We start from the raw sequence: 55,209 nt of genomic DNA on the forward strand, positions 1-55,209 counted from the left end.
TCGGGGCGGACGTGGTTGTCGACTACAAGACGCAGGAATTCGATAAAGTCCTGTCTGGCTATGATCTCGTGCTGAACAGTCAAGATCCAAAGACGCTCGAAAAATCCTTGGGCGTGCTCAAGCCGGGCGGCTGGCTCATTTCGATCTCGGGGCCGCCGGACCCGGAATTCGCACGGGATTTCGGGTTGAACCCGTTCCTGAAACTTGTCATCCGCCTGCTGAGCCGCGGGGTCAGGAATAAGGCCAGAAGCCTTGGCGTCCGTTATTCCTTCCTGTTCATGCGCGCCGACGGGCGGCAGCTGGGCGAGATTGCCTCCCTGATTGAATCCGGCGCGATCCGACCGGTCGTCGACAAGGTGTTCCCCTTTGAGGCGACGGGGGATGCGCTGGCCTATGTCGAGTCCGGGCGCGCCAAAGGCAAGGTCGTCATCAACATGGAGCAGAAATCATGAACTGGGGCTCCGACCGCTGATTGTTCTGGAAACGGTCGGGCAATCAGGGTCGGCTTTCCGCCGCTTTGTGACCTTCGCTGGCGGGAACGGGGTGCTCGATTTCGAGTGCTAATTCGCGCTCGCCAGTTGCTGCCTAAACGGATGCGCCGGATAGGCGCCCAGAATGGTCACCGTCTCGGAGAAGAATTTCAGCTCTTCCAAAGCTCGGGCGAGATTGGGGTCTTCGGGATGGCCCTCGACATCGACCAAAAATTGCGTCGCGGCGAATTCGCCATTGACCATATAGCTTTCAAGCTTGGTCATGTTGACGCCATTGGTGGCGAAGCCGCCGAGCGCCTTGTAAAGCGCCGAAGGCACGTTGCGCACGCGGAAGACGAAAGTCGTCAGCATCGGACCGTCAATCCGCTCGCGCAGCGGTTCGCGCGACAGGATGATGAAGCGGGTGGTGTTGTGGTCCTCGTCCTCGACAAAGCGGGCGAGCACGTCGAGTCCATAGATTTCGGCGGCGAGTTCCGGCGCCAGCGAGGCGCGGCTCTTGTCGCCCCATTCGGCCACTTCGCGCGCCGACCCGGCCGTGTCGCCGGTGGTCACCGCCTTGAGCCCGTAACGCTTGATGATTTTCCGGCACTGGCCGAGCGCGTGGACATGGCTGTAGACGCTGCGCAAATCCTCGAGCCGCGCGCCCTTGACGCCGAGCAGGTGGAAATGGATAGGCAGAAAATATTCCCCGATGATGTGCAGCCCTGAATCGGGCAGGAAATGATGGATGTCGGCGACGCGTCCGGCCAGCGAATTCTCGATCGGAATCATGCCGAGATCGGCCCGGCCTTCGCCAATGGCGGTGAAAGCGTCCTCGAAACTGGCGCAGGGCAGGGTTTCCCAGCCGGGATAGACGTCGGAACAGGCGATATGCGAATTGGCGCCGGGTTCGCCCTGATAGGCGATGATCTTTTTCATGTCTTGCTTTCGAGGATTTTACGCGCCCGTTCGAGGTCGTGCGGCGTATCGACGCCGAGCGGCACGGCTTCGACGATTTCCACGTCGATGCGCATTCCCGCCTCAAGCGCGCGCAATTGCTCCAGTTTTTCGCGCCGCTCGAGGGGTGAGGGGGGCAAGGCGACGAAACGCTCCAGAGCGGCGCGTCGATAGGCATATAGGCCGATATGATGATAAAGCGCGCCCTCGCCCCAGGGGGCGGTGGCGCGGGTGAAATAGAGCGCGCGCATGCGGGTCGGGCCGAGCTTCGCCCCGACCATTTTGACCACATTGGGATCGTCACGCTCTACCTCGCGCGAGATCGGCGCCGCCAGGGTGGCGATGTCGACCTTTTCGTCCTGCAGGGGGAGCAGCGAGGCGCGCACGCTGGCCGGCTCGATGGTCGGCAGGTCGCCTTGCAGATTGACGATCACGTCGAAACGCCGGTCCGGGTCGAAACGGCTCAAAGCCGCGCAAATCCGGTCCGAACCGGAGGGCAGGCCGGGCTCGGTCAGCAGGGCCTCGCCGCCTTCGGCATGGATCGCCTCGGCGATGGCGGCGCTGTCGGCGGCGACGAGAACAGGGCCGATCCCCGCCTCCACGGCGCGCCGCCAGACCTGGACGATCATCGGCGCGCCCGCGATTTCCGCCAGCGGCTTGTTGGGCAGGCGGGTCGAAGCGAGGCGGGCGGGGATCACGACGAGGGCGTTTTGCGACATGGACTTGAGCGGCGCCGGTTGCTGGCTGAAGTTTTGGGCGGATTTTGGCCGTTTATACGAGTTGCCAAGCAGGGCGCAAAGCGTTTATCAGAGGCCACCACGCGGAGGCTGCGGCATGACCTTTCTTGACTACCGTTATTTGGGCGCTCTTTTCGGCGCTGTGCTGTTCGCATTATTCCTCGGCGTGTTCAGCGACGCGCTGGTCCATAGCCCCATGCCGAAGGTTCCGGGTTTCGACCTGCCCAGCGGCGAAGCCCCGGCCAAGGCCGCCGCTCCCGCCGCCGCCGCCGTTCCGCTGCCGGCTCTGCTGGCCAAGGCCGATCCCGCCAAGGGCCAGGCCCTGACCAAGGTTTGCGCGACCTGCCACAGCTTCGAAAAGGGCGGCGCGGCGAAGGTCGGACCCGACCTTTACGGGATCGTCGGCCGGCCGAAGGGCAGCGCCGCCGGTTTCGGCTATTCTGACGCCATGAAGGCCAAGGGCGGCGACTGGACCTTTGACGATCTGAACAGCTTCATCGCCAGCCCGAAGACTTTCGTTCCTGGCACCAAAATGGGCTTTGGCGGCGAGCCCGACGCCGGAAAGCGCGCCGACATCATCGCCTATCTGCGCACCCTGTCCGACAGCCCGGTTCCGCTGCCCGCCGCCGCGAAATAAGGCGGCAGCAACCTTTTGCATCGAGGCCGGGAGCGCGGCTCCCGGCCTTTTTTTGTCGCCGCCGCCGCTGTCATTTCCTAATTGTAATGCGCCTTTGGCGCCTTATCTCTGGCCATGCGGGGCAAAAACGACATAATGGCCCGCGAATCCTGCTCGTTTTCGAGGCTGATTTGCATCCCTTGTCAAAACTGAACCTCACCCGCCGCGCCGCGCTGTTATCCGCCGCCGCTCTGCCCCTGTTCGGTCTGCCCGCTCTTGGGGCGGAAGACCCGGCTCGCGCCGCGGAGGATAAGCTCTGGCGGAAAACCTATGGCCTTTCCTCCTTCGGCGAGCTGAACCAGCCGGAAAATTTTCCGCATTTCGCCTATGCGCGGCCCGACGCGCCAAAAGGCGGACAATTGAGCCAGGAAGCGGTCGCCACTTCCTACGATTCGCTCAACGGCCTTATTCTGTCCGGCAATCCGGCGATCGGCCTCGGCCTGATCAACGACAGCCTGATGTCCGGCAGCCTCGAAGAGGACAATGCGCTTTACGGTCTCGTCGCCCGCTCGGTCGAGATTTCGCCGGACAAGCGGCAATATCGCTTCCATCTGCGACCCGAGGCGCGTTTTCACGACCATTCGCCGCTGACCGCGAAAGACGTCGTTTTTTCGCTCACCACCCTGCGCGAAAAAGGCCATCCGATCATCCGCCAGACGCTGCGCGATCTGGAAAGCGCCGTCGCCGAGGGCGACGATGTCGTGCTGGTGACGCTGCACGAAGGCTTTGGCCGCGATTCCATCCTCAATATCGCCGGACAGCCGATCCTTTCCTCGGCCTATTACGCCAAGCATCCCTTCGACCATTCCGGCATGGAGCCGCCGCTGGGCTCGGGCGCCTACAAGATCGGCGCTTTCGAACAGGGCCGCTTCATCGTCTACGAGCGGGTGCCGGACTATTGGGCCAAGGATCTGCCGGTCAATGTCGGCCAGAACAATTTCGAGGCGATCCGCTACGATTATTTCGGCGAACGCGCCGTCGGTTTCGAGGCGTTCAAATCCGGCGCAGTCAACCTGCATGAATCCTCCACCGCCTCGGAATGGGCGACTGGCTATGATTTCCCCGCGGTGCGCGACGGAAGGGTGATCAAGATGGAGATTCCCGACCGGCGCAGCCCCGGTTTCCAGGGCTTTTTCTTCAACACCCGCCGCGCCGTCTTCAAGGATCCGCGTATCCGCGAAGCCCTGGGCTATTGTCTCGATTTCGAATGGTCGAACCGCAACCTGTTCTACGGCGCCTACAAGCGCGCCCATAGTTTCTTTGAAAACACCGACATGAGCGCCGAAGGACTGCCGTCGCCGGAGGAACTGGCGCTGCTGGAGCCCTTGCGCGACAAGTTGCGGCCAGAGGTGTTCGGCCCGCCTTACGCGCCGCCGGTTTCCGACGGCTCCGGCCAGGATCGCGCGCTTTTGCAGCGCGCCAACGCCTTGTTGCTGGAGGCCGGTTGCAAGCGGCAGGGGACGCAGTTGCTGCTGCCCGACGGGACGCCCTTCACTTTCGAGGTGCTGGAATTTTCCAACGCCTTCGACAAGGTGGTGCAGCCGATGTTCAAGAACATGCGCCTGCTCGGCATCGAGGCGCGGCTGCGGGTGGTCGATTCGGCGCAATACAAGCAGCGCATCGACGCTTTCGACTTCGACATGGTGACCGACCGCAAGATGATCGGCGGCGTGCCGGGCGAAGAATTGCTGGCCTATTTCGGCTCGAAATCCGGCCAGACCAACGGCGGCCTCAATCTCGCGGGGATCAACGATCCGGCGGTGGACGTGCTGATCGACAAGGCGCTGAACGCCAAGAGCCGCGCCGAACTGGTGTTTATCTGCCGGGCGCTCGACCGGGTTCTGCGCTCCGGCCAATACTGGATTCCTAACTGGTTCTCGCCCAATCGGCGCATCGCCGCCTGGGACGATTTCGGCCATCCCGACACATTCCCCAAACTCGATCTCGGCATCGGCTCGCTGTGGTGGTGGGACGCTGAAAAGGCCGCCGCCGTCAAGGCGAGATCCTGATGCTGTTCTACGTCGCGCGCCGGATATTGCTGATGATCCCGACGCTATTCGGGATTCTGGCCTTGTCCTTCGCCATCGTGCAATTCGCGCCCGGCGGCCCGGTGGAACGGGTGCTGGCGCAGATGCAGGGCCAGGATTCCGGCGCCACCTCGCGGTTCGGCGGCGGCGGCGGCAGCGCTCTGGCCAATGCGCAAGCCAGCGCGGCGTCGCAATTTTCCGGCAAATATCGCGGCGCGCAGGGGCTAGATCCGAAATTCATCGCCGAACTGGAAAAGCAGTTCGGCTTCGACAAGCCGCCGCTGGAGCGTTTCTGGCTGATGATCCGCCATTATGTGGTGTTCGATTTCGGCCGCTCCTATTTCCGTGACGCTCCGGTCCTGTCGCTGATCAAGGAGAAGCTGCCGGTCTCGATGTCGCTCGGCTTGTGGATGACCTTTCTGTCCTACGCCATTTCGATCCCGCTCGGCATCGCCAAGGCGCGCCGCGAGGGCGAGCCCTTCGACACCTGGACCTCCGCCGTCATCATCGTCAGCTATGCGATCCCGAGCTTTCTCTTCGCCATTCTTTTGATCGTGCTTTTCGCCGGCGGCTCGTTCTGGCAGGTTTTTCCTTTGCGCGGCCTGACCTCCGATGATTTCGATCAACTGACCCTTTTGGGCAAGGTGAAGGACTATCTTTGGCACATCGTGCTGCCGGTAAGCGCCTTGACGCTCGGCGCCTTCGCCACCACCACTTTTCTCACCCGCAACGCCTTCATCGACGAAATCCGCAAGCAATATGTCGTCACCGCGCGGATGAAGGGGCTGGCCGAGCGCAGCGTGCTTTACGGCCATGTCTTTCGCAACGCCATGCTGATCGTCATTGCCGGCTTCCCCGGCGCTTTCATCTCGGCCTTTTTCACCGGCGCGCTGCTGATCGAGACGATCTTCTCGCTCGACGGCCTAGGACTTCTGTCGTTCGAATCGACGCTCAACCGCGATTATCCCGTGGTTTTCGCCAATCTTTATATTTTCGCGCTGCTCGGACTGGCGATCAACCTCATCTCCGACCTCACCTATGCCTGGATCGATCCGCGCATCGATTTCGAAACGCGGGAGGTGTGATGTCGCTCAGGCCGATCACCCGCCGCCGTCTCGACGCCTTCGTGCGCAACCGGCGCGGCTATTACGCGCTGTGGATCTTTCTTTTCGCCTTCATCGCCTCGCTTGGCGCGGAAGTGATCGCCAACGACAAGCCGATCCTCGTTTCCTACAGGGGCGAGTTGCTGTTTCCGGTGCTGAAGGATTACCCGGAAGAAAAGTTCGGCGGCTTTCTAGCCGAGACCGATTACCGCGATCCGTTCATCATCAAGGAGATCAATGCCCATGGCTGGATGATCTGGCCGCCGATCCGCTATTCCTATGACACCCATAATCTTTCGCCGCCGACGGCGGTGCCGTCGCCGCCGACCTGGATGCTGACCGACGCGCAATGCGCCCACGGCAAGACCTTCGACGGCCAGCCGGCGAAAAACTGCAGCGAAATCGAATGGAACTGGCTCGGCACCGACGACCAGGGCCGCGACGTAACGGCGCGCCTCATTTACGGATTCCGCATTTCCGTGCTGTTTGGCCTGCTGCTGGCCGGCATATCCTCGGTGGTCGGCATAGCGGCGGGCGCCGTGCAGGGCTATCTCGGCGGCTGGACCGATTTGCTGTTCCAGCGCTTCATCGAAATCTGGTCTTCGCTGCCCAGCCTCTACCTGCTGATCATCCTGTCGGCGATCATCACCCCGAGCTTTTTCGTGCTGCTCGGGATCTTGCTGGCCTTCTCCTGGGTCAGTCTGGTGCACCTGGTGCGCGCGGAATGCCTGCGCGCCCGCAATTTCGATTATGTGCGCGCGGCCCGGGCGCTGGGGCTGTCGAACGCCAAGATTTTGCTCAAGCACGTCCTGCCCAACGCCATGGTGGCGACGCTGACCTTCCTGCCCTTCATCCTCAATTCCTCGATCACCACCTTGACTTCGCTGGACTTCCTCGGCTTTGGCCTGCCGCCGGGGTCGCCCTCGCTGGGGGAATTGCTGCTGCAGGGCAAATCCAACCTGCAGGCGCCCTGGCTCGGCCTGTCCGGCTTCGCCGTCATCGCCGCCACCTTGTCGCTGCTGGTGTTCATCGGCGAGGGCCTGCGCGACGCCTTCGATCCGCGAAAGGGCTTTTCGTGACGCGGATCATGGCGGAAGCGCCCTTGCTCGAAATTTCCGGGCTCAGCGTTGGTTTCGGCCCCGCGGGCAGGGAAGTCCTCGCCGTCGAAAACGCCTCCCTTACTCTTGAGCGCGGAAAAACGCTCGGGCTGGTCGGCGAATCCGGTTCGGGCAAATCGGTGACGGCTTTGTCGATCGTCCGACTGATGGCGCCGGGCGCCAAAATTCTTGCCGGGACCATTCATTTCCAGGGCCAGGAACTGACCAAAGCCAGCGAATCGGTGCTGCGCAACTTGCGCGGCGCGCGCATCAGCATGGTGTTTCAGGAGCCGATGACTTCGCTCAATCCGCTGCACAAGATCGAGCGGCAGATCGGCGAGATTCTCGCCATTCACGGCATGAGTTCAGGAGAAAAGCGCCGGGCGCGGGTGCTCGCACTTTTGCGCGAAGTCGGGCTGCAAAACGCCGAAAGCCGGATGAACGCCTACCCGCATGAGCTGTCCGGCGGCCAGCGCCAGCGCGTGATGATCGCCATGGCTCTGGCCAATCGACCCGACCTGCTTATCGCCGACGAGCCGACCACCGCCCTCGACGTCACCGTGCAGGCGCAGATTCTCGACCTTTTGCGCGATCTGCAGGCGCGCTACGGCATGGCGATCCTGTTCATCACCCATGATCTCGGCATCGTCCGCCGCATGGCCGACGAGGTCGCGGTGATGCGCAAGGGGCTCATTGTCGAGACCGGCCCGGCCACGCGCATTTTCAATGCGCCGCAGCACGAATATACCCAAATGCTGCTCGCCGCCGAGCCGAAAGGCGCCGCCCCGCCCGCCGACGCCCACGCGCCGGAAGTGCTGGCGGCGCAGGACCTGCGTGTCTGGTTTCCGATCAAGAGCGGTTTCTGGCGGCGCACCACTTCTTACGTCAAGGCCGTGGACGGCGTGTCGCTGATCCTGCGCAAGGGCCAGACCCTGGCCGTGGTTGGCGAATCCGGCTCAGGCAAGACCACGCTCGGACTGGCGCTGTTGCGGCTGATCCGCTCGAAAGGGCCGATCCTCTACCTCGGCAAGAATATCGACGGGTTTGGCGCCCGCGAGATGCGGCCGCTGCGCCGCCATCTGCAGATCGTCTTCCAGGACCCCTATGGTTCGCTGTCGCCGCGCATGTCGGTGGCGGAAATCGTCGAGGAAGGCCTCGTCATCCAGAACAAGGGCCTGTCGGCGGCGGAGCGCCGCGCGGTCGTCGCCAAGTCGCTCGCCGACACCGGCCTCGATCCGGCGACCATGGACCGCTATCCGCACGAATTTTCCGGCGGCCAGCGCCAGCGCATCGCCATCGCCCGGGCGCTGGCGCTCGATCCCGACGTGATCGTGCTCGACGAGCCGACTTCGGCGCTGGATCGTTCGGTGCAGGCGCAGATGATCGACCTGTTGCGCGACCTGCAGGAGAGGCGCGGCCTGTCCTATCTGTTCATCAGCCACGATCTGAAAGTGGTGAAGGCTTTTGCGTCGCAAATCATCGTGCTGCGGGACGGAAAAATCGTCGAACAGGGCGACGCGACCGAGATTTTCGCCAATCCGCGCGAAAAATATACCCAAGAATTATTCGCCGCCGCCTTCGATCTCGCCGCCGAGCCTGAAACCGCATCGGCGTCGTAGCACTGACGGAAAACCGCGCTAAACTCGACCGATCGAAGGCGTTCTCCGGGGAAAGTGCGAATGAAGGTCGATTCCGAAAACCACTCCCTCCTCGGCCATCTGAAATCGGACCGGCGCTATCTGGCGATGCTCGGGCTCGGCTTCAGCGCCGGCATTCCCTATCTTCTGGTCTATCCGACGCAGTCGGCCTGGCTGTCGGACGCCCAGGTGCCGATCCAGACCATCGGGCTGATGAGCGAACTGACCATCGCCTACAAGCTCAAGTTCATCTGGGCGCCCTTCCTCGATAAATATGACGCGCCCTTTTTCAGCGCCTGGCTTGGGCGCCGGCGCGGCTGGATCGTGCTCTCGCAGATCGCGGTCATGGCGTCGCTGATTGGCGTCGCCTTCGGCGATCCGGCCAATTTTCTTGGCTATACGGTGGCCTTTTCGTTGGCGCTGGGCGTCGCAGGGGCGACGCAGGACGTCACCATCGACGGCTGGCGCATCACCTCGGTTCCCGTCGCCAAGCAATCGGTGATGACCGCCATTTGCGAAATGGGCTACCGTTTCGGCAATCTCGCCGCCGGCGCCGGCGCGCTGCTGCTCGCGGAGCGCTATGGCTGGCCGATCGCCTATGGATTCATGGCGTCGCTGATGCTGATCGGCGCGGTCTCCGCCTTCATTGCGCCGGAGCCCGAGTCGGATTATACCGCCAGCCGCCAGCATCCGGGCTTCGTCGCTACGGTGTTCGCGCCGATCAAGGAAATGGTGGTGCGACTCGGGCCTTTGGCGCTGCCGATATTCCTGATGATCGCCGGTTTTCGCCTGCCCGGCTATATTTCCAGCGCCATGGCGATTCCGCTGTTCAAGAGCCTGAATTATTCCAACGCCGACATCGCCACGGTCACTAAATTGTTCGGCTTCGGGATCGCCCTCGCCGCGACCTTTTCCAGCGCTTTCATCATACGAAAAATAGGCCTGATGCCGAGCCTCCTGCTCGGCACGGTAGCGGGATCGGCGTCGCATCTGAGCCTCGCCTGGCTCGCCTCTCAGGGCGGCGGCGATTTCTGGAGTTTCGCCGTCTCGGTCAGCATCGAAGGCTTCGCCTATGCCTTCGCGCAGGTGGTGCTGATCAATTACATGTCGTCGATCACCACGACGGAACTCGCCGCCAGCCAATATGCGCTTCTGACTTCGCTTTGCGCTTTTCCGGGCAGCATTCTGGCGGGCTCGTCCGGCTTCATCATCGCCCATACCGGGTTTCCGATGTTTTTCGTCTTCACTTCGCTGATCGGCATACCCGTGGCCTTGTTGTGCTGGTATGTGCTGCGCCTGCACGCCGACGTGACGCCGGACCCGGAGCGACATGGATCGGGGCCGGCGAAACAAACGAGTTGAAGGGCTCAGCGTTTACCTGACTCGATGCTGGGCGAAAAACCGCATCATTTCCCGGCTGGCGTCGGGTCCATGCGGGTCGGTATAGGTCCCCTCCGCGCTGCCGCCCGACCAGGCATGGCCGGAGCCATGCAGGGTCCATTGTTCCGCCATCGGGCGTCCGTTTTCGTCCAGGTGAACGGTGCGGGTGTATCCGCGCCCGCCGGCGGCGACGCCGCTGATGACCTCAACCCGCAGGTTCGCTCCGCCAGTGGCCTGAACGATCACCTCTTCGCCATTGGCGGGATGGACCGTGGTGTCGCAATCGCCGTGGAACACGATGGCTGGAACCGCGGCGCCGTCGTCGCTGGATCGCCGCGATGTTGCGCCTTGCCTCATCGCCGAGAAGGCGGACGGCATGTCGCTGGCGGCGCCGCAGGCCAGTCCGGAATGGACGCCGATGGCCGCATAAACATCGGGGTAGAGCGAACCCATGTTCGCCGCCGCCGCGCCTCCGGCCGACAGGCCGGCGATATAGACGCGGCCCTTTTCGACCGGAAACTCCTCCATGACCTGGCGGGTGATTCCGGCGATCAGCGAAGGCTCGCCGCGATCTCGTTGCTGGTCGCCGGCATTGAACCAGTTCCAGCATTTTCCGAAATTGGCCGATTGCGCCTGCGCCGGATAGGCGACGAGGAAAGTTTGCTCCTCGGCGAGCAGGTTCATCCGCGTGCCGGCGGCGAAATCGTCGGGCGACTGGGTGCAGCCATGCAGCATCACCACCAGCGGCAGGTCCTGGCCGACATAACTGCGCGGGACGTAGAGCTTGTAAGCGCGCGAGCCCTCGGCGTTGGCGAAGCTGCGGGGTTGGAAACGCGTTTCGTCCGACGGACGGGCCGGTGCGCGACGCAGTCGGGGCGCCAGTATTTCTTCGAGCGATTTGTCGAGCTTCAGGTCGAAATGCCGCCCAAACTGCTGCTTGACCCGTTCCCCGCTGCGTCCCTGCACGCGCGCCCGGGGCGGTGTGTGGACTTGCTCCGGGGGATCGACGATCTCCTTGAGCTGGCCATCAATGCTCTCATCGAGCTTTTCGTCGAGCGGCGCCTCGCCCGGTTGGCCAAAGCCGGGAACGGGGCGCAAGCGGCCGATGCGCCGGACAAGGCCGCCCAGCGCCCTGGGGAGCGAAAATCGCGGCACGCCCCCGCCGCCCAGCTTGGATGCGAAGGAATCGGCGTCGAACCGCGGCGCGGCGTCGGAAAGGGGAGCGACCGAGAGCGAGCGCCGCAGGGCGGCCATCGCTTCGTCGAGCCGGCCTTCGCGCGTCAGGCGAACCGCCGTCAGCATGTCGATCTTGTTTGGGGCGTTCATGAAAGCTTCCTGTATAGGTTGGGATTCCTGGCGCGACAGCGGCGCCTCGGTCTGGATCGTCTTGATGTGCGAAGGGGTCAGCAGAGGCGGTCGGCCAAGGCGGCTTTCACCGCGGGACTCGCTTGCAGCGCGCCGAGAACGTGGATGGAGGCGATGGTTTCGGCGGCAAGTTCGGGTGAGACATCGTTGGCGATGACCGCCAGCCCGAGAACCTGGATATGGAGCTTCTCGCCTGCGGCGCGCGCGGCCTCGAGATCCTCTCGGCTGTAACGCCGCAGGCCGAGGTCGAGCTTGTGCCTTGTGAGCGACTGCTTGACCGCGTCATTGTGGCGATCGAGCTGGTTGCGAATCGCTGTGCGGATGAAATCGGTGCGGTTGGAAAAAAATCCTTCCTGCACCAGGAGGTCGATATGGCCGAGATCGACGTAGCCGAGATTGATCGTGATCTTCTCGCTGTCGGCCGGCTTCGGCCGAAATTCATGAATTTTTCCGTCCATTATCTCCATCCATCTACCATCCATGTGGATGGATATAGGATGGTCAAGGGCGATTGCAAGTCCCAAAAATAGGCGAGGGGCGTTATTCAGGCGTTGACGAACCCGCTTCGCCACGGCGCAAAAGTTCGGCGTCGAGCCGTTGCATCGCTTCGAGTATCGCCTGCGACTTGGCCAGGGAGCCGGTGTTGTCCGCGGCGGGCCGTATGCCATGCGGATCGGCCTTGCCGCGCATTTCCCGCTGCTGGCGGGCGGCAATATCCCGGGCTTTGGCGTGAGCTTCCCGCAGTCGACGGCTGATGGACTTCAGTTGTTCCAACGACAAAGCTCCGATTTCTGGCTCCCTTGTGGCGTTCACCAATTCGAGTTCCCCGGCGTTGAGGAGGCGATTCTCGGATTCGGCTTTTGTGGGCATGGCGAACTCCCATGGAAACGTAGGTCGGGATGGGCAGATTAGCAAAATTCGGCCGTGCACGGGATAGCGCTGCCCCGAATAGGCGTGGAAAGAACAAGGTTGAAACCTGAAACTGGCGTCCCGGAAGGGATTCGAACCCCTGACCTACGGTTTAGGAAACCGTTGCTCTATCCTGCTGAGCTACCGGGACGCTGTTCAGGCCACTGTCGATTCTCGAAAGCAGCCGGACAACGCGCCCTCCCTAACATAAAATCTTCGCCGGAAAAACCGCCTGCGGCCATATCGTGCTACCTTCAGCGTCGCCAACATGAACCGCCGCTATCTCGCCCCGATCGCCGCCCTGTTACTTGCCCTCCCGCCTTGCGCCGGCCGCGCGGCGGCGCCTTTGGCCTGCGATTTTGCCGCCCCACGCGAAAATGTGCGCCTTGCCCGCGTCAATGACCGGCTCGACATGGTCCTTGCCGACGGACGCATGATCTATTTTCCTTCGGTGGAGCCGCCGCGCGCCACGCCAGCCGCGCCCGACCGGCCGCAAAAGGTCGCGGCGGAATTGACTTCGCTCCTCGCGGACAAGAATCTCGCATTGCAAAAGCTCGGCGGGGCGGATCGCTGGGGCCGGATTCCGGCTTTGCTGTTCGTCGAAGGCGAGGCCGAATCGGTGGACGAAATTCTCGCCTCCGCCGGCCTTGTCATGGCCAGCGGCGATTCGGCGGCTTGCGGCAAACCCGCGCTGGCGGCGGAAGCGGCGGCGCGCGGCGAAAAACTTGGAATCTGGGCCGACCCGGATCTGGCGATATTGCTCGCCGACGACGGCCGGAATTTCGCCGGCCGGGCCGGGACGCTGGCGCTGGTCGAGGGCCGGGTAGCCAGTTTCGGCCACACGGCGCCGCGGCTTTATCTTAATTTTGGATCGGGACGCGGCGGCTTTTCCCTGACCATCGCCAAACGCAATCTGCCTTTGTTCGAACGGGCGGGGTTGGGCGAGAAAAACCTGCTGCATCGATCCATCCGCGCTCGCGGCGTGGTGGAAATCGGCGCCGCGCCGCAAATCGAATTGTTCCATCCCGATCAAATCGAGTTTATTGAAGATCGAAACTGACGCGGGCTCGGCCGCGGCGCAGGGATTTACGCGAAAGATTGAGCGTGGTTTTCAGGGGCAAGCCTTTCCCGATCCGGCGGGAGAGGGTTTTCGACAGGACGACGGGTTCGGATGGCGGCAGATTTGCGTAAATCGAAGCGGAGGCGCCCGGAGGCGCGCTCGCCGCAAGTCCCGACCCCGCGAGTTCTGGCGGCGCTTTTGCTGCTTGCCTCCTGTTCCACGCTGGAGCGCCAGGGCGGAGCGCCGGAAATCGCCGCGCCCGCCGCCCCGGCGGCCGCGCCCAAGACGCTCGCCGAAACGCCCAACGACGCCGAACGCAAAAGGCTGATCGCGCTCTATGGCGGCGAATACCGCTGGCCGAAGGCGGAAGCCTACCTGAACGAGGTTCTGGTCAAGCTGGCGAAGGCCAGCGAGACGCCCGGCCAGCCCTATCGCGTCGTCATTCTCAATTCGGGCGTCGTCAACGCCTTTGCTCTGCCCTCGGGCGATCTGTTCGTCACGCGCGGATTGCTCGCCCTGGCCAACGACACTTCGGAAGTCGCCGCGGTGATGGCCCATGAAATCGGCCACGTCACCCAGCATCACGCCTTTTTGCGGGCCGAGCAGGAGAAGAAGGCGGCGCTGATCGCCCAGGCGGCGCGCGTCATCCAGAGCCAGCAGAAAGGCGCCGAGGTTGAGTCGAGTTCGGCTTTGACGATAGCCGGGTTCTCGCGCCAGCAGGAGCTGGAGGCCGACCATATCGGCATAGACGTCACGGCGCGGGCCGGCTACGATCCTTTCGGCGCGGCGCGTTTCCTCAATTCGCTTGCCCGCTCCAGCGCTTTCCGCGCCTCGCTGATTGGTCAGAAAACCAACGAAAAGCCGGATTTTCTCGCCAGCCATCCTTCGACGCCCGAGCGCATCGCTGAAGCTTTGGCGGCGGCGCGGCAGATCGGGGCGCCGGGGCTGGGCCAGGCCGCGCGGGGGCCCTATCTGGCGGCGATCGACGGCATGGCCTTTGGCGACGATCCGACCGAAGGCGCCATCAGGGGGCGCAAGTTCATCCATCCGCGTCTTGGCTTTACCTTCGAGGCCCCGGAGGGCTTTGTCCTGGAAAACTCGTCGCAAGCCGTGCTCGGCGTGGCGGAAGGCGGCGCCGAGGCGTTGCGGCTCGACAGCGTGCGCGCGCCGCAGGGCAAGTCGCTCACCGAATATGTGACTTCGGGCTGGATCGACGGATTGCTGGACTCGTCGATCCAGTCCACCGAGATCAACGGCATGCCCGCCGTTGTGGCTAACGCCCGCGCCGGCGAATGGAATTTCCGCGTCGCGGTCATCGCCTATCACGACGATTTCTACCGCATCATATTCGCGGTGAAAGCCTTGACGCCCGAGGCCGATGAGCGTTTCTCCAAGTCGATCGCAACCTTTGCCCCGATGACGCGGGAGGATGCGTCGCAGGCTCAAGCCCTGCGCCTGCGCCTTGCGATGGCCGGGCCGCTCGACACCGCCGATTCGATGGCGGCGAAAATGGCGGCCCTTGACCGCCCGCTCGATCAGTTCCTGGTGCTGAACGGACTGGAAGGCCCGACCCTGAAGCTGGGCGAAACTTACAAGATCGTCACCAACTAAAAAGGCGGCGGGTTTCCCCCGCCGCCTTGTCTGGTCGAAGCTTGGCGCCGATCAGTAGTTGTAAGCGCGTTCGCCGTGGTCGGAAATGTCCAGGCCTTCGCGCTCCTGATCGGGGGTCGGGCGCAGGCCGACGATCATATCCACGACCTTGTAGAGAATGGCCGAACCGACGCCGGACCAGAGCAGGGTCGTCAGCACGGCCTTGCACTGGATGATGACCTGGGTCGCCATGTCGTAGGTTCCGACATTGTTTCCGGCAATGTTGGTATAGTCGGTGAGCCCGACGCCGCCCAGTGACGGGGCGACGAGTATGCCGGTGGCGATGGCGCCGGTGATGCCGCCAACGCAGTGGACGCCGAACACATCGAGCGCGTCGTCATAGCCGAACTTGCTCTTCACCGTGGATACGAAGAACAGGCACAGCGGCGACACCGCCAGACCGAGGACCAAGGCGCCAATCGGGCCGGCATAGCCGGAAGCCGGGGTGACGGCCACGAGGCCGGCGACCGCGCCCGAAACCATGCCGAGCAGGGAAGGCTTGCCCTTGACCGCCCATTCAACCAGCAGCCAGGACAAGGAAGCGCCTGCCGTGGCGACCATGGTGTTGACGAAGGCGAGAGCCGTGGTGCCGTTGGCCTCGAGGTTGGAGCCGGCGTTGAAGCCGAACCAGCCCACCCACAGCAGCGAGGCGCCGATCATGGTCATGGTCAGCGAATGCGGCGGCAAAGCTTCCTTGCCGTAACCGATGCGCTTGCCGATCATGATCGCGCCGACGAGGCCCGCGATGCCGGCGTTGATATGCACGACCGTGCCGCCCGCGAAGTCGAGCGCGCCCCACTTGAACACCATGCCGGCGTCTTCATTGACCTTGTCGAGAGCCGCCTGGGCCGCCGCCTTGGCCGTTTCGTCGGTTGCCGGGCCGAGCGCCTTGGCCGCGTCGCCGATGGCGTCCGGGCCAGCCCAGTACCAGACCATGTGGGCGATGGGGAAATAGACCAGCGTCACCCACAACAGCACGAACAGCATCACCGCCGAGAATTTTATACGCTCGGCGAAGGCGCCGACGATCAGCGCCGGGGTGATCATGGCGAAGGTCATCTGGAACACCATATAGGCGTATTCCGGAATCACCACGCCGTTCGAGAAGGTCGCCGCCACGGAAGTGGTGTCGACGCCCTTGAGGAAGGCCTTGGAGAAGCCGCCGGCGAAATTATTCAGATCGCCGCCATTGGTGAAGGTTTCGGAATAGCCGTAGAGCACCCACAGCACGCCGACCAGGGAAACGATGGCGAAAACCTGGGTGAGGACGGAAAGCATGTTCTTGGTGCGAACGAGGCCGCCATAAAACAAGGCGAGGCCGGGAATGGACATCATCAGCACCAGGGCGCTGGAGATCAGCATCCAGGCGGTGTCGCCCTTATTGGGAACGGGGGCGGGCGCGGTGTCCGCGTAGGCCGCGCCGGCGCAGAGCGCAAGTCCGGCGAGCGCAAGGCCGAGCGCCTTCAGCCCGTCCTTGCGGGGGGGGAACGATATCATTTCTGACTCCTGACTAAAGGGGGGATTAAAGAGCGTCCGAATCGCGCTCGCCGGTGCGGATGCGGATCGCCTGATCGAGCGGGCTGACGAAAATCTTGCCGTCGCCGATCTGACCGGTGCGGGCGGACGAGGAAATAGCCTCGATGGTCTTGTCCACCAGTTCGGCGGCGACTGCGACCTCGATCTTCAGTTTGGGCAGAAAGCTCACGGCATATTCGGCGCCGCGGTAGATTTCGGTATGACCTTTCTGGCGGCCGTATCCCTTGACTTCCGTCACTGTCAGACCGTGCACGCCGACCGCGGTAAGCGCGTCGCGCACCTCGTCCAGCTTGAACGGCTTTATGATAGCCATCACGATTTTCATCTGCTGTTCCCTATATTTTTTGGCGAAATCCTGGACATCTCGCGTCCGGGGTCGCTTCTTGGGCGGGCTCGCCGGGCCAAAAACCCGGCCGGCTCACTCCTGCTTAACAAGGACCATGCCAGAAAGAGCAAATCTCCAAGCCTTGGAAAAACAGGCTTTTTCCGGGCATTTGTGGCGGAATTCCCGCGTCGGGAGGGCATTTGATGAAATTTTAGGCGCAATGCCGGGCAAGGTTGCTGAATCGACTGTTTTTTAGTCACCAGCTCTCCGGGCCTGCCTCCCGATTGCGCCGGAGGCGAATCAAACCCTCCTGCGCCACCGACGCGATCAGCTCGCCGCTGCGCGAATAAAGGGCGCCTCGGCTGAAACCCAACGAACCTGAAGCATTCGGGCTGTCCTGCACATAAAGCATCCATTCGTCGGCGCGGAAGGGACGATGCAGCCATAAAGCGTGATCGAGGCTCGCCGCCTGGATTTCGGGATGGAACACGGAGCGGCCGTGCGCGATCAACGAAGTGTCGAGCAGGGTCATGTCCGACAGATAGGCCAGAGCCGCGCGGTGAATGGCGGGATCGTCGGGCAACGCGGCCGAGGTCCGCACCCATATTTTCTGGGCGGGATCCGCGTCCAAGCCCCGCGAAACATGGCGGCCGGCGTCCACGGGCCGCATTTCGATCGGGCGCTCGCGTTCGAAATAGCGCCGCACGGGCTCGGGCATGCTGGCGCCGTGCCGCTCAAGAAACTCGCTCTCGTCCGGCAGTTCCTCCGGCGCCGGCGCCGGCGGCGGCGGGCTGGCGTGATCCAGTCCCGGTTCGGCGTTATGGAAAGACGCGGCCAGGAAAAAAATCACCTTGCCGTGCTGGATGGCGTGGACGCGGCGGGTGGCGAAGCTGCGCCCGTCGCGCAAATGTTCGACCTGATAGACAATGGGCACGCTGGGATCGCCGCCGAGCAGGAAATAGGCGTGCAGTGAATGCGGTACGGAGTTTTCGACGGTGCGTTGCGCCGCCACCAGAGCCTGGGCGATGACCAGGCCGCCGAAAACGCGCTGCCAGCCGACCTGCGGGCTGCGTCCGCGAAACAGGTCTTCCTCGATCTTCTCGAGATCGAGAATCGCCAGGAGATCGGTGATGGCTTTCGACATGCGGGGCCTGAAACAGCATTGCCCAAACGGATGGACCGCGACAAATCGCCGCGGTCCATGAGTTGGTTCATAGTTGAACGTTTTTTGCCGCGCCGTCAAGCGATGGACCGGGTCGCCAAACGTTCAGATCGCCTCGTTGTCCGTTTCTCCGGTGCGAATACGAATCGCGCGCTCCAGCGGCGAGACAAAGATCTTGCCGTCGCCGACCTGGCCGGTATGGGTCGCGCTGCGGATCGCCTCGAGGACGATATCGACCTGCTCGTCGCGGACGGCGACTTCGACCCGCATCTTGGGCAGGAAGGTCACGACATATTCCGCGCCGCGGTAGATTTCGCTATGCCCCTTCTGCCGTCCAAAGCCCTTGGCTTCGCTGATGGTCATGCCGTCGATGCGCAGATCGGCAAGGGCTTCGCGTACTTCGTCGAGCTTGAATGGTTTGATGATTGCAGTGATCAGTTTCATGTATTTTGCCGGAATGGTGGTTCGCCTCGAACAGGCAGACATATGTGTCGCATCGATGAGCAAGTTGCACAAGTGCGCGCCATCGCCGCGGGCGGCGCCCTCGCCGGATCGCGCCGGCGCAGTCATACGGGATTGGTGATTGCGTGATCGCGACGACTCGCGCGCGTCACTCGTCGAGGGGGCGCGCCTCTTCCGGCAGCATGATCGGAATGCCATCGCGAATCGGATAGGCGAGACGGGCCGCCAGCGACACCAGTTCGTTACGCGCGCGGTCGTAGCGCAGCGTCGTCTTGGTCAGCGGACAGACCAGAATCTCCAGAAGCCGGGGATCGACCCGGGCGGCGTCCGCAGGCGCGACAGCGCCGGTCTGGTCGGGGGAGGGCGCGTCATTCATGGCCTTGATCCTATTGCAACGGCTTGACCGCTTTGGTGACGCGCGACAGCGCGATTTCCGCCAGGGCCAGCAGCAGGTCGGCGCGGGCGACGAGATCGGAGGCTTCGAGCAGGGCCTGTTTCTCGGCCGGATTGAACGGACCGATCATGGAGAAAACCGCGATCATGTCAAAATCGGGCATGGCTTCGATATCGCTGCGGGCGATATCCATATTCAGCGCCTGGGCCAGGTCGAAGGCGATGGCGTTGAGACTTTCCCGCCGTTCCGGGGAAATGATTTCCTCGGGCGCGAAATCCTCGGCGAACGAATTGAAATCCACCCGCGCCTGCCGATAGGGCGTCGTCGTGTCGAGTTCGGCGACGAGACGGAAACGGGCTATCCCGCTCAGCACCGCGATATAACGGCCGTCGCCGGTTTCCGACAATTGAGTGATGCGCCCGGCGGCGCCTATCCCGCGCAACACCGGCGTCTTGCCCGGCCCGACGTCGGCGCCGCCCGCGGGCTGGACGATGCCGATGATCCGTTCGCCGCGCATGGCGTCGTCGAACATGGCGAGATAGCGCGGCTCGAAAATATTCAGCGGCAATTGGCCGCCCGGCAGCAGGATGGCCCCGGACAGCGGAAACAGCGGAATGGCCTCCGGCAGGTCGGAGGCCCGCAGATAGGTCTTGTTCATCGCCATGGCCGGTCCGATCAAGAAAAGAGCAGGGACGACAATTGTCGACGGGCCGAAAGCGTCGTCGGATCGATTGGCCCCCAGCTTTCGAATAATTGCAGGAGCAACTTCCGGGCCGCGCCGTCGTTCCAGGCGCGGTCGCGCTTAAAAAGATTCAGCAATTCCTGCGCGGCGGCGTCGCGGCGCCCGGCGGCGTTGAGCGCCACGGCCAGATCGTAGCGCGCCTGATGGTCCGTCGGGACATTTTCCACCCGCGCCAGCAGGTAAGCGAGGTCGCCGACCGATCCGGCCTGCTCCTGCAGCGCCAGCGCGGCGCGCGCCGCCGCGACGGGCGCGATCTGAGCCTGGTTCGCCGGGATGGCGTCGAGGATTTCTTTCGCCTCGTCGAGCTTTCCGCGCGAAATATTCACTCGGGCGAGGCCGGCGAGAGCGCCGGCATGGGCCGGATCATGCTCGATTATCCCGAAATAGGCGGCTTCCGCCGCGTCGTTGTCGCCGGCTTCGAGCAAGGCCTGGGCGTCGGCGAACAGAGCCTCGACATCGGGACCGACCGGGCCGGCGCAGCGCTCGATAAAGGCGTTGATCTCGCTTTCCGGCAAGGCGCCCATGAAGCCGTCGACCATCTGTCCGTCGCGAAAGGCGACGACCGCCGGAATCGACTGGATGCCGAGTTTCTGCGCGATATCAGGATATTGATCGATATTCATCTTGGCGAGGCGGATTTTTCCGCGCGCCGCCTTGACGATCTTTTCCAGCACCGGGCCCAATTGCTTGCAGGGGCCGCACCAGGGGGCCCAGAAATCGACGAGGACCAGCCGGCGAATGGATTCTTCCATCACCTCGGAGCGAAAACCCTGCAAGGTCACGTCGATCAGGTCGGCGGCGGCGCGGCCGCCATTGGTCAGGGAAGCAAGGGTGTTTTCCGCCTGTGGCATTGCGAGTCCTGTCGGTTTTCCGAGGAATGGCTGTAAAATGGCGGCGCTTGACGAGTTTCGCAACCGCTTACATGCTTTCGTCGGGCGCAGGCCAGGAAAAAACCGCTAAAACCCGCCCATGGCGATTTAGCGAAAAAAGTACCACGGCGCCCTGTTGCAATGTCCAAGCGTTTGCGGCATATAGCCCCCACGACGCCTCGGCGTCGTCCCACGGATGCGGGTGTAGCTCAGGGGTAGAGCACAACCTTGCCAAGGTTGGGGTCGAGGGTTCGAATCCCTTCGCCCGCTCCAATTTACCAAAATCGCCGAATGTGCTGGGACTGGTCGAGTTTCTCGACCGGTCCCGCGCGTTTGCGCGCGATATCCGGGCTGGAAAGCCCGGCTAGTTCTTCGCGCCATCCAGCCGCGCAAGCTCCTGCCGGATCCAGCCATTGACCGTCAACGGCCCGCGATTCCAGAGTTTTTCCGGAATGCGAACAAAGCTCAGCTCATGTTGCTTTTCACGCGAACAGCCGATGAGACGGTCGTCGTACCAGCCTGTCCAGACCTGCCAATCTTCGTTCGCCCTCAGCAGGTGATCGCGCAGACTGCGCCAGACGCCCCCCAGCGGTTGGCCTTCGGGCCAAAGGCGCGACTCCGCGACGGCAGAAACCGCTGCGCCAGCTTCGATTTGCTCGGCGTCGGCGGAGATGGCCTCCCAAAAGGCCCTGCGTATTTCGCCATCGTAAATGGCGGCGGCCGAACCGACGGCCCCGGCAGCCGATTTGGCGGCTTCGCCCAAGGAGGTTGCGAGATCGGCGGATTCGGCGGCGAAACCGGCCGCGATGGCGGCGTCGCAGGCGACTGTGGCGTCGGCCGCGTCGTCGGCTGCTTCCGCAGCGTCGGCGGCGTCGATCGCCCCGACCCGGTCGGCAACCTCGGGATATCGGGCGGCGCACCAGGAGGCGGCCAGCGCGCGAAACACCGGCAGGACGATCTGTGAGCGAAAGAACCCTTGACCGTCGACATGGTGGAGATCTGCCTCCAGCATCGGAAGAACCCGCAAGGAAGCGCGCACGGCGATCGCCGCGCTCACGCCGCGCTCATGGGCCTGGAGCCAGGCCAGCAGGCTTTCGCTGTCGCCGAATTCCGGGGCGGCGGCGCCAGGTTCAATCGGATCGGTCATTGCGCGAGAAGCCTTTCCATTGGCGATCTTTCGCCGGCCCTTGCGAACCGGCGCTCAGATCAGATCATGGCCCTTCGAATGGGCCAGAGCCACCAGCTTGGCCAGTTTGCGCGGCTGGGATTCGGCCAGCGCCGCGCCGCGCCCCGAAAGGCTGGGATTGGTCATGAAATAGTTCTGCGCGGAAAAAGCTTCCTCGTCCGGGCCGGGCGCGATGCGCTTGCCGGTTCCATCGCTGAGGATTTCCCAGCTCTGGACGTTGTCGAGCAGATTGGCCAGCAAAACCTGTTCGAGAATCTGCGCATGCAGGGTTTCCTGGAAAATCGGCATCAAGGTTTCGACGCGGCGATCGAGGTTGCGCGGCATCAGGTCGGCGGAAGAGATGTAGAGCGGCGCTTCGGGATTGGGCAGGCCCTTGCCATTGCCGAACGCATAGATGCGCGAATGTTCGAGATAGCGGCCGATGATCGACTTCACCCGGATGTTTTGCGACAGGCCCGCCACCTGCGGCCGCAGGCAACAGATGCCGCGCACGACCAGTTCGATGCGCACGCCGGCGGCGCTGGCGCGATAGAAGGCGTCGATGATCTCGGGGTCGGCCAGCGAATTGCACTTCGCCCAGATCACCGCCGGCCGTCCCGCTCTGGCGTGTTCGATCTCGGCTTCGATATGCTGCAGCAGCCGCGGCTTGGCGGAAATCGGTGAAATCGCCATCCGTTCCAGCTTTGCCGGCTCGCCATAGCCGGTGATGAAATTGAAAATGGCGGCGACGTCGCGTCCGATCGCGGGATCGGCGGTGAAGACCGACAGATCGGTATAGATGCGCGCCGTGATCTGGTGGTAATTGCCGGTGCCGACATGGCAATAGGTCGCCAGCCCGCCCGCTTCCTCGCGCACCACCATCGACAGCTTGGCGTGGGTCTTCAGGTCGGCGAAACCATAGACCACCTTGACGCCGGCGCGCTCCATCTTGCGCGACCAGGAAATATTGGCTTCCTCGTCGAAACGCGCCTTCAATTCGACCACGGCGGTGACGGACTTGCCGTTCTCCGCAGCCTCGATCAGCGACTTGATGATCGGGCTGTCGGTGGAGGTGCGATAGATCGTCTGTTTGATCGCCATCACCGCGGGGTCGCGGGCCGCCTGCTGCAGATATTGCAGGACGACGTCGAAAGTCTCGTAGGGGTGATGGACGACGAAGCCCTTGTCGCGGATGGCGGCGAAAACGTCGCCGTCGAATTCGCGGACGCGCTCGGGGAAGCGGGCGGTGAAGCTGGAGAATTTCAGGTCCGGGCGCTCGACCGAGCAGAGCTGCGACAGGCGCGATAGCGCCAGCAGGCCCGATTCTTCCACGACCTCATTGGCTTCGACGCCGAGTTCGCGCTTGACGAAATCACGCAGGCGGTCGGGCGTTCCGGAGGCGATTTCCAGCCTGATGACCGATCCGCGCTGGCGCTGCTTGATCGCCGCCTCGAAGTCCTTGACCATGTCATCGGTTTCTTCGGCGAATTCGATGTCGAGGTCGCGCACGATGCGGAACAGGCCCTTCGACATGATCCGGCAACTCGGGAACAGGCGGTCGGCGAACAGCTGGATCACGTCCTCGATGCGGGCGAAGCGCGCGGCGCCGTCCGTCGCCGGCAATGACACAAAGCGTTTCAGCCGGCCGGGGATCGAGACGATCGCATTGAAGGGATGGCCGTCGTGGCGGACCAGTTCGGCGACCAGCGACAGTTCCAGATTGGGGATGAACGGGAAGGGATGCGCCGGATCGACCGCCAGCGGCGTCACCACCGGGAACACATTCGACGCAAAAAAAGCCTCGAGCACGGCAAGATCGTCCTGCGCCATTTCCGCCGCTTCGACGATGACGATTCGCTGCTCGGACAGTTCGCGCCGCAAATCCTTCCAGCAGGCGTGCTGGTCGGCGGTGAACTTTTTTACGCGCAACGCCAGCGCCGGGAGCAGTTCCGACGGCGCAAGGCCATCCATCGACGGCTCGGCGTTTCCGGCCTCGACCTGCTCGATCACTCCCGACACCCGGACCATCAGGAACTCATCGAGGTTGTTGCCGGAAATCGACAGGAAGCGAATCCGTTCAATGAGGGGATTGGCCGGATTCTGGGCTTCTTCGAGAACCCGCTGATTGAACTCGAGCCACGACAATTCGCGGTTCATGAACCGTCCTGCGCCATTGGCGCGAACGGCTTCCTGGGCTAGTTCCTCTTGGCTCGCATCGGTCTCGGCATATTGGGTCAGCGACATGTCTCAGGCTCCGGATTGCGAGGCTTTGGCTCTAGTGGGCGGACCCGTAGTCAAAAAAACCGCGTCCGGTCTTGCGGCCGAGATAGCCGGCGTCGCACATCTGCCGGAGCAGCGGGCTGGGGCGGAATTTCGGGTCGTTGAAGCCCTGGTAGAGCGTTTCCATGATGTCGAGGACGATATCGAGGCCAATCAGGTCGCCCAGCGACAGCGGCCCCATCGGATGGGCGGCCCCGAGCTTCATCATCGAATCGACGTCTTCGGCGGAAGCGACATTTTCGTAAACGCAGTTGATCGCCTCGTTGATCATTGGAATGAGAACGCGATTGACCACGAAACCATAACTGTCGCGGGAAACGCGCGCCTGCTTGCCGATGGCGCCGACCAGGGCGACGATCGTCGCGCAAACCTCGTCGCTGGTCTGCATGGCGCGGATGATTTCGACCAGCTGCATCATCGGCACGGGATTGAAGAAATGCATCCCGATCACCCGACTGGGCGTTTTTGACGTCGCCGCGATTTTGGTCAGCGAAATCGAGGAAGTGTTGGAGGCGAAAATCGTTTCGGGACCGCAGACCCGCTCCAGATCGGCGATGACCGCCTTCTTGACCTCGAATTTCTCCAGCACCGCTTCGACCACCAGATCGCAATCGCCAAGGTCCTCCACGGCAATCGTCGGGGCGATGCGCTGCAGCGCCGCCTCGGCGTCGGCAGCGGTCATTTTTTCTTTCGCGACCAGGCGGGCGAGGCTGTTTTTCACTGTCGCCACGCCATGGTCGAGAGCGCCTTGCGCGATCTCACGCAGCACCACCGGATAGCCCGCCACCGCGAAAGCCTGGGCGATGCCGTTGCCCATCGTGCCCGCGCCGATGACGCCGATGCGCCGGATTTCCTGGGCCATTCACCGCTCCCGCTAATTTTCGCGCCTTGCATCCGCGCGCTGCCGCCCGCCGCTACGGAGACAAAATTGTTGGCGCACCCTGCCAGATATATTCCTGGTGGAAAAATTAGACGCGCTGTTTGACACTCCGGTGACTACGACTTTCGTCGAGACGCCAGCGCCGAATTTTTGCACGCAGCCAACCCGGCCGCGCTAGTCCCATAAGTTCAGGCGACGTTGTGCAGGCCACCGTCGACGTAGATCGTGTCGCCCGTCATGCCCGAGGCGCCGCCGCCAACCAGGAAGGCGACCACGCGGCCGACTTCGGCGATGTCGACCAAGCGATGCGCTGGACTGCGCTTGACCGCCGCGTCGACCAGTTCGTCGAAATCGGCGATGCCGCTGGCGGCGCGGGTCTTCAGGGGGCCGGGCGAAACCGCATAGACGCGGATATTCTTTTCGCCGAGTTCGGCGGCGAGATAGCGCGCCGTCGCCTGCAAAGCCGACTTCACCGGACCCATGACGTTATAGTGGTTCACCACCTTGTCGGCGCCGTAATAGCTCATCGTCAACAGCGAGCCGCCGTTCTTCATCAGCGGCTCGGCATAGCGCGCCATTTCGATGAACGAATAGCAGGAGACGCGCATCGCCTGGGCGAAGCCGTCCTTAGAGCAGTCGACGACGCGGCCGTGCAGGTCTTCGCGCGGCGCGAAAGCGATGGAATGGATGACGAAATCAAGTTCGCCCCATGTCTCGCCGATGCGCTTGAACACCTTTTCCATCGCGCCAGGCTCTTCCACGTCGAGCGGCAGGAACAGGCTCGCTTCGATCTGCTCGGCGAGCGGCTCGACGAAGCGCTTGCTCTTCTCGTTGAGATAGGTGACGGCCAGTTCGGCGCCGAAGGCGCGCAGCTTGGCCGCGCAGCCGTAGGCGATGGAATCGGCGTTGGCGACGCCGACGATGAGGCCGCGCTTGCCTTCCAGCATCTGGCCGATGCGGGCGTCCGGATCCCAGACTTTGGGGAGCGGATCGATTTTCAGGGCTTGTTCGTCCATTTTGCTCTCCTGATTGATGCCGAACGCGGACTTCTTAGGCCAGCGCGCGTTTGGCCGTGGCTTCGGTCAGCGGATCGGGCGTCGCCTTGGGCAGGGCGAGGCCCGAAAGGCCCAGGGCGGCGTGGAAGCGCTGCAGCGACTGGATGGTGTGCGGCTCCATTTCCTCGACCGAACCGGCGATGAACTCGGTCACCTTGATCGCTTTTTCGCGCTCTTCGCGCGTCTTCAGCAGCAGCGGCAGGGTGTCGATCGCGCGGTCGTGCTCGAACTCGACGATCACAGCCTGTTCGCGGATCAGCGCCGCGCGCCTTTCCGGGCCGAGCGAAGCGAAGGGTTCGTTGCTGGAGAGCACGTGGGAGGAGCGCTCCAGCCGGTCGCGGCGGACCTCGTGGCGCGACTCGGCGAGCAGGATGAGCATGCGGATGACCGCCTCCTCGAAGCCGCCGCGTTCGACGCCGAGCAGGATCGCCTGAACCTCCGGCAGGAAGCGCAATTCCTTGGCGGTCCGGTGCACGCGCTGGAAGGCTTGCGGTTCGCCGATTCGTTTCATCATCGGCGAGCCGTAGATGCCGAAGAAAGTCGCCTCATAGGCGGCGTCGCGCATGTCGCGGATCATGTCCATGCTTTGCTCGACGCTCGCCGCCCAAAATTTTTCCAGCGCCAGGAAGGGATTGGCCGGATCGGCCTTCTTGCGTTGCTGCGCGGTCTTCTGCGCCAATTCGGCGACGGGCTTCATCAGCGGGTTCTGGTCCGAAAACATCTGGCGCTGGACGCGGGAGGAATTGGTCTTGCGCAGGATCTCGGCGGATTTCTCGGTGACCGAAGCCTGAATCAGCGGACGAAGGGTCAGATCGTAAAGCTCGGCGCCAAGTTCCGACAGGCGCGCGACGGCGGCGAAGTCGCGCTCTTCGTCGCGATTGTCGTCGATGCGCTCGAGATCGGTGAGCTTGCGCTCGGTGAAGCTGACCTGGAATTCCGCGTCGACGCCGTCGCCGATCTGCTTGTCGATGTGCATTTCATAAAGACCGGGCGACAGGGCTTCGATGGTCTTCATGGTGGAGGTGACTTCGGTATGTTCTTTCTTGGCGATCGAGGACGAGACGAATATGCCGAGATGGCCGACACTGTCATGGATCATGTAGATGATCCGCTGGCCGCGAATCTTGATCTCATGCTCGTCGGCGTAAGTGTCGACGATCCAATTCAGGGCCTGCTGCGGCGGCGTGATATTGTCGCCGTAGCTGGCGAAAACGATGATCGGCGAGCGGATCGCCTTGAGGTCGAGATTGCGGCCGTGTTCGATGCGCGCCTCGCCGCGCGACAGCTTGTTGCCGATGAAGATCTGCTCGACGATCCAGCGGATCTCGGCCTCGTTCATGAAATGATAGCCACCCCACCATTTCTCGAATTCGAGAAAGCGCTCGCGGCCTTTGGTGGGATCGACAAAAAGGTCGTAATATTTGCCGAAGAAATTACGGCTGGGATTGAGCTGCTCGAAATTCGAGACGAGATTGACGCCGTCGAACACGCCGCCGCCGAGATCGGCCGCCAACAAGGCCGGCACGATGCCGCCGAGCAGTCCGCCGTTATAGCGCATGGGATTTTCGCCCCGGCGGCCGGACCAGGTGGCGACCGGCGCGCCATTGATCACCAGCGGGCCGGAAATATCGGGATTGGCCGCCGCGAGCACCAAGGTCGCCCAGCCGCCCTGGCAATTGCCGACGATGATCGGCTTGGGCGCGTCGGGATGGCGACGGCGGATTTCGGCAACGAATTCCGCTTCGGCGCGCATCACGTCGGCCATGGTCTGGCCGGGTTCTGGCATGGGCCGGAAGGCGACGAAATAGACTGGATGGCCGTTATGCAGGGCGACGCCGACCTGGCTGTCGGCCTTGAAGCCGCCGATGCCGGCGCCGTGGCCGGCGCGGGGGTCGATGATCATGTAGGGGCGCTTCCAGTCGAAGACCTCGGCTCCCGCCGCGGGCTTGATCTTGAGCAGCATGTAATTGGCCGGACGCTCGAAATCATGCGCATCCATGACGATTTCATAATCATAGATCAGCACCGGCGGCGTCCCGGCCGCCTGGTGCGCGACGTCGGCGTTGCCGCGCTCGCGCAGCACGTCGAGGGTCAGCACCGTGCGCTCGGAGGCGTCGCGGATGTATTCCTTGGCGTCGTCAAGGATACGGCCCTGCTTCGCGGCATCGCTGAAGCCGCCAAACAACGGCTGCATGTCGAGCCACGCCTTGCGCGTGCGCTCGCCATGTTCCTGGGCGAATTTCTGCATGTGCAGGCTGAAGACGGTTCCGAGGTCCTGCATCTGCTCGGCGACGGTGGCGGCGTCTTCGGCGAGGCGCCTGGGCTCATTCTCGGGGCTGAAGGTCGGTGACATCGGGGTCCTGTCTCTCTTCGCTTGGTTCGGGAAGGCCTTGGCCTGGTTCGGGAATTCGTCAGGAAACGGCGGGAACGAGCGGCTCTTTAAGCCCGAGCATTTCCGAGGTATGGGCGGCGATCATGCGCTCTTCGTCGGTCTTTAGGACCAACGCGACGACTGGCGAGCCCTTTTCCGAAATGATCCGCTCGCGCCGGGCGTTGGCTTCGGCGTCGACATGAATGCCGATCCACTCCATGTCCTGCAGGATGGCCTGGCGAACATTCACGGCGTTCTCGCCAATGCCGCCGGTGAGCACGATACAGTCCAGGCCGCCGAGCATCGCGCACAGACCGCCGATTTCGCGGCGCGCGCGCCGGACGAAATAAGCGATCGCGTCCTTGGCGGATTGTTCGCTGGAAGCTTCGAGTTCGCGCATGTCATTGGAAATGCCGGACATGCCCTTGAGGCCGGAGTTCTTGTAGAGCAGGTCGGTGATCTCGGCCGCGCTCATCTTCTTCTCGGCCATGAGATAGAGCACGACGCCGGGGTCGAGCTGGCCGCAGCGCGTGCCCATGGGCAGGCCATCGAGGGCGGTGAAACCCATGGTCGAGGCGACCGATTTCCCGGCGTTGATGGCGCAGAGCGAAGCGCCGTTGCCAAGATGGGCGACAATCACCTTTCCGCGCGCCAGAACCGGTTCCTCATGGCGGAGGATGCGGTGGATGTACTCATAGGACAGGCCGTGGAAACCGTAACGGCGCACGCCTTCGTCGTAATACTTGCGCGGCAAGGCGAAAGTATCGGCGAGGTATGGGTGCTGGCGGTGGAAGGCGGTGTCGAAGCACGCCACTTGCGCCGCCTTGGGAAAGGCTTCCATGGCCGCCTCGATGCCCGCCAGATTATAGGGCTCGTGCAGCGGCGCCAGAGGCTCGAAGGTTTGGAGAATACGGATGTTCTCGGCGTCGATGAGCAAGGGCTCGGAATAGACCGGGCCGCCGTGAACGACCCGGTGGCCGACGCCTACGACATTGGTTCCGCTTTCTTCCTTCTCAATCCAGTCCAGCACCGCGGTCAGCGCAATTTTATGGTCGACGGCGTGATGGCTCTGGTCGAGCACGAATTCCGTCTTCTCGCCACTGCTTTTCTTCGCCGTAAAGGTCGCCTTGGCGCCGATGCCGTCGATCAGGCCAAGAGCGAGCTGGGTCAATTGGCCTTCCGCAATTTCGAAGACCGAGAATTTCACCGAGGAGGAGCCGGCGTTGATGGTGAGGATAACGTCTTTCATGGACAACCTTGTTCTTGATCCTTGGCCGCTTGCTCCCGACAGCCTGCTCCTTTCGGGAACAAGCCATGCTTGGCGTCGGGTTGAAGCATGCTTATTCCGCCGCCAGAGCCTTTTCGGCGGCGCCGGTGAAGGCGCGGCCGTTGCGGCGCCAGTAATCGTAAAGCTGCGCCAGGGCGCAGGACGCCAGCCGGGCGCGGTCGTTGTCGGCGCGGCTGGTGAGGATGACCGGCGCCCGCGCGCCGACCACCAGTCCGGCGGCTTCGGCATGGGCGATGAAGGTCAGTTCCTTGGCCAGCATGTTGCCGGATTCGAGATTTGGCGCGATCAGCACATTGGCGTGGCCGGCGACCAGCGAGGTGATGCCCTTGGTGCGCGCCGCCTCCATGTCGATGGCGTTGTCCATCGCCAGCGGCCCGTCGACGATGCCGCCGCGTATCTGTCCGCGTTCGGCCATTTTCGACAGGATCGCCGCGTCCAGCGTCGAGGGAATGTTCGGGTTGACCACTTCCACCGCCGACAGCACGCCGACTTTCGGCACTTCCAGGCCGCAGGCGCGCGCCAGGTCGATGGCGTTCTGCACGATGTCCACCTTGGTGGCGAGATCGGGCGCGATATTGATCGCCGCGTCGGAAATGAACAGCAATTCGTCGCGAGATGGCACATCGAGCACGAAAACATGGCTGATGCGGCCATGCGCGCGCAGGCCGCCGTCCTTCTTGACCACGGCGGCGAGCAAGTCGTCGGAATGGAGATCGCCCTTCATCACCGCGCTGGCTTCGCCGGCGACCACCATGGCGACGGCGCGATCGGCGGCGGCGCGATGGTTGCATTCGGCGACGATCTTGATGCCGGAGAGATCGGCGCCCAGGTCGGCGGCGGCCTTGGCGATGCGCTCGGGATCGCCTATCAGGATCGGCTCGATCAGGCCCTTGTCGGCGGAAAGCAGCGCGCCGCCGAGCGAATTATGGTCTTCCGGGCAGACGATGGCGCTCTTCAGCCGCGGCAGTTGCGCCGCCAGCGCGATCAAATGGGCGAAATGATCCTTTTCGTCCATGATCAGGGTCGGCAGCGCCCGCGCCGACGTCTCGACGCTCAGACGAGGGGCGTCGATGACCGCCACCCCTTTGCAGACCGGGATGCCGTCGGCGTCGGTAACGACGGTCTCGAACAGGGCGGTCGGCTCCTCGCGCTTCTCGCGGCACGTCACGGTGACTCGCAATTTGTCGCCGACATGGACGCGGTGGGCAAATTCGAAGGTCTGGGAGCGATAGAGCGTGCCGGGGCCGGGCAGGACATTGCCGAGCACGGCGGAGATCAGCGAGCCGACCCACATCGAGGGGGCCACGGGCTGGACCGCCGGCTGGTCGGAGGCGGGAGCGCCTTCCTCCGCGGGCAGCATCAGCGGATTGGTGTTGCCGGAGACGTGGGCGAAAAGGAACAGGTCGCGGTCGGAACACACTCGATCGAGCGACGCCGTGTCGCCGACCTGCAGCTGCGCCCAGGTCCTGTTCGAGATGGTCCGATTGGAAATCGTCTTGGTCGGGCTCATATTTCACCTCATTGCGTGACGCGCAAATTTACGCGCAGCGGCCCTCGTCCCGTGCGGAAAGCAGAAGGAAGAGGGCAAAAGACCGTCGCGATACGCGTCCGGTCACATCTCGAACCGCTATCCCCGCCGCCAATCTTCGCAGCGAGGAGCGCCCAAATTCTTCGAATGGGTTAATCCCAAAAAATGACAAAGGAGTGAATACCGTTGTGCGTCGCAGCATGCAAGCGCGGGCATAGCGCCACACGCCTGTCTTCGCAGGAGGTGGGAGGCCCCCGCCGTGATGGAAAATATTATTTCCAGAACGATTTGCTGTGTCTGAAGGCCTTCCAGGATTTCGCCAGGCCCTCGTCGGCGACGATGGCGTCCCTGCCATACCAGCCGATCACCACGCCGGCGGCCCGCGCCGCGTCGGCGTCCTCGGTCGCGCCTAGAAAGCTTTCCGCGCTTGCGGCGTCGTTATGCGCGCCAAGCAGGTCTTGCAGGCGCGCTACCGAGCGGAGGTAAGCGTGGACGGCGCGGTCGCTCTCAAACAAACTACCGAAGAATTCGGCGGCATAGCGCAGGTTTTTCAGCACGATCCGGACTTCGTGGCGCTCCTCGTCAGGCAGCGTGACGAGGTTCTTGCCGCGTTTTCCCGCGCGTTTCTGCAGGCGCTCCAGCGCCTCGGCGGCGAAAAGTGCGGCCGGCTGGGTGAGGCAGGCAAGCTCCAGGCCGGAAAGGGCGTTCCGCCAGCCACAACGCGCGACTAACGCCTGGGCCCGGAGGACGAAGGCGGTGGTCTGCGGCGCGTCGATCAAGGCGCGGGCGTCGACATAGGCGGCCTGCCGCCTTTGCTCCAGGTCGCGCAGCAAGGGTTCGAAATTGGCCCTGGCGCCAAGATGGGCGATGGGGCCTTCCTCGACCAGGTTGCGGAAAGCGTCGCATTCGCGCGCCGGCCCCAGGGCGGAGGCGATGCGCTTGGCTTCGGCGCGGAACAGCTCGAATTCGGCGCAGGGCAAGGCGCGCTTGAACATGGCGAGCGCTGCGCGAAGCCGGCGCAGGGCGACGCGCATCTGATGGATCGATTCCGGCTTTTCGTCCTCGCGCAGGGCCGCCCAATTGGCGACGAAATGATGAATCGTGCTGGAAATCACCGCCGCCACGGCGTCGTCGAGCATGGCGCCCGGGGCAAATTGCAACGGCCCCGCCTTGACGACCTTCGCCGTCTCGTCCGCCGCCAGCCTGAAAGCCCGCGCCGATTTGCTGGCGGTGTCGAGCCTCACCGGCAGGATTTCGGCGAGCCGGGCGCCGAGCTCGTAAAGATCGGAGGCCTCGCCGGATTTGAGCTCCAGTTCGAGCTCGCAGACCGGCCAGCTGCGCTCTCCGGCGACGATGGCGCCCTCGTCGAACGCCGCCTCGATCCGCGCGGCGGCGAAATTGACCAGCCGCGTGCGCCGTTTGACCCGCGTCTCGAATTGTGGCTCCAGAGCCCGATCTGCGATGATTTCCCGCAGCCGGGCGGCGACGGATGGGTCGAACAGGTCTAGATCGGGCTGAAGGCTGCGCGCGCGCACTTCGATCTCGCCGCGGGCGAACGGCCCTTCGGCCTCGCTGGGGCGCCATTTGAGCGTCATCGACGGGGCGCTGCGGCCTGCGCGCCTTACGCGAAGAACCAGTCCCTGGGCCTTCAGATCTCCCGACGGCGTGTCGAAATAGACCGATATCAGGTTTTTGGCCGGGCCGTCCGGCGTCGCCGTCTGCAGCAGAAGCGATGCGCGGGCCAGCGCCAGTCCGGCGGGATCGCAGGCGAATTTGATCTCCAGTTCGCGCGAGGCCGCATCTATCGCCGGCCGGAGGTTTGGCGCGGCGGCGGCAACGCCAAGTGTATTTGGATCGACGGTCAAGTTCATCTTTTTATCCTGGTCGGAAATGGCGCTGCGTCAACGTTTGGCGCGCGCGCGCTCCCTGATCGATGCGAGAAAGCGAGGCTTGCAGCCCTCGCGCAAGGCGACGGCGGTTAAAACGCCGCTGGCATAGGCGCCCGTGTCGACGCCGATTCGTCGCGGCGCCACCACCGGACCGCCCGGCGAAGGCACATGCCCATGCACGACGGTGAAGGGCAAAAGGTGGGAGCCGCGCAAAAAGGGGTCGCGGATGGTCATCATCGCCGCCTCGCTCTGGCGGTCGAGCGGACGCCGCGGGTCGATCCCCGCATGGACGAAAAAATGCTCGCCGGCGCGGAAGGAGAAGGGAAGCCCATCGAGGAATTCGAGATGTCCGGCTGGAATCGCCCGGCGGGCGCGGGAGAGGCTGGCCTCCTTGCGGCTCACGCCATAGGAAGCCAAGGTCTCCAGTCCGCCTTTTTCCATCCAGCGGCGGAAGGCCGTTTGGCTTTTGCCGGCGACGGCGTCGAGCACAAGCTGATCGTGATTGCCGCGCAGGGTTATCCAACGATCGCCGCGGCGTTGTGGCCCCTCGATGAGACGTTCGAGAACCTGCCGGCTCGACGGGCCGCGGTTGACCAGATCGCCGAGGAAAACCACGACAGCTTGGTCGTCGCTGGCGTCGGCCTCGATCCTGCCGATCAGATCGTCCAGCAGGCGGCGCATGCCGTGAATATCGCCGACGCCATAATGGACGGTCGCGACTTGCCTGGCTTCCGGACTCGGGCGGGGATCGCCGACTTCGGGGGCCGGCGCCGGTTGGAAGTCGCGAAAATCCACATCCGTTTCGCGCTCATCGGCGCGCAACGGTCGGGCAATCGCGTCCAAAAAGCCCGGACCAAATCTCAACTTTTCGAATCTCCTTGAGTCGTCAAGGCTAATTTATTGAGTCCAGAACTCAATAACGATGGCGGACTTGTCCCCAGAAGTCATCGATGGCGCCCGATTTAATCCGAAGCGTGGCCTCAGCTATCCATTTTCAACGCGGCGATGAAAGCTTCCTGCGGAATGTCGACCTTGCCGAACTGCCGCATCCGCTTCTTGCCTTCTTTCTGCTTGTCCAGCAGCTTGCGCTTGCGGCTGACGTCGCCGCCGTAGCATTTGGCGGTCACGTCCTTGCGCAGGGCGCGAATTGTTTCACGCGCGATGATTTTGGCGCCGATGGCGGCCTGGATCGGGATCTGGAACATGTGCTGCGGGATCAGTTCGCGCAGCTTTTCAACCATGGCGCGACCGCGCATCTCGGCGCGGGTGCGGTGAACCAGCATGGAGAGCGCGTCGACCGGTTCGGCGTTGACCAGGATCGACATTTTCACCAGGTCGCCGGCGCGATAATCGGTGATCTGATAGTCGAACGAGGCATAGCCCTTGGAGATCGACTTCAGCCGGTCGTAAAAATCGAACACCACTTCATTGAGCGGCAGTTCATAGATCACCATGGCGCGCTTGCCGACATAATTGAGATCTACCTGCACGCCGCGCCGGTCCTGGCAGAGTTTCAGCACCGCGCCGAGATAATCGTCTGGGGTGAGGATGGTGGCCTTGATCCAGGGCTCCTGGATTTCCGCGATCCTGACCGGGTCAGGCATGTCGGCGGGATTGTGCAGTTCGAGCGTCTCGCCGGAATTGAGCGCGATCTTGTAGATCACCGACGGCGCCGTGGCGATCAGGTCGAGATTGAACTCGCGCTCCAGCCGCTCCTGGATGATTTCGAGATGCAGGAGTCCAAGAAATCCGCAGCGGAAGCCGAAACCCAGCGCGGCGGAGGATTCCATTTCGTAGGAGAAGCTGGCGTCGTTGAGTCTCAACTTCCCCATCGCGGCGCGCAAATCCTCGAAATCGGCGGCGTCGACCGGGAACAGGCCGCAGAACACCACGGGCTGCGCCGGCTTGAAGCCGGGCAGTTGCGCGGCGCAGGGCCTCTTGTCGTCGGTGATGGTGTCGCCGACGCGGGTGTCGGCAACCTGCTTGATCTGTGCGGTGATGAAGCCGATTTCGCCTGGTCCGAGTTCCGGTCCTTCCTGCATTTTCGGGCGGAATACGCCGATGCGATCGACCTCGTAATGGGCGTCGGCGCCCATCATGCGGATCTTCTGGCCTTTTTTCAGCACGCCGTCGAAAATGCGCACCAGAACCACGACGCCGAGATAGGGGTCGTACCAGCTATCGACCAGCAAAGCCTTCAGCGGCGCGGTTTCGTCGCCGGTCGGCGGCGGCAGCTTTTTGACGATGGCTTCGAGGACCAGATCGATGCCGATGCCGGTCTTGGCGGAAATCGGCACGGCTTCGGAAGCGTCGAGGCCGATCACTTCCTCGATCTGCGCCTTGATGCGATCCGGCTCGGCGGCGGGCAGGTCGATCTTGTTGAGCACCGGCACGATTTCGTGACCGGCGTCGAGCGCATGATAGACATTGGCGAGCGTCTGCGCCTCGACGCCCTGGCTGGCGTCCACCACCAAGAGCGAGCCTTCGCAGGCGGCCAGCGACCGCGAGACTTCATAGGCGAAGTCGACGTGGCCGGGGGTGTCCATCAGGTTCAGGATATAGGTCTTGCCGTCCTGAGCCTTGTATTCGAGGCGCACGGTCTGGGCCTTGATGGTGATGCCGCGCTCGCGCTCGATATCCATCGAATCCAGCACCTGTTCGACCATGTCGCGCTCGGCCACGGTCCCGGTTTGCTGGATCAGCCGGTCTGCGAGGGTCGATTTGCCATGGTCGATATGGGCGACGATGGAAAAGTTGCGGATATTGTCGAATTTATGCGCGGTCATGTCGCGCAGATAGCAGGGGCGGCGGGCGAATGAAAGGGAGGAGCGGCAAAAATCGCGCCCGCGCTAGGGAGTTGTTCATCGGCGCCGTCTAACGATGGAGGTCGCAGTTTTCTTCCTCGGGATTTTTTCACCCCATGAATTCGACCCGAAGACTTTGGGCCATCTGGTGCTTGCTGGTTTTCGGCTTGTTCAATCTCTACGGTCCGGCCTTGTCGAGCTACAGGACGCCCGACGACCCCCCGGAAGTTTCCAGCCGAACCGTCGCGCTCAGGCTCGATACGCTGCAAATGCTCGGCGTTCTTGTTCGTAACGACGGCGATACGGCTCGCTATTTTTCCTATGCCGACGCCATGCTTGGGCGACCCTATTCGAGCTTTTACGTCCGCAAGATGGAGGATTGGACGGTCGCGGCTCCCATTGAGGAGCCCAGCCCCGGCGCTTTCGCCATCGTGACGCCGGAGCGCCCGCTTCTGCCCTGGCGCGACTTTTCGATGGAATATCCGCCCGCCATGGCGGTTTTCGCGCTGCTGCCGGCAGTGCTGACACGGGATTTCGCCGCCTACCACCTGCTGTTCTGCCTCGAGATGGAGCTTCTGCTGACCTTCTCGGTGTTCTACGCGGTGCGGGCGATAAACAGGCTCGCGCCGGGGCAGGGCGCGCGGACATTGAAATTCGCCATCGCCACGACGGCGGCGCTCGGCTTTATCGCGGCGCGCCGTTATGACGCCTGCGTTTCCGCCTCGCTGGGCCTGACTTTTTTGGCGCTGGCGGCGCGGCGTCCGGCCGGGGCCGGGGCGTCGCTGGCGCTTGGCGTGGTCGCCAAGGGCGCGCCGATCCTGTTCGCGCCGCTAGGGGCGATTCACTACGCCGCCGGGCGACGCTGGCGCGAGCTTTTCGTCAGTCTCGGCGCGGCGGGAGCCGTCTGCCTCGTTGGCGGCCTGGCCTATCGGGCGCTGGCTGGCGACCATTGGCGCGACGTCTTTGCCTATCACGGCGCGCGGCCCCTGCAGATCGAAAGCACTTACGCCGCCGTGCTGATCCTGCTTTCCGGGCTTGATCCGTCGCTCGTCGCCGGCTCGGCCGATGCCTATGGCTCCACCAATATCGTTTCCGCCTATGAGCCCTTGCTGCGTCCCATCGCGGAAGGTGCGCCGCTGCTGGCGACGCTGGCGGTTTGCTGGCGGTTCTGGCGCTCCCGGCGCGAAGGCGACGGCGAGTTCGACCGGCTGGTGGATCTGGCGAAGGGAGTCTGCGCCATTGTTGTCGCCTTTTCGGTCCTGGGAAAGGTTTTCTCGCCGCAATATCTGGTCTGGCTGACGCCGGTCGCCGCCATCGCCAGCCTGAAATCCAATCGGTTGGCGAAAATCAGCCTTTTCGCCGGCCTCGGCCTGACCCAGTTCGAATATCCCTATTGCTACACTTTTCTGGCGAGCAGCCTGCCGCCCGCGTTTGGCCTTCTCGCCCTTGCGCGCAATTTCGCGCTGATTTTCTGGGCGGCGCAGCTTCTGTTCGCAAAGCCCGAAACGGAATTTTCTCCCAAAACTTCTCCGCTGGCGGCGCAAACCGTTTGAACTGGCGCATTCCCTTTTCGCTAAAAAATTTCTACAAGCGCGGGAACGAACAAGGAGAACTCATGCGCCCCTCGAACCGCGCGCCCGACGCCATGCGTCCCGTCTCGCTCCAGCGCAATGTCGCCCGTTACGCCGAAGGCTCCTGCCTGGTGAAATTCGGCGAAACCCATGTGCTCTGCACCGCCTCGCTGGAAGACAAGCCGCCGATGTGGCTGCGTGGGCAGGGGCGCGGCTGGATCACCGCCGAATACGCCATGCTGCCGCGCGCCACCCACACGCGCACCCGCCGCGAATCCACGTCCGGCAAACCTTCGGGCCGCACCCAGGAAATCCAGCGGCTGATCGGCCGCAGCTTGCGCGCTGTGACCAATCTCCAGGGGCTCGGCGAACGCCAGATCACGCTCGACTGCGACGTGTTGCAGGCCGACGGAGGCACCCGCACGGCGGCGATCACCGGCGCCTGGGTGGCTCTGCACGATTGCCTGAAATGGATGCGCGGACGCTCGATGATCAAGGAAATGCCGCTGAAGGACCATGTCGCGGCGGTGTCCTGCGGCATCTACAAGGAAGTTCCGGTGCTCGATCTCGATTATGTCGAGGATTCGGCGGCGCAGACCGACGCCAATTTTGTCATCACCGGCACGGGCGGACTGGTCGAAGTGCAGGCCACCGCCGAAGGGGCGGTGTTTTCCGAAGCCGAACTGACCTCGCTGCTCACTCTGGCGCGCGGCGGCGTGGCGCTGCTGGTCGGCTTGCAGAAACAGGCGGTTCAGGAATGAGACGCCTGCAAGGCAAGCTGGTCATCGCCACCCATAACGCCGGTAAATTGCGCGAAATGCGAGAATTGCTCGGCCCCTATGGCGTCGAGGCGGTTTCTGCCGGCGAACTCGGCCTGGCCGAACCGGACGAAACCGGTGCGGATTTCGCCGCCAACGCCCTGATCAAGGCGCGGGCGGCGGCCAAGGGCGCGGACCTGCCGGCTCTGGCCGACGACTCCGGGCTGTGCGTCGACGCCCTGGACGGGGCGCCAGGCATTTATTCCGCGCGATGGGCGGGCGAGGGCAAGGAATTCGCCGCCGCCATGGCGCGGATCGAAGCAGACGTTGCAAAGAGCGGCTCGCCCTCGCGCCGCGCCCATTTCGTCTCGGCTCTGGCCTTGGTCTGGCCGGACGGGGAAGAATTTTGCGTCGAGGGCAAGGTTTTCGGCGATCTGACTTTTCCGCCGCGCGGAACGGCGGGGTTCGGCTACGATCCCTGTTTCACCCCCGATGGCCATGATCGCACCTTCGGCGAAATGACGCCTGAGGAAAAGCATGGCATCCCCGACGACGGATCGCAGGCTCTTTCCCACCGCGCGCGGGCGTTCCAGATGCTGGCGGCGAGCGTGCTGGGGCGCAACTAGGGGCGCAAAACGATTCCCCAATTCCAAGCGGCCTTGGCTGCCTGGACAAAGAGCAAGCAGGTTATCCCCGTTATCCACAGAAACATATTCCGCAGCCCGGGCTTTTATGATCATCGAGCCACGACTAAGCACGGGGGCGGCCATGATGGGCGAAACGACATTCCTGATTGTTCCATTCGATGGCAATGCTGAAGGCAAGCTTCAACCGGGCGCGCCCGCCCGACTGGACACGGACGACGCAGCCAGGTTTGCGGCTCGGCAGTTCGCTGATTTTCACGCGGGGATCGTCATCATCGAAGAACCTGTCGCCGCCTTCGTCGAGCCCCGGCTTGTCGCGACGATAGGACGGGTCCCGGCTGAGACGCTCGAGATTTTTGGAACGAAGGCCAAAGCCCGCAAACGGCGATTGATAGATCAACTGCTAAATCTTGCGAACAGCGTGCGCCGGACTTCCCGAGACGCAGACGGCTTGTCCCATCGGCGCGACTTTCAAGGAAAAGAAGCGCGCTTTGCGGGTCCTGTCCAGGAGTTGTGAGTGGCGTATTGCTTAAACGCGGACTGGCCGCAGCCTCAGGCCGGTCCCCTCTTTTCTCGGCGGGAAACCGCTTCCCGTTAACCCCCATTCAAACAAGCTGAAGATTTCGTTAAGCGTCGCGTGACGGCAAATTCCAGAAATGGCATAAGGAATCATGGCCAGCATCGTCCCCATGATTCCCGACCCCGGCTTTGGCGTTTACGTCCATTGGCCGTTCTGCCTGTCGAAATGTCCCTATTGCGACTTCAACAGCCATGTCCGGCGCGGCGGCGTCGATGAGCCGCGCTTTCTCTCAGCCATTCAGGCGGAGCTTAAACACCGCGCCGCGCTGACGCCGGGACGGGCGGTGCGCTCGATCTTCTTCGGCGGCGGCACGCCCTCGCTGATGGCGCCGGAAACCGTGGCGGCGATCATCGAGACCATCGGCAAATTGTGGAAGCTCGACCCCAAAGCCGAGATCACGCTCGAGGCCAACCCGACCAGCGTTGAGGCGGGGCGATTCAGGGGTTATCGCCAGGCGGGAGTCAATCGCGTCTCGCTCGGCGTGCAGGCGATGAACGACGTCGACCTGAAAATGCTGGGCCGCATGCACACGGCGGAGGAAGCGTTTCGCGCGCTGGACATCGCAACAGCTACTTTCGACCGCGCGTCCTTCGACCTGATTTACGCCCGCCCCGGCCAGACGCCGGAGGTCTGGGCCAGGGAATTGACCGAGGCGCTCGCCCGCGCGCCGGAACATCTGTCGCTCTATCAATTGACCATCGAGCCCGACACGATGTTCGAGCAGCTTTATCGCGCCAAGAAATTGAGAATACCGGACGTCGAAACGGCGCGCGCGCTCTGGGACGTGACCCAGGAACTGACGGAAAAGGCAGGCATGCCGGCCTATGAAATCTCCAATCACGCCAAGCCGGGCGGCGAGAGCCGGCATAATCTGATCTATTGGCGCTATGGCGAATATGTCGGGGTCGGCCCCGGCGCTCATGGCCGCATCCTCACTCCAAAGGGCGCCCGCCGCGCCCAGGCGACCGAACCGCATCCGGAAATGTGGCTGACGGTGGTCGAGACGGAGGGTTTCGGGCTGGTCGAAGACGAAACCTTGTCCACCGAGGCGCAGGGCGACGAATTCCTGCTGATGGGCCTGCGGCTCACCGAGGGCATCGACCCGGCGCGCTTCCAGGCGCTGACGGGAAAGCGTTTCGAGGCCTCGCGCGTCGCCGACCTGATCGCCCATGGCATGGTGGAATATACCCGCCAGGGCCGCATCCGCGTGACCTCGGAAGGCTTTCCGGTGCTCGACGCCGTGGTCGCCGATCTGGCGGCGTGAAGGCGTTTTTTCGGTCGTCATTGCGAGGAGCGAAGCGACGCGGCAATTCAGTGGCCGCGACTAGGCTCAGCTTCTTTTTGAGGCCACTGGATTGCTTCGCTTCGCTCGCAATGACGGGTTGGGATGGTCGCGGCCCTAACCCCGGACGATAGCCCGCCGCGAAAAGCCTACCCTCGCGCGCCAAGGTGCGATTTCGGCTCGAACAGCGAGGTGAGCACGGCGGCTCGATTGGCGCGGCCGATCACCACCACGCCGTCGCCCTCGTCGATGATCGTCGCCGGCGGCGGATCGGTGAAAACGTCGCCGTCGCGGCGATTGATCTGGACGATAAAAAAGGCGCCCTTGGCGTAGCGCTCGATGGCGGAGACCGACATGCGGGCGGCGGCGCTGCGCGGCGCGACGGTGATGACTTCCAGCTCCATGCCGAAATTGTTGAGTACGCGCTGGAAGCCGTGCGAACGCTCCAGGCTGTCCAGCAGTCGGGCGGATTCCCGATAGAGGATCAGTTCGGCGATGCGCTCGCCGCCGATATGGGTCGGCAGCACCACCTTGTCGGCGCCGGCCTGCAAAAGCTTGTTCTCGGTGCTCGGCAGCACGCCGCGCGAGACGATCAGCACGTCGGCGTTCAGCGCCCTCGCGCTCAAGGTGATGAAGACATTCAGCGCATCGTTGGAAAGCACGGTGGCCAGGGCATTGGCGCGGGTCACGCCGGCAGCGATCAGCACCGCCTCGTCGGTGGCGTCGCCGTGGATGCAGAGAAATTCCTGCGCCCGCGCCTCGGCGGCGCGCGCCTCGTTGCTTTCGATGACGACGAAACCGGCGCTCGAGGCGCGCAGGGCCCGCGCCAGCACCACGCCGAGGCGGCCGAAGCCGCAGATGACGACATGGCCTTCGAGTTGATCGATCTGCTTCTTCATGGCCTTCAGACCCGTGATCTTGCTGAGCTGGCTCAGGGAGATGAACTGCACCACGACGCCGGTGAGGAAGATCATGCCGGTGCAGCCGAGTATGATCAGTCCCAGGGTGATGAAGTTCAGCATCGGCGTGTCGATGGGCCGGACTTCGTTGTAGCCGACGGTGTAGGTAGTGACGATCACCATGTAGATGGCGTCGCGAAAGCTCCAGCCGGAGGCCATGTAGCCGAGCGTGGCGAGCAGCATCACGACGAGGATGAAGGCGGTTCCGACGGCGAGGTTGCGCCCCGGCGAATCGAATGGCCCGGTCATTTTCGGTTTGGGCACGCGGCGGATCACCCGCGGCCGGTCGCGGGCGGCGCGGGCCATTTCCGCTTGCGCCTGATTTTCACTCGCCCGTCCCGTTACGGAATCGCCGGCGGCTTTTTCGGGATTCCCACCCTCCGAACTGCCTTCCGGCGCATCCTCCGCATGGGTCAAGTCGTGGGGTCCCCGACAAAGTTGCAACCCTTGCCGTCGCCGGGCGATTCGTGACGGCGGGCTGCGCGATTGAGCTTGGGACGCGGCGCATCCGGGCATGAGTTTATGCGGCTGCCGTTTGATCATGCAAGCCGCGATTTTGGGCAGCTTATGATCAAGCTTGCGCCAGGCGACTCGGCTGACTAGGATCGCCACCGAAAAGCCGGGGGGCCGTTTTTCATACGTTTAATCAAGGAAATGGCAGAATGTTCAATAAATCCCTCGTCGCCGCTTTGGCTCTCGGCCTGTCGCTCGCCAGCGGCGCCGCCTATGCGGACGACCGCGCGCTCGACGGCATGCTTGGCCTCGGCGCAGGGGCTCTGGTGTTTGGTCCGGTCGGCCTGGTCGCCGGCGGCGTCATCGGCTATGCCGCGGGCCCGAACATCAATTGCAGCATGCGCGGCGGCTGTGGGAGACACAGGCATTATCGCCATCACGCCTCGACGACGCGGTACTGATTTGCCGGCTAGTTGACCGAATAAGCCCGTTCGAGCAGCGCGTCGCGGGCTTCGGTCAGGCGGCAATAGTTGTCGTGGCTGCCGCCGACGTCGGGATGGGCCGATTTGGCGAGGCGGCGGAAAGCGGAATTGATCTCGACGGTCGTCAATTCGCCCTCAAACGGCAGTTCCAGCAAAGCGCGATGGGCGCTGTCGTCGTCGGGTTCGCGGAAGCGCACGGCGAAGGCGCGGCGCTTTTCGCGGGCCTCGATGCGAAGCTCGATCTGATCGTCCTGCCATTTGCGCCGCGACATGACCAGGCAGGCGCCAAAGGCGACGCGGCCAATGGTTTCGAGCTCGTCGAGGCTGAACGGACCGACGACATCATAGGGCGCGGCGAGCCAGGCGGTTCTGCCGGAGGGGTCATGTTCGACGCGGCCCATCGCCGCCACGTCGAGAACGCCCAGCGAGCCGTTCCAGACCACCCAATCATCCTTGTCGCTCATGCTTCAAAACCCGCTGCGAACCCGGTTTCGCGGCGACATATGCAGGATCGAAGCCAAAGCCCTGGAGCCTCGTTTTCCGATTGAATCGGATCGAGGTTCCAGTTTTTTACGCGTATTCGCCAACGCGGACCTAAAGGTTCTTCACGCGAACCGGGCCCCACTTCGCTTGAACCGAAGGTCCGCGTTAGCGAATACGCTTCAGGTTCGAAGCCGGTAGCCGGTCTTGAACGCCCAGACGACCAGGCTGACGCAGGCGAGCAGCATGGTCAGGGTCAGGGCAAGGCTGATCGTCGGGCCGACGGCGGCTATGTCGTAAAAGGCCCAGCGAAAGCCATCGACCAGATAGACCACCGGGTTGAACAGGGCGACCTTGCGCCACAAGGGCGGCAGCATGTCGATCGAATAGAAGGTGCCGCCGAGAAAGGTCAACGGCGAGATCACCATCAGCGGCACGATCTGCAATTTCTCGAAACCATCCGCCCACAGGCCGAGCAGGAAGCCGAACAGCGCGAAAGTCACCGAAATCAGCACCAGAAACACCAGCGACCACCAGGGATGGACGAGGTCGAACGACACGAAAATCCGCGCCGTGGCGAAAATGATCAGGCCGAGAATCACGGATTTGGTCGCCGCCGCGCCGACATAGCCGAGCAGAACCTCCAGGGCCGAAACGGGCGCCGACAGGATTTCGTAAATCGTGCCGGTGAAGCGCGGCAGATAAATGCCGAACGACGCGTTGGAGACGCTTTCGGTCAGCACCGCGAGCAGGATCAGGCCGGGCACGATGAAGGCGCCATAGGGGACGCCGTCGATCGGCGGCATGCGCGAACCGATGGCGGAGCCGAACACCACGAAATAAAGCGCCGTCGACAGCACCGGCGAGGCGATGCTCTGGAACAGGGTCCGCCAGGTGCGGGCGAGTTCGAATTGGTAGATCGCGCGAACGCCCACCCAGTTCATCGGCTTTTCCCCACCAGATCGATGAAAATATCCTCCAGCGAGGAGCGGTCGGTATTGACCGAGCGAAAGTCGATGTTGCGCGAGGCAAGCTCTTTCAGCAGTTCGGCGAGACCGACCGCCTGCTCATCCTCCTCGCCTGTCTGGGTGAAGGAGAGCGACATGCCGTCCTGCGACAATTCAAGCGGCCGGGGAAAGAGTTTTGGCGGGACCGCCTCCATTTGCTGTTTCAGGCCGACGGTCACCCGGGTCTTTCCGAGGCGGCGCATCAGCGCGTGTTTTTCCTCGACGAGGATGATCTCGCCCTTGTCGATCACCCCGATCCGGTCGGCCATGTCCTCGGCCTCCTCGATGTAATGGGTGGTGAGGATGATGGTGACGCCCTTTTCGCGCAGTTGGCGCACCATTTCCCACATGTCGCGGCGCAATTCGACGTCGACGCCGGCGGTCGGCTCATCGAGGAACAGGATTTCGGGTTCATGCGCCAAGGCCTTGGCGATCAGCACGCGGCGCTTCATGCCGCCCGACAGCGCGCGGATATTGGCGTCCTTCCTGTCCCACAGCGAGAGATCGCGCAGCACCCGCTCTATATGGCCGGGATCGGCGCGCTTGCCGAACAGGCCGCGCGAAAACACCACGGTGTCCCACACCGTCTCGAACATGTTCACCGACAGTTCCTGCGGCACCAGCCCGATCTTTTTGCGCGCGGAGCGGTAGTCGGCGGCAATGTCGCCGCCATCGACCAGAACTTCGCCGCCGGACGGGCGAACCAGGCCGCAGACAATGCCGATGAGCGTGGTTTTTCCCGCGCCATTGGGGCCCAGAAGCGCGAAAATCTCGCCGCGCGAGATCGCCAGATCGACGCCTTTGAGCGCGGCGAAACCATTGCCATAGATCTTGGTCAGGTTTTTGATCGAAAGCACTGTGTCCAAGAACGGTTCTTCCTTCAGCGGCAGGAATGGTGCGCCTTCTTGCCATGAAACGCCTGCCCGCGCCAATTCCGGCGCTGGCCGTGACGCAAGCGCGTCTTCGCTTTTTTCGATTAACGGATGTCGTTCGACCCGGCTGTAGCGGCGCTGGACAGAGCCCCGGCGCGCCGCTACCAATTTGGCTTCTGTTTCTCGCAGCCTTCAAGGGTGGGCAATGAGAGTTTTTCGATCCCTGCCGATTCTGGCGCTCGCTCTGGTCGCGATGGGTTTCGGCCTTTGGGGAGCGCTCGCGATCTGGTACAGGGCGCCGTTCGAGCCGCCGATCCGCTTGGGTTTCAGCGCTTTATGGGCGGCCGTCACGATCGGCGCGCTCGTCGCGCTGTTCTCAGGGCGGCGATGGAAAGCTTTTGGCGTCATGGCGGTCGCGGTCGCCGCGCTGCTGGCGTGGTGGTCGACGATATTGCCCAGCAACGAGGGCGAGTGGGCGCCGGGACTGGATCGAACCGTTCGGGGCGCGGTGGAGGGCAACATCCTGACCCTCACCGACGCACGCAATTTCGACTGGCGCACCGAGAGCGATTTCACGCCGCACTGGGAGACGCGGCGATATGATCTTTCCAAACTGGTCAGCGTCGATCTCCTCGCCAATTACTGGATGGGCGAGGCGATCGCCCATACGTTGGCGAGCTTCGGCTTCTCCGACGGCAGATTTCTGGTCTGGTCGATCGAGATGCGCTTGCGAAAGGACCAGAGTTTTTCGGCGCTCGGGGGCTTCTTCAAAACAGCCGAACTGATCACTCTGGCCGGCGACGAGCGCGACCTGATCCGCCTGCGCACCAATGTCCGCCGGGAGGATGTGCGGATCTACCGGATGAACGCGCGCCCCGAGGTCGCGCGCGAAATCCTGCTGACCTATGTCGATGAGGCCAACGATCTCGCCGAACATCCGCGCTGGTACAATACCGCGACGACCAATTGCACCACGGTGGTGTTCCATATCGCGAGAGCCGTCAGGCCGGGCATTCCGCTCGACTGGCGCGTGCTCGCGTCAGGCTATTTCCCCGATTTCGCCTATGATCACGGCGCGCTGGACCAGAGCCTCCCCTTCGCCGAATTGCGCGAACGCTCGAAAATCGCCGACCGCGCGATAGCTGCTGACGGGGCGCCTTCGCTCGACTTCTCCCGGGCGATACGTGTCGGTATTCCCGGCGTCGCCATCGCGCTGGAGTCAAAATAACGAAGCGCCGAAACGGCGTCGGGAGGATCAATGTCCGCAACCGGGGCCGGACGCACAAGCTCGCTGGCGATATTGCTTGTCTGCCAGGTGGCGGCCATGTCCTGCTGGTTCGCCTCCAACGCCTCGATCGCCTCGATCCGGGCGCAGGAGGCGATGAGCCCATTCTATGAAGCCCTGCTGACTTCCAGCGTGCAGGCGGGATTCGTCGTCGGCGCGTTTTTCAGTGCGCTGTTCGCCTTGCCCGACCGGATCGATCTGCGGCATTTGTTCCGGTCGTCCGCGCTGGTCGCCGCCGCCTGCACCGGCGCGCTGGCGCTGTTGCCGCCGGTGTCTGATTTTGCGCCGCCGCTGCGCTTTGTCGCCGGAATGAGCTTCGCCGGCGTCTATCCTGTCGGCATGGCCCTGGCGGCGACCTGGGCGCGCAAAGATCTCGGCCTGCTGATCGGCCTTCTGGTCGGCTCGCTGACGCTGGGCTCGGCTTTGCCGCACCTTGCCGCCTCTTTCGGCGGGCTGGATTGGCGTCTCCCCTGTATCGTCGCCAGCGGCGGCGCGTTTCTCGCCGCGCTGCTGGCGGGGTGGATCGGCATAGGCCCCAATGCGCCGGTCGTTCCCAAATTCAAATGGTCGAACATCATGATCGGCTGGCGGTCGCGGCCGCTGCGGCTCGTCAATTTCGGCTATTTCGGCCACATGTGGGAGCTTTACGCCATGTGGGCGTGGATCGGCGCCTTCGTCGCGGCCAGCTTTCGCGCCCGTTACGGCGAGCATCCGCCTTTGCATCCGGCTTTGGCGACCTTCTTCATCATCGCTTCGGGCGCCTTCGGCGCCTTGCTGGGCGGCTTTCTCGCCGACCGCCTCGGCCGCACCCTCGTCACCAGCCTCGCCATGGCCGTCAGCGGCCTCTGCGCGGTGTCGATCGGCCTGACCTTCGGCGGATCGGCGGCCTGGGTCCTGTTCGTCGGGATCCTCTGGGGCGTCAGCGTCATAGCCGATTCGGCGCAATTTTCGGCTTCCGTCGTGGAATTGAGCGAAGCCAACCTGCGCGGGGCAATGCTGACGGCGCAAACCTGCATCGGCTTCCTGCTGACCCTCGCGAGCATCCATCTGATGCCCTATGCCGTCGATCTCCTGAGCTGGCGCTACGCCTTCTGCATCCTCGCCTTGGGTCCACTGTGCGGCGTCGGGGCGATGCTGACTTTGCGCGCCAGCCCGGAAGCGGAACGAATGGCGGGCGGACGGCGCTGAAGGGTTTTATCTGCCGTCGTAGAAAATCCGGTACAGGGCGCCTTGCTGATCGTCGGAGACGATCAAGGAGCCGTCGGGCAGTTCCGCCACGTCCACCGGGCGGCCGAGATAGGGCGTCTTGCCTGTATTCCAGCCTTCGGCGAAGGCAATCGACGCGCCCGCCTTGCCGCCGCGCATGGGGACGAACACCACCCGCGCGCCGACGGGAACGGTGCGGTTCCACGAGCCGTGCTGGGCGATGAAAACGCCGCGCCATTCGGCTGGAAATTGCGAGCCGCGATAGAAGGTCATGCCGAGATCGGCGGCATGGGCGGTCAGTTCGACCTCCGGAAACACCACGTCGGGCGGTGGCGTCTCGTCGGCATATTCGTGGGTGCGGACATGGCCGCCGCCATACCACGGAAAGCCGAAATTCATCCCGGCGCGCGGCGCCCGGTTGAGCTCTTCGGGCGGAATGTCGTCGCCCATCATGTCGACCTGGTTGTCGGTGAACCACAGCACGCCGTCGGCGGGGTTGAAGTCGAGGCCGACGGAATTGCGAATGCCGCGAGCGAAAACCTCGCGCGCGGACCCGTCCTGGTTCATGCGGATGATCCCGCCCATGCCCCATTGATTGTAAAGCGCCATTTTGTCTTTGGGCGGCACGTTATGGGGCTGGCCGACGGCCACATAAAGCTTGCCGTCCGGGCCGACGCGGCAGACGCGCAAGCCATGGCCGTGGCTTGTCTCCGGCGGAACCAGCTTGCCCTGCGGCACGACCGCTTTGGGGTGATCCTCGTCCCACCCGCCGCCGGAGGCGGGAGCGAATTTCAAGATGCGGTCGAATTCGGCGACGAACAGGGTTCCGTCCGGCGCAAAACAAGGGCCGCTTGGCAGCGCGAACTTCTCGTTCGGCGCGAAGATTTCGGCTTTCGCCGGCGCCTTGAGATCGGCGGCGACCTTGTAAAGCTTGTCGCCTCTGGCGCCGATGAAGACGGTCTTGCCGTCGGGCGCGACGGCAAGATGGCGCGCCTCGGGCGCCAGCGCATAGAGCGCGATATGAAATCCCTGCGGCAATCTGATTCGCGCCAGCACGGCGCTCACATCGCCGGCATGATCTGCGCTGGCGGAATGCAGCGTCGCGCCGAGACAGAGGCACGCAAGAAACAGGGTCTTGAACCGCATCGAAAAGCCCCGGGCATCTTTCAAGACTATGGCTAGGCCGACCACAGAATAGCACGATCCGCTGGCCGCGCGATCCAGATCACGGAGGCAATGTCGTCTCTTGCGCGGTAAACTCCTGCCTGATCGTATCGAAAATGAGCAGGATCGGCGTGGCCAGCAGCGCCCCGATCGGCCCCCACATCCAGCCCCAGAAGACGATCGACAGGAACACCACGAAGGGGTTGATTTCGAGCCGATGGCCGAGCAGGGCGGGAATGATCGCGTTATCGCTGACCAGATGCACGATCAGGAAGCCCCCCGCCGGCGCGAGGCCGAGTCCGATTTCGGGATGCGCCGCCAGTCCTCCGGCGGCAAGCGAAAGGGTGACGAGCGCCGGCCCCAGATAGGGGATGAAGCAGGCGAAAAAGGTCAGGACGCCCCAAAGGACGGGTTTGGCAAGACCGGCCGCCCACGCAATCAAGATTACCGCGGAAGCCACGCTTGCGTAGATCGACGCGGCGGAGCCGAAATAAAGCGCAAGCGAATCCTCGACCGCGTTGACGATGCGCAAAGTGGCGAAGCGCTGCTCGCGGTCGGACCAGGTCATGATCATCCGGCGACGCAAAGATTGTCTCCCCGCGACGAAAAAGGCCAAGGTCACGAAGAAAATACCGAGTTCGGCGATGGCTTGTGGCGCGCCGCCAAAGATCGACGTCAGGGCAGACAAGCCGCTGCTTACGATCATCGAGCCGCCGTTCTGGCCGCCGAGAAGCGCCCTCAAGCCATTTTGCGCCGAGGTGAACGGCCGCGCGACCGGCGTCAGCGCCGATCCCAGATTCGTCAACATTTCAGGAGCGCGGGCGACGAAGTCGGTGATGGGACCGAGCAGCGAATCGATGAAAATAAAGAGGGTCAGTCCGGTGATCGCCACGAGGCCGATTGCGGAAACCGGCGGCGGCAGGCCGATCTTGTGCAGCCGGTCGACGCCGCGCGACAGCAGGCTGCCAAAGATCACCGCCGCGATCATTGGCGCCAGCAGGTCCGCCATCACGCGCATGACGGCGAAAGCCGCCAGGATACACAGCGCGACGACCGACCAATCGGCCAATTCGCCGCGGCGCTCAGCAAGTCCATTCATTGCTTGTCGACCTCGCGCCGGCGGGGCGGCGTTTTTTGCGCCACTCGCGGCGTCGCTCTCGGCAGGGTGGATGTTCATCGCGCTTCACGCCGCTGTTTTGAATGTCTGTCCGCCATGGCTTCCAGCTTCGAACCTGACGGGAACCTATCCATCGCGTCAGACGTCCTACCAAAGCCGTCGCAGTTTGCGAGGCTCATTGATTCGTTATTCTCTCGCGCGTTATAAAGCTGTGAGGCAGATCGATATTCGACTGGTCGCGGATGCCTGTTTTTTCTGTAAAACATGTCACGACCTACAGCTACGCGGCGCCCGTTCGGCTTGGCGAGCATCGGATGATGCTGCGTCCTCGTGACAGCAACGATCAGCAGTTACTCGAAGCATCCCTCGCAATCGAGCCGGAGCCTCGTCGCCTGCGCTGGATCCACGATGTCTTCGACAATTGTGTCGCGATCGCGGATTTCAACGGCATGACGCGCAAGCTGACGGTCGAGAGCAACATCGCCCTGGCGCACAACCCGTTCGAGGGCGCCGAGTTCCTGCTTGAGGATCGAGCGCGATTTTATCCTTTCGCCTACGACGGCGACGAAATGCCCGATCTTGCCCGTTCGATCGAGCGACATTTTCCCGATCCGGGCGGCGAGCTCGATCGCTGGGTTCGGCGTTTCCTGCACCAGGGAAATCCGACCGAGACCGGCGAGCTGCTGATGACCTTGAACTACGCGATCAAGGAAAGCCTGTCCTATGAACGCCGCGTCGCCAAGGGAACGCAAAGCCCTCTGCAAACGCTTGCGCGTCGCCAAGGTTCCTGCCGCGATTTCGCGACCCTGATGATGGAGGCGGCGCGCACGCTGGGTTTCGCGGCGCGTTTTGTCTCCGGCTATCTCTACGTGCCCGACCGGGATGAGGGAGAAACTTATCTGGGGGGCGGCTCGACACACGCCTGGTGCCAGATTTACCTGCCGGGCTCCGGTTGGGTGGAATTCGATCCGACCAATGGCATCGTCGGCAATCGCGACCTTATTCGCGTCGCCGTCGCCCGCGAGGCGCATCAAGCCATTCCGCTTCACGGGAGCTATTTTGGCGCCCCCTCGGATGCAGACGGAATGGACGTGTCCGTCCATGTCCGAAAGCTCTCCGAAGAGAGCCGCTTGACGTCTCGCGACCTCGACGAGGGGAAAAAAAGAGGAACCTAATCGTCGGCAAAACCGTTCTTGGCGACAATAAAAATTCCGCTGGCGCGCGCCGGCGCAAACAGCCGAGATTCTCGCAATGCTGATTCAGGCCGGCTTCGACATCGCATTCCAGTGTCCCGCGCGGACGCCGATGTTGCTCCAGTTGAACGTTCATCCCTCGCGCGAGGCCGATTTGCGTTCAGCGGATCTGGTCACCGCGCGTCCGAACCTTCCCATGACCAGCTATCTGGATTTGTATGGCAACCGGGTCACTCGTCTCGATGTTCCGCCCGGCTTGGTCTCATTTCACAACCGCCTGGTGATTTACGATTCCGGAGAACCGGAACCGACGCCGCCCGACACCGAGTTGACGCCCGTCGTTGGCCTCCCCGATGATGTGCTGATCTATCTTATTTCAAGCCGTTATTGCGACAGCGACAAGCTCTCCGATTTTGCATGGGCGAATTTCGGGGGGATCAACGGCGGCTACCGCCGGGTTCAGGCGATCTGCGATTTCGTCCATGAGAAGATCCGCTTCAGCTATCCCCACGCGCGCTCGACGCGCTGCGCCAGCGACTCGCTGCACGAAGGGATCGGCGTGTGCCGAGACTTCGCTCATCTCGCGATCGCGCTTTGCCGCTGCATGAACGTCCCGGCGCGCTATTGCACCGGTTATCTCGGCGATATCGGCGTGCCCCGGGATCCTGCCCCGATGGATTTCAGCGCCTGGTTCGAAGTCTATCTCCACGGGCGCTGGTATACGTTCGACGCGCGCCACAATCATCCGCGCATCGGACGCGTCGTCATCGGGCGCGGCCGCGACGCCGCCGACGTCCCGATCAGCACGGCGTTTGGAACCGCCAATCTCGTGCGTTTTGAAGTGGTGACCCGCGAACTGGATCAGCAGCGCGCTTCCGCGTAAAAAAGGCCGCTGCGCGTTTGCGCTGCGGCCTGCATCGTTGTGGCGGCGCCTTCAGGCGGCCTTGCGATTGACTTCCGACTGCGCCAATTGCGTAAGCAGCGCGTCGGTCTTTTTTTCCTCCTGAAGGGTTTCGTCGAGAAGATTGGCGGCGTCTGCCATGCCAAGCTGCGTCGCCCAGTTTTTCAACGTGCCGTAGCGCGCCATTTCGTAATGTTCAACGGCCTGCCCACCCGCGAGCAATCCCGCGTCGAGGGCCTCGCTGCCCTTGTATTCCTCGATGATTTCCTGGCCTTCTTCGAGAATGCCGTTGATGGCTTCGCAGGTCTTGCCTTGCGCCCGTTTGCCGAGCATTTCGAAAATCTGCTGGAGGCGTTCGACCTGGCCTTCCGTCTCGTCCCGATGTTTCAGGAAAGCGTTTCGCAATTCTTCCGAATGCGCGGCTTTCGCCAATTTCGGCAGACTTTTCAAAATCTGGCGTTCGGCGAAATAGATGTCCTTCAACATATCGTAAAAAAGATCGTTGAGCTTCTTCTCAGGCATGGAATCCTCCGCTGCTGGTTGAGTGGGCCGCAACGCCGGCAATGCGCTAAAGTTCCTGCCAGCAACGATATTTGAGGTTGCAGGCGTGCGCCGTCGCCTTTTTTTTGGAACCTCGGGACGGATTGCGTGTTGCGCAGGACTATGTCGCGGCGCCGCTGCGAATGTGCAAAATCCTTCACCCGCCAGCAGCGGAATTTTCCGATGAAGATTTTTACCTGTCAGGTCTGTGGCAACGCCGTGCACTTCGAGAACACCATTTGCGTCAAATGCAAAAGTCGCCTGGGCTTCGCCACCGACCAGATGGAGCTGTCCGTCGTTGAGTCCGATGGCGACCGATGGAAGACGCTGTCCGATCGCTCCAGAAGCTATGTCTTTTGCGCCAATGCGGCCGCAGGCGCGTGCAACTGGCTTGTCGCCGCCGATGAAGGCGAAACGTTTTGTCATTCTTGCCGTCACGACCGCACCCTGCCAGATCTCAGCATCGCCGAGAATGAGACCGCCTGGCGCAGAATCGAACTTGCCAAGCGGCGCCTGTTTTATTCGCTGCTGCGCTGGCGCCTTCCAATGCCCACGCGGGTCCACGAACCCTCGACCGGCCTGGCCTTCGATCTGCTTGCGGATTACACGACGGCCAATGGCGTCAATCCGGTGCTGACCGGTCACGAAGACGGGCTGATCACCTTGAATATCGCTGAAGCCAATGACGCCACGCGTGAAGCGCGCCGCATGGCGATGGGCGAGCCCTATCGCACGTTGCTGGGTCATTTTCGTCACGAGATCGGGCATTATTACTGGGAGCGTCTGGTTCGCGACGGCGGCCAGATCGATCAGTATCGCGCGATCTTTGGCGATGAAAGCGAAGACTATGCCCAGGCGTTGCGGCGCTATTATCAATCGGGCGCGCCGGCCGACTGGAATCTCCATTTCATCAGCGCTTACGCGGCCTCGCACCCATGGGAAGATTTTGCCGAAACGTGGGCCCATTACATGCACATGGTGGATGGGCTGGAAACGTCGCGCGCATTCGGATTGGTCATCGGCGTCACATTGCCGGACCAGCCGAATTCAAGACTTGGAGGAGCTTTCGATCCTTATTGCGCCGGCGATATGGACGACCTCGTCGCAGCCTGGGTTCCGGTCACCATTGCGCTGAATGGCCTTAACCGGAGCCTGGGCCAACCGGACCTATATCCTTTCGTGTTATCGCAGGCGGTGATCGAGAAGCTGGATTTCATTCACAGCCTGGTTCGAGAAACGAGATCCTCGCAATACAGCGTGGCAGGCTTCATCAATCTGCGAAGTGGAGCGCCGGGAACTTCTTTGCAAGGCCAGCGTTGACGCTCGGTCCCGATTTGCTTTTTGCAACGCGACCTTGATCACTACTCGATGGAAACATCAAATCCGCGCCGCGTCGCGCCCGCGCGCGGACGAGAGTTCGTCGAGCGCGGCTGGATGGCGCGATCTTTGTTTCGAGCGCGTGACGATGTACGCGCCTGGGCCGATGGATAACATCGAAAGGGAGGATAATCATGTTGACTATATTGCTGGTCATTTTGGTTCTTGCGCTGTTTGGCGCATTGCCCAGTTGGCCGTACAGCTCCGGCTGGGGTTATTATCCGAGCGGCGGCATCGGACTCATCCTCCTGATCGTGATCATTCTGATGGTCACAGGACGAGCTTGACGCGACCGCGATCGCCGGTGGTCGCCGCTTTCGAAAAAAGAATCCTGAAAGGGAGAAATCCTGTTCATGAACAGCAAGACGGACAAGCTCAAAGGGGTCGCCAACGAAGCCATAGGCAAGGCGAAACGACTCGTGGGCGCCGCGATTGGCGACGATGGCCTGCGAGCCAAAGGCGTCGCCCAGGAATTCACCGGCGCAGCCCAGAAAGCCGGTGGAGAAATCAAGGATTTGATCAAGGAAACGGTCGACAAATCTTAGCATGCGACCAAGCGACGCGACTCGAAGGCTGCGACCGCCAATTCCTCCGCTTCGGCGAAGAGCGCTCCGCGGCTTCCGGCGTTTTCCTTTCGTGTGGCAGCCATTCGTAAAGTGGCCGGACGCTATGGTTCCGGTCTCGCGTTCGAAGCCGCGCCTGCACTGGAGCCGGCGTTTCCGATGACGTGTCGAGGCGTTCTCTAGTCACAAGTTCAGGAGGCGGAAACGCGACGTCGCAACACCGGCGGCGAATCCAAGGATCTCGTGGAAATGCGCGCCGAGCGGGAGGCTAAACAGCCCTACGCGGCCGAGATCGAGGAACGCGAATTGGAAAACCATGACAACGAAAATCCAAAACCCGTGCGTGACAATTCCCGCGGGGACCAGCGGAAAACACGTTCCTGATTTGGAGGACGCATGGCCAGAAACGACGAAATGCGCGAAGTCGAGCCCGACAACATCAAGACGCCTCCGCATTATCGCGAAGGCAGCGAGCAAGTGGTGACAGGCGATACCGTCCGGCAGGCCCCGAGCGGCTGGCGTGTTTTAGTGGTTCTCGTAACCAGCCTCCTCGCGGTCGCCATCGTCTGGTTGGTTGGCGGCATGTTCGGCTGGTGGTAATCCTCCAGACATGCCGCCATCCCCGCCCACGCGTTATTCCGCCGCGCTGTGATTGTGCGCGGCGTGCGCCATCAGGTCGATCATTTTCGCATTGAACGACGGCAGGTCGTCCGGCTTGCGAGAGGTCACCAGATTTTCGTCGACGACGACTTCCCGGTCCACCCATTGGGCGCCGGCGTTGCCGAGATCCGTCTTGAGCGAGGGCCACGATGTCATGGTCCTTCCCGACGCGCCCCCCGCATCGATCAAGGTCCATGGACCGTGACAAATCGCAGCGATTGGAAGTTTCGCCTCAACGAAATGGCGAACGAATTCTATGGCGCGCGGTTTCAGTCGCAAGGCGTCGGGGTTGATGAC

The 55,209-nt window shown here is 62.9% G+C and carries 53 protein-coding genes and 2 tRNA genes (1 of these 55 only partly in view); 24 read left to right on the top strand and 31 right to left on the bottom strand.

Annotated elements, in window-relative coordinates; translation table 11 throughout:
• Positions 1–452 (top strand): zinc-binding dehydrogenase (locus ACLP2E_RS14105; protein ID WP_442466305.1); only part of this gene is annotated, 452 nt, incomplete at its 5' end.
• A gap of 108 nt (positions 453–560) precedes the next feature.
• Here ACLP2E_RS14105 and ACLP2E_RS14110 read toward each other — a convergent pair.
• Both ACLP2E_RS14110 and ACLP2E_RS14115 read right to left on the bottom strand, forming a co-directional pair.
• Positions 561–1,409 carry a prephenate dehydratase gene (locus ACLP2E_RS14110; RefSeq protein WP_442461158.1) on the bottom strand — a complete coding sequence of 283 codons (849 nt, stop codon included), beginning with the start codon at positions 1,407–1,409 and terminating at the stop codon, positions 561–563.
• Positions 1,406–2,146: a 3-deoxy-manno-octulosonate cytidylyltransferase gene (locus ACLP2E_RS14115; protein WP_442461157.1), complete on the bottom strand. Its 741-nt coding sequence runs from the start codon at positions 2,144–2,146 to the stop codon at positions 1,406–1,408. Before ACLP2E_RS14115 ends, ACLP2E_RS14110 begins: the two co-directional genes overlap by 4 nt.
• Positions 2,147–2,261: 115 nt before the next feature.
• Between ACLP2E_RS14115 and ACLP2E_RS14120 the strand changes: the two genes are divergently transcribed.
• The 6 genes from ACLP2E_RS14120 to ACLP2E_RS14145 all read left to right on the top strand — a co-directional run bounded on the left by ACLP2E_RS14120 (position 2,262) and on the right by ACLP2E_RS14145 (position 10,066).
• On the top strand, positions 2,262–2,801 hold the full coding sequence (locus ACLP2E_RS14120; RefSeq protein WP_442466306.1) for a c-type cytochrome: 540 nt from the start codon (positions 2,262–2,264) through the stop codon (positions 2,799–2,801).
• Between the two features lie 179 nt (positions 2,802–2,980).
• On the top strand, positions 2,981–4,849 hold the full coding sequence (locus ACLP2E_RS14125; RefSeq protein WP_442461155.1) for an extracellular solute-binding protein: 1,869 nt from the start codon (positions 2,981–2,983) through the stop codon (positions 4,847–4,849).
• Positions 4,849–5,952, top strand: coding sequence for a microcin C ABC transporter permease YejB (locus tag ACLP2E_RS14130; protein WP_442461154.1), 1,104 nt, complete (start codon positions 4,849–4,851; stop codon positions 5,950–5,952). Before ACLP2E_RS14125 ends, ACLP2E_RS14130 begins: the two co-directional genes overlap by 1 nt.
• The gene (locus ACLP2E_RS14135; RefSeq protein WP_442461153.1) at positions 5,952–7,049 is read left to right on the top strand and encodes an ABC transporter permease; all 1,098 of its coding nucleotides are present in this window, start codon (positions 5,952–5,954) and stop codon (positions 7,047–7,049) included. Before ACLP2E_RS14130 ends, ACLP2E_RS14135 begins: the two co-directional genes overlap by 1 nt.
• Before the next feature lie 8 nt (positions 7,050–7,057).
• Entirely contained in the window at positions 7,058–8,686 is a 1,629-nt protein-coding gene (locus ACLP2E_RS14140) for an ABC transporter ATP-binding protein (protein ID WP_442466327.1), read from the top strand.
• Between the two features lie 60 nt (positions 8,687–8,746).
• Positions 8,747–10,066 (top strand): AmpG family muropeptide MFS transporter, encoded by a 1,320-nt coding sequence (locus ACLP2E_RS14145; protein ID WP_442461152.1) that lies wholly within the window; start codon positions 8,747–8,749, stop codon positions 10,064–10,066.
• Between the two features lie 12 nt (positions 10,067–10,078).
• On the opposite strand, the gene ACLP2E_RS14150 is transcribed toward ACLP2E_RS14145, so the two are convergent.
• From ACLP2E_RS14150 to ACLP2E_RS14165, 4 genes are all read right to left on the bottom strand, one after another.
• Positions 10,079–11,410, bottom strand: a complete 1,332-nt coding sequence (locus tag ACLP2E_RS14150) for an extracellular catalytic domain type 1 short-chain-length polyhydroxyalkanoate depolymerase (protein ID WP_442466307.1) — start codon at positions 11,408–11,410, stop codon at positions 10,079–10,081.
• A 77-nt stretch (positions 11,411–11,487) separates the two neighbouring features.
• The gene (locus ACLP2E_RS14155; RefSeq protein WP_442461150.1) at positions 11,488–11,907 is read right to left on the bottom strand and encodes a CopG family transcriptional regulator; all 420 of its coding nucleotides are present in this window, start codon (positions 11,905–11,907) and stop codon (positions 11,488–11,490) included.
• 82 nt (positions 11,908–11,989) lie between these two features.
• The gene (locus ACLP2E_RS14160) at positions 11,990–12,319 is read right to left on the bottom strand and encodes a hypothetical protein (protein WP_442461149.1); all 330 of its coding nucleotides are present in this window, start codon (positions 12,317–12,319) and stop codon (positions 11,990–11,992) included.
• 113 nt (positions 12,320–12,432) lie between these two features.
• A tRNA-Arg gene (locus ACLP2E_RS14165) sits at positions 12,433–12,509 on the bottom strand.
• Positions 12,510–12,626: 117 nt separating this feature from the next.
• Between ACLP2E_RS14165 and ACLP2E_RS14170 the strand changes: the two genes are divergently transcribed.
• Positions 12,627–13,418: a hypothetical protein gene (locus ACLP2E_RS14170; protein WP_442462911.1), complete on the top strand. Its 792-nt coding sequence runs from the start codon at positions 12,627–12,629 to the stop codon at positions 13,416–13,418.
• Positions 13,419–13,541: 123 nt separating this feature from the next.
• Complete coding sequence (locus tag ACLP2E_RS14175; protein ID WP_442462910.1) at positions 13,542–15,029, top strand: M48 family metalloprotease; 1,488 nt, start codon at positions 13,542–13,544, stop codon at positions 15,027–15,029.
• 51 nt (positions 15,030–15,080) lie between these two features.
• Here the strand turns inward: ACLP2E_RS14175 and ACLP2E_RS14180 are convergent, their stop codons facing one another.
• The 7 genes from ACLP2E_RS14180 to trxA form a co-directional block, all read right to left on the bottom strand.
• Complete coding sequence (locus ACLP2E_RS14180) at positions 15,081–16,565, bottom strand: ammonium transporter (RefSeq protein WP_442466308.1); 1,485 nt, start codon at positions 16,563–16,565, stop codon at positions 15,081–15,083.
• Between the two features lie 25 nt (positions 16,566–16,590).
• Positions 16,591–16,929, bottom strand: a complete 339-nt coding sequence (locus tag ACLP2E_RS14185; protein ID WP_442462908.1) for a P-II family nitrogen regulator — start codon at positions 16,927–16,929, stop codon at positions 16,591–16,593.
• A 256-nt stretch (positions 16,930–17,185) separates the two neighbouring features.
• Positions 17,186–18,073 (bottom strand): acyl-CoA thioesterase II, encoded by an 888-nt coding sequence (gene tesB, locus ACLP2E_RS14190; protein WP_442464574.1) that lies wholly within the window; start codon positions 18,071–18,073, stop codon positions 17,186–17,188.
• Between the two features lie 123 nt (positions 18,074–18,196).
• The gene (locus ACLP2E_RS14195; protein ID WP_442464575.1) at positions 18,197–18,535 is read right to left on the bottom strand and encodes a P-II family nitrogen regulator; all 339 of its coding nucleotides are present in this window, start codon (positions 18,533–18,535) and stop codon (positions 18,197–18,199) included.
• A gap of 166 nt (positions 18,536–18,701) precedes the next feature.
• A complete protein-coding gene (locus ACLP2E_RS14200) occupies positions 18,702–18,929 on the bottom strand; it encodes a Trm112 family protein (RefSeq protein ID WP_442464576.1) in 228 nt (75 codons plus the stop codon).
• 10 nt (positions 18,930–18,939) lie between these two features.
• The gene (locus ACLP2E_RS14205; protein WP_442464577.1) at positions 18,940–19,611 is read right to left on the bottom strand and encodes an LON peptidase substrate-binding domain-containing protein; all 672 of its coding nucleotides are present in this window, start codon (positions 19,609–19,611) and stop codon (positions 18,940–18,942) included.
• 11 nt (positions 19,612–19,622) lie between these two features.
• Positions 19,623–20,540, bottom strand: coding sequence for a thioredoxin (gene trxA, locus ACLP2E_RS14210; RefSeq protein ID WP_442464578.1), 918 nt, complete (start codon positions 20,538–20,540; stop codon positions 19,623–19,625).
• A 216-nt stretch (positions 20,541–20,756) separates the two neighbouring features.
• On the opposite strand from trxA, the gene ACLP2E_RS14215 reads away from it, so the two are divergent.
• A tRNA-Gly gene (locus ACLP2E_RS14215) sits at positions 20,757–20,831 on the top strand.
• Positions 20,832–20,922: 91 nt separating this feature from the next.
• Here the strand turns inward: ACLP2E_RS14215 and ACLP2E_RS14220 are convergent.
• From ACLP2E_RS14220 to lepA, 10 genes are all read right to left on the bottom strand, one after another.
• A complete protein-coding gene (locus tag ACLP2E_RS14220; protein WP_442463380.1) occupies positions 20,923–21,705 on the bottom strand; it encodes a hypothetical protein in 783 nt (260 codons plus the stop codon).
• A 54-nt stretch (positions 21,706–21,759) separates the two neighbouring features.
• A complete protein-coding gene (locus ACLP2E_RS14225; RefSeq protein ID WP_442466309.1) occupies positions 21,760–23,967 on the bottom strand; it encodes an RNA degradosome polyphosphate kinase in 2,208 nt (735 codons plus the stop codon).
• Positions 23,968–23,998: 31 nt separating this feature from the next.
• The gene (locus ACLP2E_RS14230; protein ID WP_442463378.1) at positions 23,999–24,865 is read right to left on the bottom strand and encodes a 3-hydroxybutyryl-CoA dehydrogenase; all 867 of its coding nucleotides are present in this window, start codon (positions 24,863–24,865) and stop codon (positions 23,999–24,001) included.
• A 206-nt stretch (positions 24,866–25,071) separates the two neighbouring features.
• Entirely contained in the window at positions 25,072–25,899 is an 828-nt protein-coding gene (fabI, locus tag ACLP2E_RS14235; protein ID WP_442463377.1) for an enoyl-ACP reductase FabI, read from the bottom strand.
• Between the two features lie 34 nt (positions 25,900–25,933).
• The gene (locus tag ACLP2E_RS14240; protein WP_442466310.1) at positions 25,934–28,291 is read right to left on the bottom strand and encodes a DUF3141 domain-containing protein; all 2,358 of its coding nucleotides are present in this window, start codon (positions 28,289–28,291) and stop codon (positions 25,934–25,936) included.
• Between the two features lie 58 nt (positions 28,292–28,349).
• Positions 28,350–29,558, bottom strand: a complete 1,209-nt coding sequence (locus ACLP2E_RS14245) for an acetate/propionate family kinase (protein ID WP_442463375.1) — start codon at positions 29,556–29,558, stop codon at positions 28,350–28,352.
• A 91-nt stretch (positions 29,559–29,649) separates the two neighbouring features.
• Positions 29,650–31,107: a bifunctional enoyl-CoA hydratase/phosphate acetyltransferase gene (locus ACLP2E_RS14250; RefSeq protein WP_442463374.1), complete on the bottom strand. Its 1,458-nt coding sequence runs from the start codon at positions 31,105–31,107 to the stop codon at positions 29,650–29,652.
• A gap of 290 nt (positions 31,108–31,397) precedes the next feature.
• Positions 31,398–32,996 (bottom strand): CYTH and CHAD domain-containing protein, encoded by a 1,599-nt coding sequence (locus ACLP2E_RS14255; RefSeq protein ID WP_442466311.1) that lies wholly within the window; start codon positions 32,994–32,996, stop codon positions 31,398–31,400.
• A gap of 30 nt (positions 32,997–33,026) precedes the next feature.
• The gene (locus ACLP2E_RS14260; RefSeq protein ID WP_442466312.1) at positions 33,027–33,878 is read right to left on the bottom strand and encodes a metallophosphoesterase family protein; all 852 of its coding nucleotides are present in this window, start codon (positions 33,876–33,878) and stop codon (positions 33,027–33,029) included.
• Positions 33,879–33,994: 116 nt separating this feature from the next.
• Complete coding sequence (gene lepA, locus ACLP2E_RS14265) at positions 33,995–35,800, bottom strand: translation elongation factor 4 (RefSeq protein WP_442463371.1); 1,806 nt, start codon at positions 35,798–35,800, stop codon at positions 33,995–33,997.
• A 134-nt stretch (positions 35,801–35,934) separates the two neighbouring features.
• On the opposite strand from lepA, the gene ACLP2E_RS14270 reads away from it, so the two are divergent.
• From ACLP2E_RS14270 to hemW, 5 genes are all read left to right on the top strand, one after another.
• On the top strand, positions 35,935–37,371 hold the full coding sequence (locus ACLP2E_RS14270; protein ID WP_442466313.1) for a glycosyltransferase 87 family protein: 1,437 nt from the start codon (positions 35,935–35,937) through the stop codon (positions 37,369–37,371).
• A 62-nt stretch (positions 37,372–37,433) separates the two neighbouring features.
• Positions 37,434–38,150, top strand: coding sequence for a ribonuclease PH (gene rph / locus ACLP2E_RS14275; protein WP_442463369.1), 717 nt, complete (start codon positions 37,434–37,436; stop codon positions 38,148–38,150).
• Positions 38,147–38,773, top strand: a complete 627-nt coding sequence (gene rdgB / locus ACLP2E_RS14280; RefSeq protein WP_442463368.1) for an RdgB/HAM1 family non-canonical purine NTP pyrophosphatase — start codon at positions 38,147–38,149, stop codon at positions 38,771–38,773. The genes rph and rdgB overlap by 4 nt, the downstream gene beginning before the upstream one ends.
• Positions 38,774–38,915: 142 nt before the next feature.
• Positions 38,916–39,308 (top strand): hypothetical protein, encoded by a 393-nt coding sequence (locus ACLP2E_RS14285; RefSeq protein ID WP_442466314.1) that lies wholly within the window; start codon positions 38,916–38,918, stop codon positions 39,306–39,308.
• Positions 39,309–39,462: 154 nt separating this feature from the next.
• A complete protein-coding gene (gene hemW, locus ACLP2E_RS14290; protein ID WP_442466315.1) occupies positions 39,463–40,635 on the top strand; it encodes a radical SAM family heme chaperone HemW in 1,173 nt (390 codons plus the stop codon).
• 167 nt (positions 40,636–40,802) lie between these two features.
• Here the strand turns inward: hemW and ACLP2E_RS14295 are convergent, their stop codons facing one another.
• A complete protein-coding gene (locus ACLP2E_RS14295; protein ID WP_442466316.1) occupies positions 40,803–42,029 on the bottom strand; it encodes a potassium channel family protein in 1,227 nt (408 codons plus the stop codon).
• A gap of 245 nt (positions 42,030–42,274) precedes the next feature.
• On the opposite strand from ACLP2E_RS14295, the gene ACLP2E_RS14300 reads away from it, so the two are divergent.
• A complete protein-coding gene (locus tag ACLP2E_RS14300; RefSeq protein WP_442466317.1) occupies positions 42,275–42,526 on the top strand; it encodes a hypothetical protein in 252 nt (83 codons plus the stop codon).
• 8 nt (positions 42,527–42,534) lie between these two features.
• On the opposite strand, the gene ACLP2E_RS14305 is transcribed toward ACLP2E_RS14300, so the two are convergent.
• The 3 genes from ACLP2E_RS14305 to ACLP2E_RS14315 all read right to left on the bottom strand — a co-directional run bounded on the left by ACLP2E_RS14305 (position 42,535) and on the right by ACLP2E_RS14315 (position 44,900).
• Positions 42,535–43,011 (bottom strand): J domain-containing protein, encoded by a 477-nt coding sequence (locus ACLP2E_RS14305; RefSeq protein WP_442466318.1) that lies wholly within the window; start codon positions 43,009–43,011, stop codon positions 42,535–42,537.
• Between the two features lie 198 nt (positions 43,012–43,209).
• Positions 43,210–43,971: an ABC transporter permease gene (locus ACLP2E_RS14310; RefSeq protein WP_442463362.1), complete on the bottom strand. Its 762-nt coding sequence runs from the start codon at positions 43,969–43,971 to the stop codon at positions 43,210–43,212.
• Positions 43,968–44,900 carry an ABC transporter ATP-binding protein gene (locus tag ACLP2E_RS14315; protein ID WP_442463361.1) on the bottom strand — a complete coding sequence of 311 codons (933 nt, stop codon included), beginning with the start codon at positions 44,898–44,900 and terminating at the stop codon, positions 43,968–43,970. The genes ACLP2E_RS14310 and ACLP2E_RS14315 overlap by 4 nt, the downstream gene beginning before the upstream one ends.
• A gap of 211 nt (positions 44,901–45,111) precedes the next feature.
• On the opposite strand from ACLP2E_RS14315, the gene ACLP2E_RS14320 reads away from it, so the two are divergent.
• Both ACLP2E_RS14320 and ACLP2E_RS14325 read left to right on the top strand, forming a co-directional pair.
• Complete coding sequence (locus ACLP2E_RS14320; protein WP_442466319.1) at positions 45,112–46,134, top strand: Lnb N-terminal periplasmic domain-containing protein; 1,023 nt, start codon at positions 45,112–45,114, stop codon at positions 46,132–46,134.
• A 30-nt stretch (positions 46,135–46,164) separates the two neighbouring features.
• On the top strand, positions 46,165–47,379 hold the full coding sequence (locus ACLP2E_RS14325) for an MFS transporter (RefSeq protein ID WP_442463359.1): 1,215 nt from the start codon (positions 46,165–46,167) through the stop codon (positions 47,377–47,379).
• A gap of 6 nt (positions 47,380–47,385) precedes the next feature.
• Here the strand turns inward: ACLP2E_RS14325 and ACLP2E_RS14330 are convergent, their stop codons facing one another.
• Positions 47,386–48,543 carry a PQQ-dependent sugar dehydrogenase gene (locus tag ACLP2E_RS14330; protein WP_442466320.1) on the bottom strand — a complete coding sequence of 386 codons (1,158 nt, stop codon included), beginning with the start codon at positions 48,541–48,543 and terminating at the stop codon, positions 47,386–47,388.
• 79 nt (positions 48,544–48,622) lie between these two features.
• Positions 48,623–49,660: an AI-2E family transporter gene (locus tag ACLP2E_RS14335; RefSeq protein ID WP_442466321.1), complete on the bottom strand. Its 1,038-nt coding sequence runs from the start codon at positions 49,658–49,660 to the stop codon at positions 48,623–48,625.
• Positions 49,661–49,920: 260 nt separating this feature from the next.
• On the opposite strand from ACLP2E_RS14335, the gene ACLP2E_RS14340 reads away from it, so the two are divergent.
• Together ACLP2E_RS14340 and ACLP2E_RS14345 are read left to right on the top strand one after the other, a co-directional pair.
• Positions 49,921–50,853, top strand: a complete 933-nt coding sequence (locus tag ACLP2E_RS14340) for a transglutaminase family protein (protein ID WP_442466322.1) — start codon at positions 49,921–49,923, stop codon at positions 50,851–50,853.
• Between the two features lie 76 nt (positions 50,854–50,929).
• On the top strand, positions 50,930–51,754 hold the full coding sequence (locus tag ACLP2E_RS14345) for a transglutaminase-like domain-containing protein (RefSeq protein WP_442466323.1): 825 nt from the start codon (positions 50,930–50,932) through the stop codon (positions 51,752–51,754).
• A gap of 51 nt (positions 51,755–51,805) precedes the next feature.
• On the opposite strand, the gene ACLP2E_RS14350 is transcribed toward ACLP2E_RS14345, so the two are convergent.
• On the bottom strand, positions 51,806–52,294 hold the full coding sequence (locus ACLP2E_RS14350) for a YciE/YciF ferroxidase family protein (RefSeq protein ID WP_442463354.1): 489 nt from the start codon (positions 52,292–52,294) through the stop codon (positions 51,806–51,808).
• Positions 52,295–52,495: 201 nt separating this feature from the next.
• Here ACLP2E_RS14350 and ACLP2E_RS14355 point away from each other — a divergent pair, with 201 nt between their 5' ends.
• The 4 genes from ACLP2E_RS14355 (at position 52,496) to ACLP2E_RS14370 (ending at position 54,852) form a co-directional block, all read left to right on the top strand.
• Entirely contained in the window at positions 52,496–53,632 is a 1,137-nt protein-coding gene (locus tag ACLP2E_RS14355; RefSeq protein ID WP_442466324.1) for a zinc-binding metallopeptidase family protein, read from the top strand.
• 191 nt (positions 53,633–53,823) lie between these two features.
• The gene (locus ACLP2E_RS14360; protein ID WP_442463352.1) at positions 53,824–53,976 is read left to right on the top strand and encodes a DUF3309 family protein; all 153 of its coding nucleotides are present in this window, start codon (positions 53,824–53,826) and stop codon (positions 53,974–53,976) included.
• 66 nt (positions 53,977–54,042) lie between these two features.
• Complete coding sequence (locus ACLP2E_RS14365) at positions 54,043–54,234, top strand: CsbD family protein (protein ID WP_442463351.1); 192 nt, start codon at positions 54,043–54,045, stop codon at positions 54,232–54,234.
• A gap of 414 nt (positions 54,235–54,648) precedes the next feature.
• Complete coding sequence (locus tag ACLP2E_RS14370) at positions 54,649–54,852, top strand: hypothetical protein (protein ID WP_442463350.1); 204 nt, start codon at positions 54,649–54,651, stop codon at positions 54,850–54,852.
• A gap of 33 nt (positions 54,853–54,885) precedes the next feature.
• Here the strand turns inward: ACLP2E_RS14370 and ACLP2E_RS14375 are convergent, their stop codons facing one another.
• Positions 54,886–55,209 carry the 3' portion of a type 1 glutamine amidotransferase domain-containing protein gene (locus ACLP2E_RS14375; RefSeq protein ID WP_442463349.1) on the bottom strand. Its footprint extends 243 nt past the window's final position, so only the last 324 of its 567 coding nucleotides appear in the window; its start codon lies beyond the right edge, outside the window; the stop codon is at positions 54,886–54,888.

The organism is Rhodoblastus sp. (genome assembly GCF_052145335.1).
Taxonomy (GTDB): domain Bacteria; phylum Pseudomonadota; class Alphaproteobacteria; order Rhizobiales; family Beijerinckiaceae; genus Rhodoblastus.

What these genes read in the sequence shown, in the direction of transcription:
- rph (WP_442463369.1), top strand. Translation starts at nt 37,434, where the DNA reads ATGCGCCCCTCGAACCGCGCGCCCGACGCCATGCGTCCCGTCTCGCTC.
- ACLP2E_RS14250 (WP_442463374.1), bottom strand. Translation starts at nt 31,107, where the DNA reads ATGAGCCCGACCAAGACGATTTCCAATCGGACCATCTCGAACAGGACC.
- ACLP2E_RS14115 (WP_442461157.1), bottom strand. Translation starts at nt 2,146, where the DNA reads ATGTCGCAAAACGCCCTCGTCGTGATCCCCGCCCGCCTCGCTTCGACC.
- ACLP2E_RS14225 (WP_442466309.1), bottom strand. Translation starts at nt 23,967, where the DNA reads ATGTCGCTGACCCAATATGCCGAGACCGATGCGAGCCAAGAGGAACTA.
- ACLP2E_RS14170 (WP_442462911.1), top strand. Translation starts at nt 12,627, where the DNA reads ATGAACCGCCGCTATCTCGCCCCGATCGCCGCCCTGTTACTTGCCCTC.
- tesB (WP_442464574.1), bottom strand. Translation starts at nt 18,073, where the DNA reads ATGTCGAAAGCCATCACCGATCTCCTGGCGATTCTCGATCTCGAGAAG.
- ACLP2E_RS14330 (WP_442466320.1), bottom strand. Translation starts at nt 48,543, where the DNA reads ATGCGGTTCAAGACCCTGTTTCTTGCGTGCCTCTGTCTCGGCGCGACG.
- ACLP2E_RS14340 (WP_442466322.1), top strand. Translation starts at nt 49,921, where the DNA reads ATGCCTGTTTTTTCTGTAAAACATGTCACGACCTACAGCTACGCGGCG.
- rdgB (WP_442463368.1), top strand. Translation starts at nt 38,147, where the DNA reads ATGAGACGCCTGCAAGGCAAGCTGGTCATCGCCACCCATAACGCCGGT.
- ACLP2E_RS14355 (WP_442466324.1), top strand. Translation starts at nt 52,496, where the DNA reads ATGAAGATTTTTACCTGTCAGGTCTGTGGCAACGCCGTGCACTTCGAG.
- trxA (WP_442464578.1), bottom strand. Translation starts at nt 20,540, where the DNA reads ATGCCACAGGCGGAAAACACCCTTGCTTCCCTGACCAATGGCGGCCGC.
- ACLP2E_RS14200 (WP_442464576.1), bottom strand. Translation starts at nt 18,929, where the DNA reads ATGAATGACGCGCCCTCCCCCGACCAGACCGGCGCTGTCGCGCCTGCG.
- ACLP2E_RS14305 (WP_442466318.1), bottom strand. Translation starts at nt 43,011, where the DNA reads ATGAGCGACAAGGATGATTGGGTGGTCTGGAACGGCTCGCTGGGCGTT.
- lepA (WP_442463371.1), bottom strand. Translation starts at nt 35,800, where the DNA reads ATGACCGCGCATAAATTCGACAATATCCGCAACTTTTCCATCGTCGCC.
- ACLP2E_RS14320 (WP_442466319.1), top strand. Translation starts at nt 45,112, where the DNA reads ATGAGAGTTTTTCGATCCCTGCCGATTCTGGCGCTCGCTCTGGTCGCG.
- ACLP2E_RS14205 (WP_442464577.1), bottom strand. Translation starts at nt 19,611, where the DNA reads ATGGCGATGAACAAGACCTATCTGCGGGCCTCCGACCTGCCGGAGGCC.
- ACLP2E_RS14155 (WP_442461150.1), bottom strand. Translation starts at nt 11,907, where the DNA reads ATGGACGGAAAAATTCATGAATTTCGGCCGAAGCCGGCCGACAGCGAG.
- ACLP2E_RS14230 (WP_442463378.1), bottom strand. Translation starts at nt 24,865, where the DNA reads ATGGCCCAGGAAATCCGGCGCATCGGCGTCATCGGCGCGGGCACGATG.
- hemW (WP_442466315.1), top strand. Translation starts at nt 39,463, where the DNA reads ATGGCCAGCATCGTCCCCATGATTCCCGACCCCGGCTTTGGCGTTTAC.
- ACLP2E_RS14120 (WP_442466306.1), top strand. Translation starts at nt 2,262, where the DNA reads ATGACCTTTCTTGACTACCGTTATTTGGGCGCTCTTTTCGGCGCTGTG.
- ACLP2E_RS14185 (WP_442462908.1), bottom strand. Translation starts at nt 16,929, where the DNA reads ATGAAAATCGTGATGGCTATCATAAAGCCGTTCAAGCTGGACGAGGTG.
- ACLP2E_RS14360 (WP_442463352.1), top strand. Translation starts at nt 53,824, where the DNA reads ATGTTGACTATATTGCTGGTCATTTTGGTTCTTGCGCTGTTTGGCGCA.
- ACLP2E_RS14270 (WP_442466313.1), top strand. Translation starts at nt 35,935, where the DNA reads ATGAATTCGACCCGAAGACTTTGGGCCATCTGGTGCTTGCTGGTTTTC.
- ACLP2E_RS14180 (WP_442466308.1), bottom strand. Translation starts at nt 16,565, where the DNA reads ATGATATCGTTCCCCCCCCGCAAGGACGGGCTGAAGGCGCTCGGCCTT.
- ACLP2E_RS14345 (WP_442466323.1), top strand. Translation starts at nt 50,930, where the DNA reads ATGCTGATTCAGGCCGGCTTCGACATCGCATTCCAGTGTCCCGCGCGG.
- ACLP2E_RS14220 (WP_442463380.1), bottom strand. Translation starts at nt 21,705, where the DNA reads ATGACCGATCCGATTGAACCTGGCGCCGCCGCCCCGGAATTCGGCGAC.
- ACLP2E_RS14370 (WP_442463350.1), top strand. Translation starts at nt 54,649, where the DNA reads ATGGCCAGAAACGACGAAATGCGCGAAGTCGAGCCCGACAACATCAAG.
- ACLP2E_RS14300 (WP_442466317.1), top strand. Translation starts at nt 42,275, where the DNA reads ATGTTCAATAAATCCCTCGTCGCCGCTTTGGCTCTCGGCCTGTCGCTC.
- ACLP2E_RS14150 (WP_442466307.1), bottom strand. Translation starts at nt 11,410, where the DNA reads ATGAACGCCCCAAACAAGATCGACATGCTGACGGCGGTTCGCCTGACG.
- ACLP2E_RS14130 (WP_442461154.1), top strand. Translation starts at nt 4,849, where the DNA reads ATGCTGTTCTACGTCGCGCGCCGGATATTGCTGATGATCCCGACGCTA.
- ACLP2E_RS14195 (WP_442464575.1), bottom strand. Translation starts at nt 18,535, where the DNA reads ATGAAACTGATCACTGCAATCATCAAACCATTCAAGCTCGACGAAGTA.
- ACLP2E_RS14365 (WP_442463351.1), top strand. Translation starts at nt 54,043, where the DNA reads ATGAACAGCAAGACGGACAAGCTCAAAGGGGTCGCCAACGAAGCCATA.
- ACLP2E_RS14135 (WP_442461153.1), top strand. Translation starts at nt 5,952, where the DNA reads ATGTCGCTCAGGCCGATCACCCGCCGCCGTCTCGACGCCTTCGTGCGC.
- ACLP2E_RS14160 (WP_442461149.1), bottom strand. Translation starts at nt 12,319, where the DNA reads ATGCCCACAAAAGCCGAATCCGAGAATCGCCTCCTCAACGCCGGGGAA.
- fabI (WP_442463377.1), bottom strand. Translation starts at nt 25,899, where the DNA reads ATGGACGAACAAGCCCTGAAAATCGATCCGCTCCCCAAAGTCTGGGAT.
- ACLP2E_RS14310 (WP_442463362.1), bottom strand. Translation starts at nt 43,971, where the DNA reads ATGAACTGGGTGGGCGTTCGCGCGATCTACCAATTCGAACTCGCCCGC.
- ACLP2E_RS14325 (WP_442463359.1), top strand. Translation starts at nt 46,165, where the DNA reads ATGTCCGCAACCGGGGCCGGACGCACAAGCTCGCTGGCGATATTGCTT.
- ACLP2E_RS14350 (WP_442463354.1), bottom strand. Translation starts at nt 52,294, where the DNA reads ATGCCTGAGAAGAAGCTCAACGATCTTTTTTACGATATGTTGAAGGAC.
- ACLP2E_RS14245 (WP_442463375.1), bottom strand. Translation starts at nt 29,558, where the DNA reads ATGAAAGACGTTATCCTCACCATCAACGCCGGCTCCTCCTCGGTGAAA.
- ACLP2E_RS14240 (WP_442466310.1), bottom strand. Translation starts at nt 28,291, where the DNA reads ATGTCACCGACCTTCAGCCCCGAGAATGAGCCCAGGCGCCTCGCCGAA.
- ACLP2E_RS14110 (WP_442461158.1), bottom strand. Translation starts at nt 1,409, where the DNA reads ATGAAAAAGATCATCGCCTATCAGGGCGAACCCGGCGCCAATTCGCAT.
- ACLP2E_RS14140 (WP_442466327.1), top strand. Translation starts at nt 7,058, where the DNA reads ATGGCGGAAGCGCCCTTGCTCGAAATTTCCGGGCTCAGCGTTGGTTTC.
- ACLP2E_RS14335 (WP_442466321.1), bottom strand. Translation starts at nt 49,660, where the DNA reads ATGAATGGACTTGCTGAGCGCCGCGGCGAATTGGCCGATTGGTCGGTC.
- ACLP2E_RS14255 (WP_442466311.1), bottom strand. Translation starts at nt 32,996, where the DNA reads ATGAACTTGACCGTCGATCCAAATACACTTGGCGTTGCCGCCGCCGCG.
- ACLP2E_RS14285 (WP_442466314.1), top strand. Translation starts at nt 38,916, where the DNA reads ATGATGGGCGAAACGACATTCCTGATTGTTCCATTCGATGGCAATGCT.
- ACLP2E_RS14145 (WP_442461152.1), top strand. Translation starts at nt 8,747, where the DNA reads ATGAAGGTCGATTCCGAAAACCACTCCCTCCTCGGCCATCTGAAATCG.